48 protein-coding genes and 3 pseudogenes (1 of these 51 cut by a window edge) are annotated in these 57,671 nt (G+C 46.3%); 21 read left to right on the top strand and 30 right to left on the bottom strand.

The annotated features are described in order from the left end of the window. Positions 1-626: 626 nt before the first annotated feature. Positions 627-1,145: a GNAT family N-acetyltransferase gene (locus H3S83_RS09295; RefSeq protein WP_370541371.1), complete on the top strand. Its 519-nt coding sequence runs from the start codon at positions 627-629 to the stop codon at positions 1,143-1,145. A 743-nt stretch (positions 1,146-1,888) separates the two neighbouring features. Here the strand turns inward: H3S83_RS09295 and H3S83_RS09290 are convergent. Genes H3S83_RS09290 through H3S83_RS09275 form a run of 4 tightly spaced genes read right to left on the bottom strand, consistent with a single transcriptional unit; the run spans position 1,889 to position 8,867 of the window. After that, a complete protein-coding gene (locus H3S83_RS09290; RefSeq protein ID WP_198239499.1) occupies positions 1,889-4,015 on the bottom strand; it encodes a glutamine amidotransferase in 2,127 nt (708 codons plus the stop codon). Further along, positions 4,012-6,846 (bottom strand): DUF4159 domain-containing protein, encoded by a 2,835-nt coding sequence (locus tag H3S83_RS09285; protein ID WP_198239498.1) that lies wholly within the window; start codon positions 6,844-6,846, stop codon positions 4,012-4,014. The genes H3S83_RS09290 and H3S83_RS09285 overlap by 4 nt, the downstream gene beginning before the upstream one ends. Positions 6,847-6,849: 3 nt before the next feature. Further along, positions 6,850-7,755 carry a DUF58 domain-containing protein gene (locus H3S83_RS09280; protein WP_198239497.1) on the bottom strand — a complete coding sequence of 302 codons (906 nt, stop codon included), beginning with the start codon at positions 7,753-7,755 and terminating at the stop codon, positions 6,850-6,852. 29 nt (positions 7,756-7,784) lie between these two features. Continuing rightward, complete coding sequence (locus H3S83_RS09275) at positions 7,785-8,867, bottom strand: MoxR family ATPase (protein ID WP_198239496.1); 1,083 nt, start codon at positions 8,865-8,867, stop codon at positions 7,785-7,787. A 173-nt stretch (positions 8,868-9,040) separates the two neighbouring features. On the opposite strand from H3S83_RS09275, the gene H3S83_RS09270 reads away from it, so the two are divergent. Together H3S83_RS09270 and H3S83_RS09265 are read left to right on the top strand one after the other, a co-directional pair. After that, positions 9,041-9,676 (top strand): CoA pyrophosphatase, encoded by a 636-nt coding sequence (locus H3S83_RS09270; protein ID WP_198239495.1) that lies wholly within the window; start codon positions 9,041-9,043, stop codon positions 9,674-9,676. Next, entirely contained in the window at positions 9,673-10,926 is a 1,254-nt protein-coding gene (locus H3S83_RS09265; RefSeq protein ID WP_370541347.1) for a CCA tRNA nucleotidyltransferase, read from the top strand. The genes H3S83_RS09270 and H3S83_RS09265 overlap by 4 nt, the downstream gene beginning before the upstream one ends. A gap of 224 nt (positions 10,927-11,150) precedes the next feature. On the opposite strand, the gene hemF is transcribed toward H3S83_RS09265, so the two are convergent. Next, positions 11,151-12,065 (bottom strand): oxygen-dependent coproporphyrinogen oxidase, encoded by a 915-nt coding sequence (hemF, locus tag H3S83_RS09260; RefSeq protein WP_077973600.1) that lies wholly within the window; start codon positions 12,063-12,065, stop codon positions 11,151-11,153. Positions 12,066-12,158: 93 nt separating this feature from the next. Continuing rightward, complete coding sequence (locus tag H3S83_RS09255; RefSeq protein ID WP_198239705.1) at positions 12,159-12,629, bottom strand: tRNA (cytidine(34)-2'-O)-methyltransferase; 471 nt, start codon at positions 12,627-12,629, stop codon at positions 12,159-12,161. A gap of 628 nt (positions 12,630-13,257) precedes the next feature. Between H3S83_RS09255 and H3S83_RS09250 the strand changes: the two genes are divergently transcribed. The 6 genes from H3S83_RS09250 (at position 13,258) to H3S83_RS09225 (ending at position 20,050) form a co-directional block, all read left to right on the top strand. Continuing rightward, on the top strand, positions 13,258-15,096 hold the full coding sequence (locus H3S83_RS09250; protein ID WP_198239493.1) for an ABC transporter ATP-binding protein: 1,839 nt from the start codon (positions 13,258-13,260) through the stop codon (positions 15,094-15,096). Positions 15,097-15,701: 605 nt separating this feature from the next. Beyond that, on the top strand, positions 15,702-16,253 hold the full coding sequence (gene petA, locus H3S83_RS09245) for a ubiquinol-cytochrome c reductase iron-sulfur subunit (protein WP_198239492.1): 552 nt from the start codon (positions 15,702-15,704) through the stop codon (positions 16,251-16,253). 5 nt (positions 16,254-16,258) lie between these two features. Beyond that, the gene (locus H3S83_RS09240; RefSeq protein WP_198239704.1) at positions 16,259-17,533 is read left to right on the top strand and encodes a cytochrome bc complex cytochrome b subunit; all 1,275 of its coding nucleotides are present in this window, start codon (positions 16,259-16,261) and stop codon (positions 17,531-17,533) included. Continuing rightward, the gene (locus tag H3S83_RS09235) at positions 17,527-18,369 is read left to right on the top strand and encodes a cytochrome c1 (protein WP_198239491.1); all 843 of its coding nucleotides are present in this window, start codon (positions 17,527-17,529) and stop codon (positions 18,367-18,369) included. Before H3S83_RS09240 ends, H3S83_RS09235 begins: the two co-directional genes overlap by 7 nt. Before the next feature lie 6 nt (positions 18,370-18,375). After that, positions 18,376-18,924 (top strand): adenine phosphoribosyltransferase, encoded by a 549-nt coding sequence (locus tag H3S83_RS09230; protein ID WP_075868915.1) that lies wholly within the window; start codon positions 18,376-18,378, stop codon positions 18,922-18,924. Positions 18,925-19,609: 685 nt separating this feature from the next. Then, positions 19,610-20,050 (top strand): PRC-barrel domain-containing protein, encoded by a 441-nt coding sequence (locus H3S83_RS09225; protein WP_075868913.1) that lies wholly within the window; start codon positions 19,610-19,612, stop codon positions 20,048-20,050. A gap of 230 nt (positions 20,051-20,280) precedes the next feature. On the opposite strand, the gene ychF is transcribed toward H3S83_RS09225, so the two are convergent. After that, positions 20,281-21,384 carry a redox-regulated ATPase YchF gene (gene ychF / locus H3S83_RS09220; protein ID WP_198239490.1) on the bottom strand — a complete coding sequence of 368 codons (1,104 nt, stop codon included), beginning with the start codon at positions 21,382-21,384 and terminating at the stop codon, positions 20,281-20,283. A 219-nt stretch (positions 21,385-21,603) separates the two neighbouring features. On the opposite strand from ychF, the gene H3S83_RS09215 reads away from it, so the two are divergent. Continuing rightward, positions 21,604-22,272 carry a L,D-transpeptidase gene (locus H3S83_RS09215; protein ID WP_077972163.1) on the top strand — a complete coding sequence of 223 codons (669 nt, stop codon included), beginning with the start codon at positions 21,604-21,606 and terminating at the stop codon, positions 22,270-22,272. 860 nt (positions 22,273-23,132) lie between these two features. On the opposite strand, the gene pth is transcribed toward H3S83_RS09215, so the two are convergent. Continuing rightward, positions 23,133-23,846 carry an aminoacyl-tRNA hydrolase gene (pth, locus tag H3S83_RS09210; protein ID WP_198239489.1) on the bottom strand — a complete coding sequence of 238 codons (714 nt, stop codon included), beginning with the start codon at positions 23,844-23,846 and terminating at the stop codon, positions 23,133-23,135. Between the two features lie 59 nt (positions 23,847-23,905). Then, positions 23,906-24,565 carry a 50S ribosomal protein L25/general stress protein Ctc gene (locus H3S83_RS09205; RefSeq protein WP_077972154.1) on the bottom strand — a complete coding sequence of 220 codons (660 nt, stop codon included), beginning with the start codon at positions 24,563-24,565 and terminating at the stop codon, positions 23,906-23,908. 302 nt (positions 24,566-24,867) lie between these two features. Between H3S83_RS09205 and H3S83_RS09200 the strand changes: the two genes are divergently transcribed. Next, a complete protein-coding gene (locus H3S83_RS09200) occupies positions 24,868-26,397 on the top strand; it encodes an ATP-binding protein (RefSeq protein WP_077972153.1) in 1,530 nt (509 codons plus the stop codon). A gap of 188 nt (positions 26,398-26,585) precedes the next feature. Here H3S83_RS09200 and H3S83_RS09195 read toward each other — a convergent pair whose 3' ends face one another. The 4 genes from H3S83_RS09195 to lgt all read right to left on the bottom strand — a co-directional run bounded on the left by H3S83_RS09195 (position 26,586) and on the right by lgt (position 30,984). After that, a complete protein-coding gene (locus H3S83_RS09195) occupies positions 26,586-27,518 on the bottom strand; it encodes a ribose-phosphate pyrophosphokinase (RefSeq protein WP_077972152.1) in 933 nt (310 codons plus the stop codon). Between the two features lie 643 nt (positions 27,519-28,161). Further along, on the bottom strand, positions 28,162-29,001 hold the full coding sequence (pgeF, locus tag H3S83_RS09190; protein WP_370541346.1) for a peptidoglycan editing factor PgeF: 840 nt from the start codon (positions 28,999-29,001) through the stop codon (positions 28,162-28,164). Then, positions 28,998-30,101, bottom strand: coding sequence for a class I SAM-dependent methyltransferase (locus H3S83_RS09185; RefSeq protein WP_198239487.1), 1,104 nt, complete (start codon positions 30,099-30,101; stop codon positions 28,998-29,000). Before H3S83_RS09185 ends, pgeF begins: the two co-directional genes overlap by 4 nt. Further along, a complete protein-coding gene (lgt, locus tag H3S83_RS09180; protein WP_198239486.1) occupies positions 30,094-30,984 on the bottom strand; it encodes a prolipoprotein diacylglyceryl transferase in 891 nt (296 codons plus the stop codon). Before lgt ends, H3S83_RS09185 begins: the two co-directional genes overlap by 8 nt. A gap of 379 nt (positions 30,985-31,363) precedes the next feature. On the opposite strand from lgt, the gene H3S83_RS09175 reads away from it, so the two are divergent. The 4 genes from H3S83_RS09175 (at position 31,364) to H3S83_RS11590 (ending at position 33,363) form a co-directional block, all read left to right on the top strand. Further along, positions 31,364-31,663: an accessory factor UbiK family protein gene (locus tag H3S83_RS09175; RefSeq protein WP_198224173.1), complete on the top strand. Its 300-nt coding sequence runs from the start codon at positions 31,364-31,366 to the stop codon at positions 31,661-31,663. A 350-nt stretch (positions 31,664-32,013) separates the two neighbouring features. Continuing rightward, entirely contained in the window at positions 32,014-32,514 is a 501-nt protein-coding gene (locus tag H3S83_RS09170; RefSeq protein ID WP_198224175.1) for a YbjN domain-containing protein, read from the top strand. A 92-nt stretch (positions 32,515-32,606) separates the two neighbouring features. Then, positions 32,607-32,945 carry a tRNA-binding protein gene (locus H3S83_RS09165; protein WP_077972142.1) on the top strand — a complete coding sequence of 113 codons (339 nt, stop codon included), beginning with the start codon at positions 32,607-32,609 and terminating at the stop codon, positions 32,943-32,945. Between the two features lie 289 nt (positions 32,946-33,234). Continuing rightward, positions 33,235-33,363, top strand: coding sequence for a hypothetical protein (locus H3S83_RS11590; RefSeq protein WP_255520572.1), 129 nt, complete (start codon positions 33,235-33,237; stop codon positions 33,361-33,363). Between the two features lie 250 nt (positions 33,364-33,613). Here the strand turns inward: H3S83_RS11590 and H3S83_RS09160 are convergent, their stop codons facing one another. The 3 genes from H3S83_RS09160 to H3S83_RS09150 all read right to left on the bottom strand — a co-directional run bounded on the left by H3S83_RS09160 (position 33,614) and on the right by H3S83_RS09150 (position 35,985). Further along, positions 33,614-33,811 (bottom strand): DUF3008 family protein, encoded by a 198-nt coding sequence (locus H3S83_RS09160; RefSeq protein WP_077972141.1) that lies wholly within the window; start codon positions 33,809-33,811, stop codon positions 33,614-33,616. 119 nt (positions 33,812-33,930) lie between these two features. Then, entirely contained in the window at positions 33,931-35,271 is a 1,341-nt protein-coding gene (locus H3S83_RS09155) for an ATP-binding protein (RefSeq protein ID WP_198239485.1), read from the bottom strand. 9 nt (positions 35,272-35,280) lie between these two features. Next, positions 35,281-35,985 (bottom strand): response regulator, encoded by a 705-nt coding sequence (locus H3S83_RS09150; RefSeq protein ID WP_198237559.1) that lies wholly within the window; start codon positions 35,983-35,985, stop codon positions 35,281-35,283. A 488-nt stretch (positions 35,986-36,473) separates the two neighbouring features. Between H3S83_RS09150 and H3S83_RS09145 the strand changes: the two genes are divergently transcribed. Continuing rightward, complete coding sequence (locus H3S83_RS09145; RefSeq protein WP_198239484.1) at positions 36,474-37,118, top strand: MBL fold metallo-hydrolase; 645 nt, start codon at positions 36,474-36,476, stop codon at positions 37,116-37,118. A 953-nt stretch (positions 37,119-38,071) separates the two neighbouring features. On the opposite strand, the gene H3S83_RS09140 is transcribed toward H3S83_RS09145, so the two are convergent. From H3S83_RS09140 to H3S83_RS11585, 5 genes and pseudogenes are all read right to left on the bottom strand, one after another. Further along, positions 38,072-38,542, bottom strand: a complete 471-nt coding sequence (locus H3S83_RS09140; RefSeq protein ID WP_198224184.1) for a BA14K family protein — start codon at positions 38,540-38,542, stop codon at positions 38,072-38,074. Positions 38,543-38,774: 232 nt separating this feature from the next. Beyond that, positions 38,775-38,990 carry a cold-shock protein gene (locus H3S83_RS09135; protein WP_077972136.1) on the bottom strand — a complete coding sequence of 72 codons (216 nt, stop codon included), beginning with the start codon at positions 38,988-38,990 and terminating at the stop codon, positions 38,775-38,777. Between the two features lie 1,190 nt (positions 38,991-40,180). Next, a pseudogene (locus tag H3S83_RS11710) lies at positions 40,181-40,438 on the bottom strand (hypothetical protein); the annotation flags it as partial. Between the two features lie 45 nt (positions 40,439-40,483). Next, a pseudogene (uvrB, locus tag H3S83_RS09130) lies at positions 40,484-42,841 on the bottom strand (excinuclease ABC subunit UvrB); the annotation flags it as partial. Between the two features lie 772 nt (positions 42,842-43,613). Beyond that, positions 43,614-44,444: an SH3 domain-containing protein gene (locus tag H3S83_RS11585; protein ID WP_198239482.1), complete on the bottom strand. Its 831-nt coding sequence runs from the start codon at positions 44,442-44,444 to the stop codon at positions 43,614-43,616. 343 nt (positions 44,445-44,787) lie between these two features. Here H3S83_RS11585 and greA point away from each other — a divergent pair, with 343 nt between their 5' ends. Next, positions 44,788-45,261: a transcription elongation factor GreA gene (gene greA / locus H3S83_RS09120; protein ID WP_075868874.1), complete on the top strand. Its 474-nt coding sequence runs from the start codon at positions 44,788-44,790 to the stop codon at positions 45,259-45,261. After that, a complete protein-coding gene (locus tag H3S83_RS09115) occupies positions 45,261-46,325 on the top strand; it encodes a glycosyltransferase family 4 protein (protein ID WP_198239703.1) in 1,065 nt (354 codons plus the stop codon). Before greA ends, H3S83_RS09115 begins: the two co-directional genes overlap by 1 nt. 487 nt (positions 46,326-46,812) lie before the next feature. Here H3S83_RS09115 and H3S83_RS11705 read toward each other — a convergent pair whose 3' ends face one another. Together H3S83_RS11705 and H3S83_RS09105 are read right to left on the bottom strand one after the other, a co-directional pair. Next, positions 46,813-46,932 carry an SEL1-like repeat protein gene (locus H3S83_RS11705; RefSeq protein ID WP_198239481.1) on the bottom strand — a complete coding sequence of 40 codons (120 nt, stop codon included), beginning with the start codon at positions 46,930-46,932 and terminating at the stop codon, positions 46,813-46,815. 59 nt (positions 46,933-46,991) lie between these two features. Beyond that, a complete protein-coding gene (locus tag H3S83_RS09105; RefSeq protein WP_198239480.1) occupies positions 46,992-47,588 on the bottom strand; it encodes an RDD family protein in 597 nt (198 codons plus the stop codon). A gap of 280 nt (positions 47,589-47,868) precedes the next feature. Between H3S83_RS09105 and H3S83_RS09100 the strand changes: the two are divergent. Beyond that, a pseudogene (locus H3S83_RS09100) lies at positions 47,869-48,201 on the top strand (glycosyltransferase); the annotation flags it as partial. A 110-nt stretch (positions 48,202-48,311) separates the two neighbouring features. Here H3S83_RS09100 and H3S83_RS09095 read toward each other — a convergent pair. Both H3S83_RS09095 and H3S83_RS09090 read right to left on the bottom strand, forming a co-directional pair. Further along, positions 48,312-48,782, bottom strand: coding sequence for an Lrp/AsnC family transcriptional regulator (locus H3S83_RS09095; protein ID WP_077972104.1), 471 nt, complete (start codon positions 48,780-48,782; stop codon positions 48,312-48,314). 72 nt (positions 48,783-48,854) lie between these two features. Beyond that, a complete protein-coding gene (locus H3S83_RS09090) occupies positions 48,855-50,243 on the bottom strand; it encodes a TrkH family potassium uptake protein (RefSeq protein WP_198239478.1) in 1,389 nt (462 codons plus the stop codon). A 307-nt stretch (positions 50,244-50,550) separates the two neighbouring features. Here H3S83_RS09090 and trxB point away from each other — a divergent pair, with 307 nt between their 5' ends. Both trxB and H3S83_RS09080 read left to right on the top strand, forming a co-directional pair. Continuing rightward, positions 50,551-51,525 carry a thioredoxin-disulfide reductase gene (gene trxB, locus H3S83_RS09085; protein WP_198239477.1) on the top strand — a complete coding sequence of 325 codons (975 nt, stop codon included), beginning with the start codon at positions 50,551-50,553 and terminating at the stop codon, positions 51,523-51,525. Between the two features lie 100 nt (positions 51,526-51,625). After that, positions 51,626-52,531, top strand: a complete 906-nt coding sequence (locus tag H3S83_RS09080; RefSeq protein ID WP_198224198.1) for a LysR family transcriptional regulator — start codon at positions 51,626-51,628, stop codon at positions 52,529-52,531. A 1,303-nt stretch (positions 52,532-53,834) separates the two neighbouring features. Here H3S83_RS09080 and H3S83_RS09075 read toward each other — a convergent pair. From H3S83_RS09075 to H3S83_RS09055, 5 genes are all read right to left on the bottom strand, one after another. Beyond that, positions 53,835-55,037 (bottom strand): pyridoxal phosphate-dependent aminotransferase, encoded by a 1,203-nt coding sequence (locus H3S83_RS09075; protein WP_198224201.1) that lies wholly within the window; start codon positions 55,035-55,037, stop codon positions 53,835-53,837. A 203-nt stretch (positions 55,038-55,240) separates the two neighbouring features. After that, positions 55,241-55,678, bottom strand: coding sequence for a pseudoazurin (locus H3S83_RS09070; RefSeq protein ID WP_246741739.1), 438 nt, complete (start codon positions 55,676-55,678; stop codon positions 55,241-55,243). A gap of 21 nt (positions 55,679-55,699) precedes the next feature. Next, the gene (locus tag H3S83_RS09065) at positions 55,700-56,455 is read right to left on the bottom strand and encodes an ABC transporter ATP-binding protein (protein ID WP_198239476.1); all 756 of its coding nucleotides are present in this window, start codon (positions 56,453-56,455) and stop codon (positions 55,700-55,702) included. Position 56,456: 1 nt separating this feature from the next. After that, positions 56,457-57,473 (bottom strand): FecCD family ABC transporter permease, encoded by a 1,017-nt coding sequence (locus H3S83_RS09060; protein WP_370541345.1) that lies wholly within the window; start codon positions 57,471-57,473, stop codon positions 56,457-56,459. Positions 57,474-57,482: 9 nt separating this feature from the next. Beyond that, on the bottom strand, positions 57,483-57,671 hold the 3' portion of the coding sequence (locus H3S83_RS09055; RefSeq protein ID WP_198239475.1) for an ABC transporter substrate-binding protein. The gene runs 849 nt beyond the window's last position; 189 of the gene's 1,038 nt are visible here — the last part of the coding sequence; its start codon lies beyond the right edge, outside the window — the gene reads right to left on this strand; the stop codon is at positions 57,483-57,485.

Genomic DNA, 57,671 nt, shown 5'->3' with positions numbered 1-57,671 from the left:
GTATCTGTTCAAACCTATTTAAGCGGAAATATCCATTGATTTGAATCAAACAATCGCCTTTTTGCCGCTTTATCGCCTTGTTTGAAGGCCCACTGTATCATTATTGCAACAAAAATTCGGGGCTGTGGAAAAATATCAATGAATCCAACTGGAAATATTAACTCATCATTAACTAAGATCGAATCATTTCTAGACAATCTTGTTATTGTTACAATCGAATATCTCATGTAATTCCTGTTAAAATTGCCGGTTGGAATTTTCTATAAGCGACAAAACTGTCAATCCGAAATATAGATGCCTATAAATGAGATTGATTTCATGTTTTTTTCTCGCTAACTATTTCAATGTTGAAAAGGGATCGAAGATTGTTTCGAACTTTTTTGACAATGGCCAGAGGCTCGAAAGCTCGGGTCAAGAGAAGCGCCATTCACAGCCATTCATAAGAATGCCCATCGGAAAAGTAGACGAACATGTGTTATGCAAATCAACGACGATGAACTGCCGGAGTTTTGGTATTTTTAACCGTTGATTTTGTTTGTCTTATTTTTCTTTCGGGTCATCTCATGGAAAAAAATTCTGCTGCAAAAGAATTGTTGTCTCATTCTGACGACGCAAAAGCTCCTGAATTGTCGAAAAGCGATGTCACCATAATGGCAGAGACATCGGAACATGAAAAATTCATCGAAGAGTTGAACAGAGAGGCTTTTGGTCCCGCCCGTTTTACGCGTGCCGCTCATCTTATTCGCGAAAAAGGCGGCCACGACAAAAGTCTTTCTTTTGTTCTTTTATTGGATGGCAATCTTGTCGGTACAGTCCGCATGACGCCGATTGTCGTGGGCAATGCCAATGGCTATCTCCTCGGGCCGATTGTTATATCGCCCAAGACAAAAAGTCTTGGACTTGGAAGCTTGTTAATGCGGCACGCAATAGAGCAGGCAAAAGAAAAGCATGTTTCCTTTATTCTTCTTGTCGGAGATGAACCTTATTATCGCCGTTTCGGATTTTTTAAAGTAGCTTACGGGAAAATAATAATGCCTGCGCCGGTTAATCCGGAACGGCTCTTGGCATTGGAACTGTCCGAGGGAGCAATGGAGGAAGCAAAAGGTCTTGTTCTCAACAAAAATCAGGCAAAAAAGCAAGCTTGATTTAATATTTGAAAAATCGGGGTGGAATGGTTCGGCACCCCGTTGTTTTTCGCTTGATCCCCGACAGGCAATTAACCGATTGCATTCAGCTTACCTGAACAGTCATTTTTTATATGCTTGTGTCGTATTTTCATATGATTGAAGAGAGGCGGGCGACTTCCGGATTTTCAATCATTTTATATTGGACAGGCATTTTATATCGGACAAATTGTCATTGATTTCCGATAAATTATCATTGCCTATTCGATTGAATGAACCAATGCAGGTTTCGAAAAGTTTTTTGACAAATGCCTTTAACTTGCGGTTGTGAGAATTGCATCTCCCAGCATTTCTGTCGAGTTTTTGCCTCCGGCGCAGCAAAGCGTCTGAAACAAGCAAAGAAAAAATACAGTTTAAAAATTTCTTTTATACGGGGGCGAGTGCGCCATTAGGAGCTATCGGGACCTATTGTGGTCTATTGGCGAGGAACATTCTGGTCTCTCTGTTTTCCTGTTATAAGGCCGGACTTTTTCTTCGGAACACCTTTGCCGTGATTTTGCGGTTTTCAAATTTTATCGAGAAACTGCAATCGTTTTCACTTTACCGGATTGGGCAGAGTTACAGAAAATCGGTATCGTAAACAAATTGATCGAACAATCAGGCAATATTTATAAACAATACGATTGATATTTATCAATCAACAAGTAAGCGTCTGACGTGTAAAAACTTATCATAAGGCAAGTCACGGAAGGTCGTTTTTTAATTTAACGACCTTCTCTATACCAAAGGCTCGCGAGTAGAAAGAGTGAAACGACAAGTGCCAGAACACCATTGAAAAGAGGAAGGGCAAATGTGTTGACCAGTCTTGTTTCAGTAGCTTCGTTAAGGACAATGTGGTTCCGGTTTTTGACGCTATCACTGTTTTGCCCTTTTTGAACGTCGATCGAAGGTAGCCCGATTTTATCACCCTGCTTTTGATGCAAGCGGATAATTGCTCCGCCTGTTTTATTGGCAAGCGGGCGAAGTTTCTCATCCGTCGAAATCAATTCCGCATATTCGGGCGAATTGATGGGGCCGATATGTGTGAGAGCTTCCTTATCCCCGTTCGTTACTTTAAAAAGGCCGATTTCGTCGGTATCGAGACTCGCTTCAAAGACACCCGGTTCCTGTTTTTGCAAAGTGACATCGCTTGTTTTCCCTGACGGAAAATGAACAGTGGCAATGTCGGGTTGATCAGCCATGGTCTGGCGGCGAATGGTAAGACGATTACCTTCACCGGAGGCGGTCAATGCTTCTTCTTCAAGCTCCGGTTCTTTCATGAGCCAATGGGCCATGCGGCGATAGAGAGCCGCATAGGGGCCACCACCTTCAAAACCGCGCGCCCATAGCCAGCCTTCGTCAGAAAGCAACATACCAACGCGGCCTTTATCCATATGGGATAACAACATAAGTGGGCGGTTATCAGCGCCATTCATGACGACAGTGCTATTCGAGGTATCCTGAACAGCTATCTGACGGAGCCATTTTCCCCAATTTCCCGCTACCGTTTCCCGCTTTGTATTTTCTTCATCTTTTTCCGTCACATGGGTCAACCCACGGGTCACAGGGTGGCGCATTCCGGCTTTGGTAATTGACGGCGTGAAAGGTTTTTCAATGACCTCACCACTTGGCAAAGCCGGCAGAACACTTATAAGGGGTGTTTCAGCAAGTGTATTTTCACCAGCAAATTCAGGCCCCGTTGCCATCAATAATGCACCACCATTCTTCACATATTGCGCTACATAGTCGTAATAGATCAATGGCAATACATTATAGTGCTGATAGCGATCGAAAATGACGAGATCAAAGTCGTTAATCTTGTTGACGAAAAGATCGGTCGTCGGAAAGACAATCAGTGAAAGCTGGCTGAGCGGTGTATTGTCGGCTTTCTCGGGAGGGCGAAGAATTGTAAAGTGGACAAGGTCGATACCGGGATCGCTTTTCAAAAGGTCACGCCACGTCCGTTCCCCGTTGTGCGGTTCGCCTGATACGAGGAGAACGCGCAAATTTTCACGTATACCCTCGATAATGGTGACAGCAGTGTTATTGACAGCGGTCAACTCCCCATCAAGAGGAGAGGTTGTCACTTCGATAATGTTTTTACCCGCATGGGGAAGGGTGATTTCCGTTTCGATTTCCCGATTTGTCTCTTCGCTCTCATGATAGACAACATGACCGTTGACCTTGAGGTCAACAAGCGCTTTATCGGCAGAAGCGGGTACTTTGCCTTTGTCAGCTATTTCAAACCGTATTTTAAAAGGCTTGTTGGTAATTCCGAAACGTGGCGGATCAACAAATTTTATTTGACGGTCATATTCGTCCGGTTCACCGGTCAGCAATGTATTGACAGGTTTTTCTCCGGCTGTATTGGAAGAGGCCAGATCGACATCATGAACCTGACCGTCTGTCACCAGAATTGTGCCGGCATAACGGGCAGGCGGAACATCGGAAATGGCTTCATTCAAGGGTGTGAATAATTTTGTTTCGCTGCCATTATTCGAATTGGATACGGCTTTGGCATCAATGAAACGGGGTTCGAATTCGGGATGTTTGGAAAGCTCGGTTTTTAATGCGGCTATCGCATCCTGACTGTCTTTTGAACGGGTACCGAAATTCTGGCTCTGGCTTTTGTCTAAAACAATACCGACAATGCTTTTTAGCGGCTCTGTTTGTTCCTCGATCATAACAGGGTTGAGAAGGGCAAGTGACAGGGCTGCCAAAGCACAAGCCCGTAAAGCCGCACCTCTTTTACGCAGAATAAGTGCGGCAGCAACCAACAAAAATGCAAGGCCGATCAAAGTCAGGCTGATTGGCCAGGAAAGAAGAGGTTCGAATGCAAGAGACTGCTTCATCGTGATTTCTCCTGCCCCAAACGTTCAAGAAGTGCCGGTACGTGTACCTGATCGGCTTTGTAATTTCCGGTGAGAATATACATAACAATATTGAGACCACCACGAAAAGCCCAGACCCGTTGCATATCATCATCGGGAACAAGGGGATATTTCCATGAACCTTTGCCATCATGCGCCCATGCACCGGCAAAATCATTGGCGGTGATAAGAATAGAGCTTACACCATCGCCTGCATGGATCGGGCGCTTGTCATTGCCGCCCAGAGCCGATGATAAAATCCACAATGGCGAGCCCCTGTAACGGCCGGGAAAATCGGGCATAATGTAAAATGATCGTGCAATCACATGGTCAGGCGGCACCTCTTCGAGTGCAGGAATATTGAGGCCGGAGAGAATATCGCGCAAGCGCTGGTTATTGGCGGTGGTTTTACCATTCAAATCCATACCCGTTTCAATCTGGTCACGGGTGTCGAAAAGAACAGTCCCGCCTTCACTCATATAAGCGCTGATTTTGTCAATCGCGGCTTTGGAAGGCATCGGCGATTTTGCGTCGATCGGCCAATAGATCCAAGGATAAAAGGCGAGTTCGTCTTGCTCGAGATCAAGTCCCGCGACCGGACCGGGGTCGATTGTGGTGCGGGTCAGCAAAAATTGGCTCAAGGCTTCAAGCCCGTTTTTGCTCGTATCGTCAATATCATCAAGGCCGGTTATTACATAAGCCAAACGGGTTTTCCCTGCCGATTGCACCATTGCGGCGTCATTTGCGGAAAGTTTTTCGCCAAAAGCAGAGTTTGATGTGCCCATTTGCCCGAGAATGAAGGCACCGGTAAAACATAAGCCCAACATTAAAAATGAGGTTTTCCGGAAAAACCGCTTTTGACTGCTGAATAATCCGCCGGAATAAAGCGTGATAAATGTATCAAGTGCAAAAAGCATGATGGCAAATGCCAGAAAAAGCCCGCCCAGATGCTTTTCAACATCGCCCGAATAGTCCATGAGATGAACTTTACCGGAAAAAATTTCGCTATTTAAAGGTGCAAAACTGTCTTCTTTATCAAGGAGATTAACCGCATAAAGATTATTTTTCTGGCCATAAAATCCTGGTGGATGATTAAACGAAGGAAGAGCTTCGGTTTTTTCATTCAAGCTGAGTGGTGCAACTGTCGAAGGAGCAGGAACGAGAGAGCCATCACTATCGATAACCTGCCATGGTTCGCGAACAATATTTTCCTTGCCCTTGGAGAGGAATTGTACATTTTGTGCGAGCTCTCCTGTTTCAACCAGTTTTTGCATCATCTCGACAAAAAAACCTGAAAGCGGCAAGGTTGACCATGTCGGACCGGCCGAGGTGTGGATGAAGACCAACATGCCTTTACCACGTGCCCGCGCAGTAACAAGCGGTGTACCATCAGCAAGGCTTAACCATGTATGATCAAAAAGTTCGGGGCTCGGCTCGGCAAGAATTTGCCGTGAAACAGTGACATCTTCCGGATAGGCAAGATCGGAAAAAATGCCTGTTTTCGGTAAAGGCGCAAGTTTTTGCGGTGTTGCCCAAGACATGACGCCGCCTAATTGGCGTTCCCCGTGACGCAATTTAACCGGTAGAAGTATGTCTTCGTTATCGTTACTGGCAAGATTGGGGCCGGCAAAGCGGATAAGCGTACCACCCTGTTCGACAAAATGGTTGAGTTGTTGCTGTGAAACCTCGGGCATATTGACGACATCATCCAGAATGATCGTCGAAGGATGACCGAAGCTTATCAATGTTTCAATTGCCTGTTCGAATGACTGACCTTTTGTGGTTAAAACATCGGCCCGGCCATAAAGGGCCTTTTCAATATAATAGAAGGGGGAAAGCAGGGGTTCAGCCAATTCGCGCGCAGAAGGCGAAACCAACCCCACCCGATAAATATGATTTCTTGCGTCCGAAAGACATGTGGCTGCAACGTCATGCTGGCCGTTTACTTTGACAGCCGCAATATCATTCTTCATTTGAATGGGTAAATTGAAAGCCGATACGGTAGAGGTTTCCCCGTCTTCGAAACGTGTTTCGGTTTCGGCAATCATCCGTCCCTCACCATCATAGGCTCCCAGAGACAGAATTTTTTCACCGTCTCCTTTGGCACGGATAAGATCAACGGCAAGTGCACCATTATCGTTTTTGGTTGAAGTGATGCCAACAAGATCGGATATATCGCGATCATAAACCAGAATATCGCGATCGGCGAGGTTCATGAGCGGGCTGAAGGCTTCATCATCTTCGACCATTTGCAAGCCGTCGGACAGATAGACAATATCGGCTTTTTCGCCTTTCAGCGCAGCCGCCAGTTTATGAATGACAGAACGGCGATGCGTGGGCAAAGAAAGCGGGCGCATTGTATGAACGAGCTTTTCTGCCTCGTTACTGTTTAATGCACGGATGTCCTGATTGTCATTGTCGGCTGTTGCCGCAATATAGATTGTTTTCTTCGCCTTTTCTGCCTGATTGACGAGATCAAGCGCAATATCAATCCGCTTGTCCCAGTCATGAACCGAAGCCCAGCCATTATCAATGACAAGAGCAAGGGGAGCATTGCCTGACAACACGGTTGTGGCAGGGCGCCAAATCGGGTCAGCCAAAGCGAAAATGACCAGTGCGACCATAAGAAGGCGCAAAAGCAGCAACCACCATGGTGTCCGGTTCGGCGTTTCCTCATGATTGGCAATTTTCAACAAAAGCCGCAAAGGCGGGAAAATTTCACGTGTCGGAGCAGGTGGCGTGACATGCAAAAGCCACCAGATAGCCGGTAGCGCAATCAGAAAAAACAGGAGAAAAGGTGCAGCAAACCCCATAACTCATCCTCTCCTGTAGCCAGACGCCTGACCGACCATTGAGGCAAGTGCCAGTATAACTGTACTCATTTTCTTGTCTGTCGGCGCGATATGGTAGCTTGAACCGGAAATTTTGGCAAAATCCGTAAGGCTTTGGCGGCGTGCTTGATAAAGGCGCAGATAAGCATCGTGAAATGTTTCGGAGCGTCCGGCAAGATAATGTTGACGGGTTTCCGGATCAAAAAATTCCACCCGTCCATGATAGGGAAAACGTTCCTCTGCAGGGTCACAAATTTCAACAAAATGTTGAGTAACATTGGCGCTTGTCAGGGACGCAAATTTTTTGCGGATTTCTTCCGGATCATCAAGAAAATCACTCAATATAATCATATGGGAATGGTGATTTATATCCAGAAAATGACCATATTCATAAGGCTCTTTAAGAGCTCTAAAATTCAAAGCCATTTCTTCGGCGGCATTGCGTGAACTTGTTGGTGCCATAAGCCCCGGTACAGCAACACGCTCTCCCGAACGGGCAAACAAGTCACAAAGTGTGAGCGCCATGAGCATGGCATAGCTATCTTTGGCAATAGGGGAAAACCGCGATTGATAGTGCATGGATGCCGATTGGTCGGGGAGTATCCAGACAGTCTGGGCCGCAGCCCATTCACGATCACGAAGATAGATATGGTCATCGCGAGCAGAGCGGCGCCAATCAATACGCGAAACCGGCTCGCCTTCCACATAGGGACGGAATTGCCAGAAATTGTCGCCGGTTCCGCGTTTGCGACGGCCGTGAAAACCACTGACAAGTGTATTGGCAATATGCCGCGCTTCGACAAGAAGGTCAGGCAATTTGGCCGACTGGATGCGCGCTTTCGCCGCAAGGTCATTCGGTGTTTCTGCAACTATGTCACGAGCAATCGCCATTATCTGTTTTCGCCGTCTCTCTTTTCCGGTTAGTCAATCTTGTCGACAAGATGATTGATGACTTCAAAAATCGTAATCCCGTCTGCTCGGGCTGTGAAGTTTAATGCCATGCGGTGCTGTAAAACGGGAACTGCCAAAGCTTTGACATCATCAACCGAGGGTGCAAGCCGCCCCTGATAGAGAGCACGTGCTCTTGTACATAAGGAGAGCGCTTGCGAAGCACGCGGTCCCGGCCCCCAGGCAATATGTTTTTTGGCATGCTCGTTGTCGGCATCGGGACGGGCAGAGCGCACCAGTTTTAAAATGGCATCGACGACTTTTTCGGAAATCGGCATTTGGCGCACCATTTCCTGAATGGCCTTGAGTTTTTCCCCGTCGAGAACCGGTTTTATGGTTTCTTCCTTATTTCCTGTTGTCTCAATAATAATACGCCGTTCGGTGTCAACATCCGGATAATCGACATTGATTTGCATGAGAAAGCGGTCAAGCTGGGCCTCCGGAAGCGGGTATGTCCCTTCCTGTTCAAGCGGGTTTTGCGTTGCAAGCACATGAAAAGGACTCGGCAAATCATATTCTTCGCCGGCAACAGTGACATGGTATTCCTGCATCGCCTGCAAAAGTGCCGATTGGGTTCTGGGCGAGGCACGGTTGATTTCGTCAGCCATCAGAAGCTGGGTAAAAACCGGTCCTTTGATGTAGCGGAAAGCGCGCTTGCCGTTTTTGTCGGTATCCATAACTTCCGAACCGATAATATCGGACGGCATCAAATCGGGGGTGAACTGGATGCGTTTTTGGTTAAGCCCGAGAACTGTTCCCAATGTTTCGACAAGGCGGGTTTTGGCAAGTCCCGGAACGCCGACAAGCAGTGCATGTCCGCCGGATAGAATGGTGATAATGCTGTTTTCAACCACATTGCTTTGGCCAAAGACAACTTTGTCGATTGTCGTGCGCAAAGTGTCGAACGTTTTTTTGATTGTGTCAAAATCGGCAATAATTTCAGCGGGGTCATTTTTGGCTGCTTTTTCGGGAGCCGATTTACTGGGCGACTTGCGGGTGGATGCGCCGGTTGTTGTTTTTTTGGGCTCGGATGGTTTTTTAGAAGCGCTTCGCATGGCTTTTCCCCAGAACTTTTCTCTTGCATAACCGTTTGGAATTGACGGTGATAAAATTTGTCACCACCTTCATCTCTGAACAATGACTATTTCAAGGCTTGTAACAGAAAAATAACAGAAATGAAGCGTGTAAAGAGTTTCGAGCAACAATTTGCCAAAAAGGTTCTAAAAAATTGAATGCAACAAATGCCCCTTTACTTATCGACGATGTTATAAAGAAGTTTGGCGAGCCAATAAATTTTTCGAAAAATTGTCAGGATTCGCAAGGTTCTTCTTCGCCCCTTTTCAAATCAAGACAAAAAAAAGACCGTCCTTCATGGCAGCGCTCGGCAGTGCTTGTCGGAATTATTGAAGTGTCGGGGTTCCCCAATCTCGTTTTAACGAAGCGAACGGCAAAACTTCATAAACATTCCGGACAGATTGCTTTTCCGGGCGGAAAAAGGGAAACGCATGACAAAAGTGACGAGGAAACAGCAATTCGGGAAGCTTACGAGGAAATAGGACTGAAACCGGATGATTTCACCAAATTGGGAGAGCTGCAATTCCACTATACCGCGACAGGTTTCGAGATTCGACCGGTGGTCGGCCTTATTCATGAAGGCGTAGAATTTACCAAAAACGATAACGAGGTTGATGAAATATTTACCGTTCCGTTATCTTTTGTGCTCGACCCAAAAAATTATGTAATCATTTCAAAGCCGTTTGGCTCGGAAAAACTGAGCTTTTATGCAATTTCCTATAAGAATTATTATATATGGGGGGCAACGGCGGCTATGATTCGTTCGCTCGCAGAAAGGTTATCCCGGTGACTACGCTTAATATCGCTAAAAAAGCCTTGTGGCTTCACGATGAGGGGCTGCAACAACTTCTTCATTGTCTTTCGGAAAATGGCGAGGAAGCGCGTGTTGTGGGCGGTGCTGTGCGCAACCAGCTTTTAGGATATCCGGTGAACGATATTGATATTGCAACAACCTGTTTGCCGGACGAAATCATCAAACGGACAAGCGAAAAAGGCTTCAAAGCGGTGCCAACCGGCTATGAACACGGCACAATCACGGTGGTGGTCAAGGGCCACTCCTATGAGGTGACGGCCCTTCGAGCCGATATCGAACCGGACGGTCGTCGCGCAAAAGTGGTCTTCGGTCGCGATTGGAAAACCGATGCTCAAAGGCGCGATTTCACAATCAATGCCATTTATGCTGATGCCGAGGGAAAAATTTATGATGATGTCAACGGCCTTGACGACATCGAAACCGAGACATTGCGTTTTATCGGTACAGCCGAGGAGCGTATTCGCGAGGATTACTTGCGCATTTTAAGATTTTTTCGTCTTTATGCGTGGGTTGGCAAAGGGCGTCCGGATGCGGAGGCTCTCAAAGCCTGTGTTCGCCTTAAAGACGGACTTTTGCAATTATCGGCCGAACGGATATGGTCGGAAGTTAAAAAAATGCTTTCCGCTCCCGACCCGACGCGGGCGCTTTTGTGGATGCGGCAAGCCGGAATTTTAGGAATTATCCTGCCGGAAACTGAAAAATGGGGGATTGATGCATTCCGTCCGCTTGTTGAAACCGAACATGTTTTGAGGCTTCCGGCCGACCCGTTATTGCGGCTTTTTTCCATTGTTCCGCGTGATGAAGTGCGGTTGAAAAAAATGGCCGAGCGCTTGCGCTTTTCCAAGTTGGAAAAAACGCGGTTGATGGATTTCGCCCGTATGTTCCCGATCAGATATGATTGTTCCGATATCGAAATCAAAAAGCTTGTCTACCATCACGGCAAACAGGCCATTCTCGACGAATTGACATTGGCACTTTCGAAAGCACGGGCCCATGCTTTAAGCAATGACAATGCGCTTGTTGAAGCAAGCCATTATACACGGCTCAGAAAATTGGCCGAGCTTTATGAGGTTCCGGTTTTTCCCTTGACCGGAAAGGATCTTTTTCCACTCGGCATTACCGAGGGGCCGGCAGTCGGTCACAAACTTAAAGCATTGGAAAAACTCTGGGTAGAAAGCGGCTTTTTATTGGACCGGAATGCGCTCCTTGATATGGCAATGGCGTAACCGGCTATTGCGCCCTTGCCACCTGCTTGCTTTCATGCGTAACAGATGACAAGCCGTTTCAAGCTTGTCATTTTCTTAAAACCTTGGCGCCATTCCGGTTTTTATCTTTTAAAACTGTAAAAGCTGTTTTCAGGGCTTTCGCCAAATTAAATGGCTAAAGCCATTTAGTGTTTTTATTTAATTAAATGGCTAAAGCCATTTAGTGTTTTTGTTTGGTTAAATGGCTAAAGCCATTTAACGGTCGGCGGAAGAGAAGAGAGAATACTGTTGATATTTCCGCCGGTTTTGAGTCCGAAAATAGTGCCTCTGTCGTAAATAAGGTTGAATTCAACATAGCGGCCACGCTGGACAAGCTGGGCATTTCTTTGTTTTTCTGTCCATGGCTTATTGAAGTTTTCACGCACAATCGAAGGGTAAACAATGTCGAAAGCGCGGCCAACATCCTGCGTAAAGCTGAAATCGGCTTCCCAACCGCCAGCTTCCTTGCTGCTATGGAGCCAGTCGTAAAATATGCCGCCTACGCCACGCGGTTCTTTGCGGTGTTTCAAATAAAAATAGTCGTCGCACCATCTCTTGAATTTCGGATAATCGGCAACAGTCGGGTGGCGTTCGCAGACATATTGGAACGCCTTATGAAAAGTTTGAGTATCAACATCCGACTGGGTGCGCCGCTCGGCAAGCATCGGTGTCAAATCCGCACCGCCGCCAAACCATTGGCGGGTTGTAACGATCATACGGGTGTTGAAATGGACGGTCGGCACATGCGGGCTTTGCGGATGCACAATAAGCGAAATGCCACTTGCCCAGAAGCGCGGATCATCTTCTGCTCCGGGAATTTCTCGTCTGAATTCCGGTGAAAATTCACCATAAATAGTCGATGTCTGGACAGCCGCTTTTTCAAAAACGCGTCCCTTCATGACCGACATAACACCGCCGCCATTCATGCCGCCGGGTTTTTCCCACGGGGTTCTGACAAATGAACCGGCAGAAAAATTGGAAAATTGCCCTGTCAGTTCCCGTTCCAGTTTTTCAAGTGAATTACAAATTCTATCGCGTAATGATTGGAACCACTCTTCAGCCCGCTTTTTCTTGTCTTCGAGATCGGAAGGCATGTCATCGGGAATGTCTCTATTCGTCATAATCCGTCTTAAATCTGTCAAATCGTTTAGAATAACTCTAGAAAAGAGATAAGGGTTGAAAACAGCTTTGTCCACTCATTATTAGTTAGCCAACTAATTGAATGAGGTCTGTTTGTTGATCTGGCGTAGCGCTTCGCTGACGCCGATGGCGACACTGACCGCAAGGTTGAGAGAACGCGCAATTTTGACCATGGGGATGGTCACTTCAGCGTCGACAGCTTGATGGACATAATCGGGAGCACCTGCTGATTCCCGCCCGAACAAAAGCACATCATTGTCTTCAAAAGAAAAGCCGGTATAGGGCGCATCTGTTTTGGTGGTAAACAGGATAAGACGGCGGTTTTCAGCCTTCTGTTCGGCCAGAAAATGTTGCCAATCAATGTGCCGCTTCAATGTTGCAATTTCGAGATAATCCATGCCCGCGCGTTTCAAATGGCGGTCGGAAAGGTCAAAACCTGCCGGTTCGATAATGTCGACAGGCACACCGAAACAGGCGCCCAAACGCAAAATCGTACCGGTATTTCCGGCAATATCAGGCTGAAAAAGTGCAATACGAACTGTCATGCGTGTTGAATAGGCTTTTGACCCCGCCATTGTAAAGAGGAGGGAAAGCAAGGAAACACATGAAATTCACAATTCTTGGCAAACGTGTTTTTCTCTTCCGGAATGTACTTTTTTGGCAAACATGCTTTTCTGTTCGAATTTTCTGGTCAAATTTTCTGTTCAGGCTACCGAAACACGTAAAGTCTGCCACCGGCTTTTTTGATTTGCCTGTCTTTATAAAGTCCGTCTTTATCAACGTTTTATTTTTCCCTTGATTCATTGTCACAATCTTCATTTGCAATAATGAAAGCCCTGTTTGTTGCGGGAAACGTCTTGTAAGCGGGCATTTTTGACTTATCTTCAAGGAGGCGCAAAAACCGTTTTATTGTCGTCATCAAACCCGCTTGCGGAATTTTCCTGTCAATAAAACTCGGGAGAAGTCGGGAGCAAAAAAGTTTCCCGCTTTGAAAAATCCGCCGGTTTGTGACAAAAAGACGTATAACACTTGAAGCCATGAAACACTTCGCCAATCGGGTCGTTCCAAGGGGCCGGATCGTTCCACAGGTTGTGTGTTCAGGTTTTGTGTTCGGGCAGGGGTCGAACACCATTTTGAGACAGCTAAAATAAAGCAGAAACAAGGAGCTCGACCATGTTTGGATGGTTTGAACGAAGACTGAACGCTTTTCCCGAAAAAGAGCTGAAACGCCCACCGCAAAATCTGTTGGGTTTCTGCCTTTATTATACGGAAGGCGTTTGGCCGTGGTTGATCTTCATGGCAATTTTTACCGCTCTGATTGCGGTGACAGAAGTTTCGCTTTTCGGGTTTCTGGGTAGTATTGTCGACTGGCTCAATGCCAATTCGCGCGCAACATTTTTTGAAACGCAGGGCGTAAAACTTGCACTCATCGGTGTGCTGGTCGTTCTCATCCTGCCATTTTTTGTCACTATGCACAGTATGGTGATGCATCAGACATTGCTTGGCAATTATCCGATGCGGATACGCTGGCTTGTGCATCGTTATCTCCTTGGCCAATCCATGAGCTTTTTCCAGAACGAATTTTCCGGTCGCATATCGGCAAAGGTCATGCAAACAGCTTTGTCTGTGCGCGAAACGGTGATGAAGCTTTTTGATGTTTTAAATTATGTGATTGTCTATTTCCTTGGCACACTGGTGATTGCCGCCTCATCCGACTGGCGGTTGATGGTACCGTTTCTCTTGTGGATTATCAGCTATATCGGGTTACTCAAATATTTTATCCCGAAATTGCGCGATGCTTCCGAAGCGCAAGCCGATGCGCGTTCTCTCATGACAGGGCGGGTTGTTGATTCTTATACCAATATTGCAACCGTCAAACTGTTTTCCCATCATGCAAGGGAGGAAAGCTTCGCACGTGAAGGGTTCGAGCATTTTCAGGGCACGGTTTACAAACAGATGCGGCTCATCTCGAAATTTTCGATCAGCGTTTATGTGTCGAACTGTATTTTATTGTTTGTTGTGGGCGCGCTCGGCATCTGGCTATGGCAAAGGGATGCCATCCTTGTCGGCGCTGTTGCGGTCAGCATCGGCCTTGTCTTGCGGCTTAATGGCATGGCGCAATGGATTATGTGGGAAATGGCCGCACTTTTTGAAAATATCGGCATTGTCGAAGATGGAATGCATTCCATTGCACAGGACAGAATCGTCGAAGACAAGAAAGATGCCAAAAAACTTGTCGTCAAAAAAGGCGACATCCGGTTTCAAAATGTCGGCTTCCACTATGGCAAGGGCAAGGGAATCTTGAAAGATTTCAACCTTCATATCGAGCCGGGGCAAAAGGTCGGCGTCGTCGGGCGCTCTGGCGCCGGTAAATCGACACTTGTCAATCTTCTCTTGCGTTTTCACGATGTCGAAGAGGGCGCTATCCTGATTGACGGGCAAAATATCGCCGATGTCACACAGGAAAGCTTGCGCGCGGCAATCGGCGTGGTGACACAGGATACTTCGCTGTTACACCGTTCGCTTAAAGACAACATTCTCTATGGCCGCCCTGATGCCAGCAATCGTGAATTGCTTGAAGCGGTGCGGGATGCCGAAGCTGCCGATTTTATCGACAGTCTGCGCGACCAGAATGGCAAGACAGGATATGATGCCTTTGTCGGCGAACGGGGCGCGCGCCTTTCCGGTGGCCAGCGCCAGCGCATCGCCATTTCGCGGGTCATGCTCAAAGATGCGCCGATCCTTATTCTCGATGAGGCAACCTCGGCACTCGATTCGGAAGTTGAAGCTGCTATTCAGGAAAATCTCGCCCGCCTGATGGAAGGAAAAACTGTTCTTGCTATTGCCCACCGCTTGTCGACAATTGCGGAGATGGATCGCCTCATCGTTATGGATAAGGGAAAAATTGTCGAAGATGGCACGCATGAAGAATTGCTTTTGAAAAACGGTATCTATGCCCATTTGTGGAACCGGCAGGTTGGCGGCCATCTCGATCTTGATGAAGAGGCTTGAAAAATGAGATCGGCTTTTTCAAAAAGGCTTAAATCACGCTGAAATTAGCCATCCGCAATAAACCTAGCTTTTCGTTGCGGGTGGCAAGAGAGCAGATCTCGCTTTTTGCTTACGGTTTTGTCAATGAAGTTTTGTCAAAACGCATTTAAAATTTACGCTTCTTATGTCGTTTTTTATATGGTATTTTCGGTTGAGCTTATCCGCATGGGCTTTTTGGGGGGAAGCTTACTCCACCTTAAAAAAACCCGCTCTAACAAAACCTTTTCATTGCCGGAAATAGTGAAGAGAGCTGCAAAAGCAATGAAAAACAAGAAAGCCGAAACATGCTGCTTGTTTTTAATGCGTGCTCCATATTTTTAAAAACCCATATTTTTAAAAACTTGTCACTGTTTTTATGGGTGACAAACAACAAGCTGCCGTTATTTGAAACAAATGAAGAAAAGTTCCTCATAATCGTGCAGCAATTGGCCGTGAAAGTTGCAAAAACAGTCTCGTTCCGGTTATCATCATTTTTAAAGCGTGGACAAATTGGTGCTGTGTGTTAAACAACATACGTTTGACCAACAGGCACCAACCTTTTTCCGACAGGTTAAAAACCTTTTACAATGAGCAGCGAAAAGACACGACGCGATTTTCTTTTTCTTGCAACCGGCGTTGCCGGTGCGCTCGGCGTCGGTTCGGTAGCCTGGCCTTTTATCGACCAATTGCGGCCTGATCAAAAGGTTCTGGCAAGTGCCACAATCGAGGTTGATATTTCCGGCATTGAAGAGGGAATGTCGGTTACGGTCAAATGGCGCGGGCAGCCGGTGGTCATTCGCCACCGTACCGAAAAAGAAATTGCCGATGCCCGAAATGTCGACTTGGAAAAGCTCAAGGATAAGGATGCGGCAAATCCCAATCTTGAAGGACACCAACCCGCCACCGATCTTGCCCGCTCGGCCGGTGAGGGGCGCGAACAATGGCTTGTTCTCATCAATATCTGCACACATCTTGGTTGTGTGCCGCTCGGGCAATCGGGTGCTTTTGGCGGCTGGTTCTGTCCCTGTCATGGCTCGGTTTATGACACAGCCGGAAGGGTGCGTTCCGGCCCTGCCAATCGCAATCTTGAAATACCGCCTTACCGTTTTTTGTCTGACAGCCTGTTGCAGATCGGATAGATATGATGACCAAACCTTCATCCTATAATCCGAAATATGCTCTGACACGCTGGCTTGACGCAAGGCTACCGATTTTGCGTTTTCTCTATAATCTTGGTGTATCGTTTCCGGTACCGAGAAATCTCAATTATTTCTATACCTTCGGCGGCATCCTCACGCTGATGCTGGTATCGCAGATTTTGACCGGCATTGTCATGTCGATGCATTATATACCCGATGTGACATTGGCTTTCGATGCGCGCGAACGGTTTATGCGCGACGGCCAGTTCGGTTGGCTCTTCGAACCATGGCATGCTGTCGGCTCGTCATTTTTTTTCATTGCAGCCTATATCCATCTTGCCCGTGGTCTTTATTATGGTTCACACAAGCGACCGCGCGAACTCATCTGGATAATCGGTGTGCTGATCTATCTGGTGATGATGGCAACCGCATTTCTGGGCTATACACTCGTCTGGGGCATGATGTCGACATCGGCAGCTTCGGTCATTTCCGGCCTTTTCAAGGCTATTCCGGTTATCGGCCCATGGCTTCACGAAACATTATTGGGCGGTTTCAATGTCGGCCAGCCGACACTCAACCGCTTTTATTCTCTGCATTATCTTTTTCCTTTCATTCTGGTTTTCCTTGTAGGTCTGCATATCTGGGCTGTCCACCATGTCGGACAGAACAACCCGACAGGTGTGGAAGTGCAGTCTCCGTCGGAAACGGTACCTTTTACACCCTATGCGACGATCAAAGATATTTTTGCAATCAGCGTGTTTCTGATTTTCTTTGCGTGGTTTTTGTTCTTTATGCCCGATTATATGGGACACCCCGATAATTATATCGCCGGTGACACCATGACCACCTCACCGCATATTGTGCCGGAATGGTATTTTCTGCCCTTTTATGCGATGCTGCGCGCAATTACATTCGATTTCGGGCCGATCAGCTCGACATTCGGCGGTGTGCTAGTATTGATGGCGGCGGTGTTGATCTGGTTATTCGTGCCATGGCTTGACCGCTCGAAAGTGCGTTCTGCGCGCTATCGTCCCGCTTTCAAACTGTTTTATTGGCTCTTCATTGTCGATGTGGTGGCGCTTGGTACCTTGGGGGCAGCACCCATTACAGAAAGTAGCGTATTCTGGTCGCAAATTGCCACACTTTATTATTTTGTATTTTTCCTTGTCATCATGCCGTTCTTGCCGAAGTTTGAAAAAACTTTGCCTGTTCCTTCTTCCATTAGCGAAGATCTCGCAAAAAAAGAAGCAAAGGCCAAAGGGGGGTGGCGGCTATGGTAAGAATACTCACTCTCCTTTGGCTTGGTGTTTTAGCCGTTGTCCTTGTGCCTCTTGCTGTTTTTGCTGAAGAGGGTGGAGAGGCGCATTACCCGTTGAAGCTTCCCGAAAAACAGAGCTGGAGCTTTTCCGGCCCCTTTGGCACTTACGATCTTCAGCAATTGCAGCGCGGCCTCAAGGTTTATAAAGAGATTTGCTCGACCTGCCATTCCTTGAAATATGTTTCTTTTCGCGATCTCAAGGCACTTGGCTATAGTGACGAACAAATAAAAGCTTTTGCCAAAACCTATGACATTCAGGACGGGCCGAACAGTGAAGGGGAAATGTTTGTTCGAAAAGGTTTGCCGACCGATTATTTTCCTTCACCATTTCCAAATGTCGAGGCGGCAAAATTTGCCAATAATGGTGCCAATCCGGGCGACCTTTCGCTCATGGCCAAAGCCCGTGCAGTGTCTTCGCCGTTTCCGGCCCTCATTGCCGATATTCTTACCAACTATAACGAAGCAGGACCTGATTATATCACGGCACTTCTCACCGGTTATAGCGACCCGCCGGAGGGAGCAGAAGTTGCGGAAAATAATTGGTATAACCCTTATTTCAATTCGGGAAATGCGCTTGCCATGCCGCCCCCTTTAAGTGATGGCATGGTGGCGTATAATGATGGTACAGAAGAAACAACTGAAAATTACGCCCGTGACGTATCGGCCTTTTTGATGTGGACTGCCGATCCGCATATGGAAACACGCAAGAAGACCGGTTTTCGTGTCATCTTGTTCTTGATAGTTTTTGCCGGCCTGACCTATGCCGTGAAAAGACGCATATGGAATGAATTGGATTGAAAATTGATGACAAATGAAACTCTTGAAGAAACACTGAAAAAAGCGATCCGCACGATCTCGGACTATCCGAAACCGGGGGTGAAATTCCGCGATATTACAACGTTGATGGGCAATGCCGGTGCTTTCCGGCGCACCATTGACGCGCTGGTTTACCCCTATATAGGACTTAAAGTCGATAAAATTGCCGGTGTGGAAGCCCGCGGTTTCATTCTGGGCGGGGCTGTTGCCCACCAGCTTTCGGCAGGCTTCGTGCCCATCAGGAAAAAAGGCAAATTACCTTATGATACGGTGCGCATTGCCTATAGCCTTGAATATGGCATTGATGAAATGGAAATGCACCGCGATGCGGTGAAACCGGGTGAACGCGTGGTTCTGGTGGATGATCTTATCGCCACCGGCGGAACAGCCATTGCCGCAGCCGAGCTGTTGCACCAGATTGATGCGGAAATCGTTGCTGCCTGTTTTGTCATCAATCTGCCCGACCATGGTGGCGCCGACAAGCTTCGCCAATTGGGGGTTGATGTCCATACACTCGTTTCTTATGAAGGCGATTGAAGCTTGAAGCCTTGAATAGGTGGTTCTCTTTTAAAATGTAGCAGCGCGTTTAAAAGTAACCAAAGATGTTTTCAACGAAAGCTGTTTTTCGTTTCAATCTTTTCAGGCAAATTGTTGTTGATAGAGCAGGCGTTTTTTAAAACGCCTGATTGGTTTTGATTTTCTTTCTTCCCAACCGGTTTTGAATTTCTATTCGTGGGTGGCTAACGGCCGGTCACCAACAGAACAATCAAATCCAATAGAGCAATCAAATAATGCCGGTTTTTCATTCCCTCCGCACATTCAATATGTTTTTGGCTTCGCTTTGAAGCTTTTTTGTAATGTTTACCGGTGGGATTTAAAAAAATCAAACGGTGAGAGAACCGGACGTTTCAAGCCGGACGGTCTTAAAAAGAGATAACGTTCAAAACAGAAAACGTTTGCGGAGCTTGTTTTTTTAAAACACAAATTATCCAAAGATACGGATTATCCAAAGATACGGAAAAATAAATCAAGAAAAAGACTAAAACTTAATTTGAGTAGAACATTATTATAAATCCATAAAATATACTTGAAGATACAATGAAATACTCATTAAAAGAATTATTATAATGAAAAATAAATCGAAAAATTAAATAAAAATTGGAACCATTCGAATTTTTATACGTTTTGCCTAAGTAATTAACATTATTATGAGGCGTATTAAATGAAAAGACTGGCACTTATCACTGTTTTGGCAGCAACACTCGCTGGAACTGCATTTGCACAATCTCCAAAAATTACAATCGAAGCACCAAAAGAACCGGCTTCGGAAGTCAAGCTGCCGAATGGTGATGTCGTTGTTCGTTATGTCACACCGACCGAAACAGATTTTATTGCTTCGAGCTTGATTGATACAAAAGTATTGAACAAGCAGGATCAGGCAATCGGCCAGATCAAGGACATTATCATTCGCCAGAATAATGTAGCGGGCATTGTTGTGGGCGTCGGCGGTTTTCTTGGTGTTGGCGAGCGTTATGTGGTTGTTGACCCGACAAGCATTTACATGCGCCACGAGAACGGAGCATGGAAGGTTGTCGTGAACGTTACCAAAGAGAGCCTGATGGCTGCTCCTGAATTCAAATATGAAGAGCATAAGAAGCTCTGATTACAAATAACAGTTCGATAGGCGAGAACGCTATCTTCATCGAAAGGTTATTTTTCTATCGAAAGCCTATGGTTTTCTATAGAATCTATTTGAAAAAAGCCGTCCGGAATTTTTCCGGACGGCTTTTATATTATCAGTTTTCGAGATCCTCCCGAAAATATTAAAACCGGTTTGTTTATCAAAAAACGGCCGGAAAATGAGCAAAACCGGTGCGATAGGTTGTAAGGAGATCAGGAATTATGCTTGAAAAGCATGACATCGCCATCTTCAACAACATAATCCTTGCCTTCGTCGCGCGCTTTGCCCGCTTCTTTTGCCGCAACTTCACCACCAAGATCGACATAATCCTGATAGGCAATTGTTTGGGCACGGATAAAACCGCGTTCAAAATCGGAATGGATAACGCCTGCCGCCTGCGGGGCTTTGGTACCGCGCTTGATGGTCCAGGCGCGCGTTTCTTTCGGGCCGCAGGTAAAATAGGTAATGAGGTCAAGCAGGTGATAGCCCGCGCGAATCAAACGGTCGAGCCCCGGCTCATGAAGCCCGAGCTCCTCAAGATATTCTTTGGCTTCCGCTTCCGGCAATTGCGCAACTTCCGCCTCGATTTCGGCTGAAATAATAACGCTTTCGGCACCTTGTTCAGCAGCCATTTTTTCGACTGCTTTTGAAAAATCATTGCCGGTTGCCGCATCGCTTTCGGCAACATTGCAAACGTAAAGCACAGGCTTCGAGGTCAACAAATTAAAGGAATCGAGAATTTGCCGATCATCGGCGGAAATATCTTTGATGAGGAGGCGTACCGGCTTGCCATTTTGTAAAAGCTTCAAAGCTTCTTCCATCATGGGAAGAACAGTCAAAGCTTCCTTGTCTTTGCCGGTTGCGCGTTTTCTCATTTGCACAATGCGCCGCTCGAGACTTTCAAGATCGGACAGCATCAATTCTGTTTCAACAGTCGCAGCGTCTGACACCGGATCAATCCGGCCTTCGACATGGGTGATATCGTCATCAATAAAACAACGCAGCACATGGACAATGGCATCGACTTCGCGAATATTGGCCAAAAACTGGTTTCCCAATCCTTCGCCTTTCGAAGCACCACGAACAAGACCGGCAATATCGACAAAGCTGATGCGTGTGGGGATGATTTCTTTCGAACCGGCAATGGCAGCAAGCTTTTTTAACCGCGGATCAGGGACAGCAACTTCACCGGTATTCGGTTCGATTGTACAAAACGGATAATTGGCAGCCTGAGCCGCCGCAGTTTTTGTCAAAGCGTTAAAGAGTGTGGATTTGCCCACATTGGGTAATCCGACAATACCACATTTAAAACCCATGGAAATTCTCTCAATCCTAATCCGGTAAGCTTGTCAATATGACTGGTTCTATAGCACGTTTTTTAACAGAAACCAGTTAAAGAGCCAATTTTGATGCGAAAAAGATACAGTTGTTCCGATTTTTATCTTCATTCTCGTTTTTGCCAAAAACTTGCCTATTTTAACGATTGGCTAAGCTTTCAGTGTTAGCAACAATCCGATATTTTGTATGGAGTTATCATGAGGCACCTGTCTCGGCGTACATTCATCATTGCCGCACCTTTGGCGCTCGCCGCCTGCGTAAGCAATCAACCACAAGTAGAACAGTCATGGCCGGTTCCGGCCGATATCAAAGCGCTTTATGGTCCGGTGATGAACGAACCTTATCCGCTTCCGGCTGTCGATATGAGCAAGATCAACCCGAAATACTGGCGTCAGGAAGTGGCGTTCAACGGTCCTTATCACCCCGGTACTCTGGTTGTCGACACGCAAGCACGTTTTCTCTATCTCGTTCAGGAAAACGGTCGCGCGCTACGCTACGGCGTTGGCGTCGGCAAAGCCGGTCTGGCGCTTGAAGGGGAAGCTATCGTACAATATAAACGCATGTGGCCGATATGGCATCCGACACAGGATATGATGGAGCGCGAACCCGACCGTTACGGACATCTGGGTGATGGTATGCCGGCAGGACCGGATAATCCGCTGGGTGCACGCGCACTTTACCTTTTCAAGGATGGGCGAGACACATTGTTCCGGATTCATGGCTCCCATGAAGAATGGTCAATCGGTAAGGCGGTGTCGAGCGGGTGCATACGCTTGCTCAATCAGGATATCATCGACCTTTACGGCCGTGTTCCCGAAGGAACCCATGTTATCGTTCTACAACACAACGAGCAGGGGCTTTCCTGATCATCTCAAACAAAAGATAACCCGTCGGCTGATATAAAAGTTTTTCTTGTCTGAAACGGGTTTGATTTTGATAATCAAAACTGTCGTCGCTATCCCGTTGCGGCTTTATTAAGCTCGTTCACGATAGCTCCTAAACGCCGATAGGGCGCGGTTTCAGATAGGCCAAGAGTTTGAAAAGCAATGCTTCGGGGTTTTTCTGATAATAGCTGGAACGCGTTATTTGCCAGAAAGCCCGCATTTTAAAATTGGGGTATAGCGATTTATCAGAGTCGTTAAGTCATATCACTTTCGCCTCTTATCGACTTGGTTACAGGCGTTTTGCGGTGATATTGTGAAGGCACTGTTCAAAAATTTGTTTTTTGCGGCTTATTATTTTTGTAACCTATTATTTTCTGCGAATTAAACAAAAGGGATTGTCTATTGCCTTGGTTAGCTCGCTTTTTGCCTCTTTTCTTAAAAATGGCAGAAAAAGTAAATTCCAGCGGGCTTTCATGTCCAATTTCCGGCTTCTGTCATGTCAAAGCGTTAGTCGGTGATTGATGAATCATCGTGACTGCCAACATAACTCGCCGTATCAAAATAGAAATTGGAACGGGTAAAGCCCCGACAAGTCAAGGCCCGACAATTTAAGGATTTTGAAAGTCAAAAACCTGGCGCAATACATTATTCTATTTTCCGCCAAGTTAAGAAAAATTCCATTGTCAGCGTTGGTAGGTGAAGATTACCGTGAGGCCGGATATAATCTTTTCGTGTTTGCGGGCTATCCGCTTCGACCGTGTCACGGGGCTTAGTTTTTGGATAAAGCCAAGCCGCACGATTTTATCGCAGCGATTCCCTTTATAAAAAGCAAAGCGGGTTTTTTACTCGTTATTTTTGAAAAGCTTTTTCAACATGTCGGCCATCGGTCCGGTGGCTGGAAGTTCTTTTGCTTGGGCGGGGCGAGCCTGTCTGATGTGGCTTTGCTTTTTGGGCTTGTCGCCACCGGTTTTATGGTCGCTTTCGGTCTCTTTCTCATGTGCCAGTGAAATCCGGTTCATGAACAGGCTGTCTTTACCATTAATAAGCAAGCCGAGATTGTCGGCCAATAATTGAAGAAGAGGATCAAGCCATTCATGATCGGCTTTGGAAAAATTGCCGAGCACATGGTTTGTTACTTGTTCCTTTGATGGGGGATGGCCGATGCCGATACGGATGCGGCGATAATTGTTTCCACAATGGGCGTCAATGGATTTGATGCCGTTATGGCCGCCGCTCGAGCCGCCGGTTTTGACCCGCAATTTTCCGGGGACAAGATCAAGCTCGTCATGAATGACAATGATGTTTTCCGGTTGCAGCTTGTAAAAGCGCATCGCTTCGCCAACAGCCTGACCGGAAAGATTCATATAGGTTTGAGGTTTAAGAAGAAGGACTTTTTCACCTTCTATCGTTCCGCTGGAAATAAGTGCGTTAAACTTTTTATTCCACGATGAGAACTTGTATTTGCGATTGATCTCATCAACCGCCATGAAACCGATATTGTGGCGGTTATCCTGATATTCGAAACCGGGATTGCCGAGACCGGCAATGAGCAACATGGATAAACCTCACTTGGAAAGAAAAGGCGGAAAAATTTTTCCCGCCTTTTTTAAAAAAATTATTCAGCTTTTTCTTCAGTTGTCTCAGCAGGTGTTTCCTCTGTTGCTGCTGTGGCTTCATCAGTTGCCGGTGTTTCATCTTCAACAGGCAATGCAACAGGAGCTGCAATGGTTGCAATGGTGAAATCGCGGTCCTTGATGAGCGGCGTAACGCCTTCCGGCAATTTGATGTCGGAAATGTGGACGGAATCACCAACTTCCAAACCGGTAAGGTCAACCTTGATAGCTTCCGGAATATGGTGAGCCGGAACAGCAAGTTCGACTTCGTGGCGAACAATGTTCAAAACGCCGCCGGTCTTGATACCAGGAGCTTCTTCTTCATTGAGGAAGTGGACAGGAACATTGACGTGAACAACCGATTTTTCTGTAACACGCAAGAAATCGACATGCATCGGGAAGTCACGTACCGGATCAAGCTGGTAATCGGTTGGCAAAACTTCAATCTTCTCGTTGCCGACTTCAATCGAGGCAATAGTTGTGAAGAATGCACCACCGTGAATCTTGTAAAAAATGTCCTTATAGGGAAGGGCAATGGAAAGTGCAGGCTTTTTATCGCCGTAAATAACTGCTGGAACAAGACCGTTGCGGCGAAGGTGACGAGAGGACCCCTTACCAACCCGTTCGCGTGCTTCGGCCTTGAGTGTATAAACTTTGCTCATGGCTTAAGTCCTTTTCAAAAATTGGAGATCCATGCGGGGAATGTTCAACAGCTCCGGACATGAATATGGAATAAGGGCAAAGACTGTCCCCGTTCCATTCCACGCTGCCTCCAAGGGTGTCGACGTGGATTGGGATGCTATAATGGAAAGATTGCGAGCTTGCAAGAGTTGTGGGAAAAAATGACGTTTTTTTCACCTTTTGACAAGGAAATGCTAAAAGGAATCATGGAAAAAGAATCAACCATATTTTTATTTTACTATTCTCGGAGCCTTTTCACGGTTCGGCAATTGATGGCTTGGCAATGACTGTCGACATCAATCTTGGAACTATTTTTGAACGTGGTGCCTTGACCGGCTCGAAAGTGGCGAGCCTTGATCTTGAAGAATTATTGGCAACGCGTTTGCTGGTGCAAGGCAATTCCGGTTCGGGAAAATCGCATTTGTTGCGCAGGCTGCTTGAACAAAGCGCCCATTGGGTGCAGCAATGTGTGATTGATCCGGAAGGGGATTTTGTTACGCTTGCCGACAAATTCGGCCATGTGGTTGTCGAAGCACAACGCACCGAAGTCGAATTGACACGTATTGCCGCGCGTGTGCGCCAGCATCGTGTTTCTGCTATTTTGAACCTTGAAGGGCTTGATACCGAACAACAAATGCGTGCCGCAGCCGCCTTTCTGGGCGGTCTTTTTGATGCCGAGCGCGATTATTGGTATCCGCTTCTGGTGGTGGTGGACGAAGCACAATTATTTGCTCCCGCTGCCGCAGGCGATGTTTCCGACGAAGCGCGCAAGCTTTCGCTTGGAGCCATGACCAATCTCATGTGTCGTGGTAGAAAACGTGGACTTGCCGGTGTGATTGCCACCCAGCGTCTTGCGAAACTTGCAAAAAATGTTGCCGCCGAAGCTTCGAACTTCTTAATGGGGCGCACATTTCTTGATATTGATATGGCGCGTGCTGCCGATCTTTTAGGCATGGAGCGCCGTCAGGCGGAAATGTTCCGCGATCTTGAACGCGGGCATTTTGTAGCGCTCGGTCCGGCTTTGTCGCGCCGCCCGCTTCATGTGGTCATTGGCCCCGTGGAAACAGCTGCCCGTTCGACAAGCCCCAAACTTCTTCCTTTGCCAGAAGCGCCAGTCGATGCGGAAGACCTGATCTTCACACCATCGCCTGAAGAAATGATTATGCCGATAAGGCGCGCCGCACCTCCGCCACCGCCCAAACCGACCAATGAAATATTGGAAGAGCTGGTGCGCCAGAAGCAGGAAGAACCACAAGAAGCTCAAAGCCTCTTTCCTGAAATTGACGAACAGGAACGCGAAGCCGAACTTGATGCGGTATTACGCGAAATTGTTGATGATAAAGATGCTTCTTTCCGTTCGGTTGCAGTGCTTTATCAGGATTTTCTGGTGCGCTGCCGCATTCACCGTGTTCCGGGAGAACCGCTTGATCTTGCCCAGTTCAGGCGCAAACTTGCACTAGCACAAGCCGCTATTGACGAGGAAACAGCTTCAAGCGAAACGTGGCAAAAAGCTTTAGCGCTTTCCGAAACTTTGACCGATGATATTCAAGGTGTGTTTTTGAATGTCGCCGAAGCTGCCGTGAGTGGCAAACCATGCCCTTCCGATGCAACGCTTGCCCGCCTTTATGGTACGCATTCTATGAGTCGCGCACGTCACCTTCTAACCTATTTTGAAGAACGCGGGCTTCTGGTGGTAAGAACCGATTTCGGCGGCAAACGCATTGCCGCTTTTCCCGATCTCGGCCTCGAGACATTGCCGGGCGACCCCGATGCACCGGACGATTTTCAGAACAAAAGGGATGCAGCCGAATAAAAGCGCATTTGCCCAAAAAGTGACGAAAGATCTACGTTCACATGGAAAGATCGAGTTTCATAAAAAACTTATGACCGACAAAACATCCGGTTCAGCAGCAGCTCCGGTTCGATAAAAGCTTCGATTACATAATAAAAGACCGCAGAAACAAAATCTCTGCGGCCTTCTTTCGCTAACAAATGAAACTTTTAATCAAACAGGCTTGAAACCGATTGTTCGGCTGCTGTGCGCGAAATAGCCTCGCCGATAAGGTCGGAAATAGGCAAAACGCGAATATTGGGAGCCTGTTCAACAGCCGGTGTCGGCATGATGGAATTGGTGATAACAAGCTCTTTCAGCTTGGAACCGGCGATGCGGGCAATAGCGCCGCCTGAAAGAACACCGTGGGTAATATAGGCGGTTACACTCTTCGCACCTTTTTTCAAAAGGGCTTCGGCAGCGTTGCAAAGTGTGCCACCGGAATCGACAATGTCATCAAGCAAAAGACAATCTTTTCCCGAAACATCGCCAATCACATTCATAACTTCCGATTCACCAGGGCGCTCGCGGCGTTTGTCGACGATGGCTAGCAGGCAATCAAGGCGTTTTGCAAGTGAGCGGGCGCGAACAACACCGCCGACATCCGGTGAAACCACCATGACATTTTTGAGCGAATAGTTGTTTTTGACATCGCGTGCAATGACCGGAACCGCATAAAGATTATCGGTCGGAATATCGAAAAAGCCTTGAATTTGGCCTGCATGAAGATCAAGCGTCAAAACGCGGTTTGCGCCGGCTTCAGTCAATAGATTGGCAACAAGTTTGGCTGAAATCGGTGTTCTGGGGCCGGGTTTGCGGTCTTGTCTTGCATAACCGAAATAAGGAATAACAGCAGTAATGCGGCGTGCAGAAGCGCGACGAACCGCATCAATCATAATGAGCAGTTCCATTAAATGGTCATTGGCCGGATAGGATGTCGACTGGATAAGGAAAACATCCTCACCGCGAACATTTTCATGGAGTTCAACAAAAATTTCCTGATCGGCAAAGCGTCTTACCGTTGCTTTACCCATAGGAATGTTGAGATATTTGGTTACGTCTTCGGCAAGGCGTGGGTTGGAATTGCCGCAGAAAAGTTTCATGGCTTGGTCCCTGGCTCTAAAGAAAACAGACTTTCTGGGAGCGGTTTTAACTTTTTGTTATCAGATTGCAAGAGTTCATATTGTCACTCGGTCCATTTTTATTTGAATGTTTTGTTTTTGCACCGGTAAAAAAATAATATTTCGAAAAAAAGCGGAGTTTCAGTGCATAACTGTCAGATTATTGACCAACTGCAAATTCCGCAGGTTTTGCTTCATCCTTTCAAACCGGCTTTTTTTATGCGCCATGTTTTAATGAGCGCTTTTTTAATGCACTGTGTGTTAATACACTCCATGGCGTTTGCTTGATTAAAAAGTGTGTTTCTCTTTGCAAAAAACACAAGACTTTACGAAAACCGGTACCGGTTTTTCTTCACTCAATGTGATTCCCGCTTGTTTGTGGTTTTATCGCGGGCGCAGTTTGTCTTTCTTATCAGGTTCAAAAATGAAACTCCGCTTCAAGGTTTAATGTGAAAGGGAACTTTCCTTATCATTTCGCCATCAAGCTTGTTCACGGATTGGTCACAAGCCGGTTTCAACATTCTTATGAAATTGAAACGGGCAAAGACAACATTAAAGAAACAGCATGAAACAAAGCCAAATCAGTTGGCACTCACAAAAATCCTTGTCAGAACATCGAACATATTCACGAAATGGTAATAACAGAAATCTGCCGTCCATAATCGGGTTCGTTCAAATGTGTCTTGCGACGATAGGAAAAAAAACGTTTTTCATCAGCATAGGTACAAAGCTTCAGGCAATCGCCATGGACACCGGCCTCATCAAGGCGGGCTAACACAAAATCCCAAAGGTTGAAGAAGAAATGTTCGAAGCGTTCTGACGGAACAAAGAAATTTTTAAATGAGGCACGACTATTGACGAAAGTTTCGTAAAATTCTTTGCCAACCTCGTAATGTTCGGGGCCAATTGACGGTCCCAATGTTGCAACAATATCTGCCCGTTTTGCGCCCAGTGTTTCCATCGCTGCAACAGTATTTTCGACAACACCTGCCAAAGCACCTCTCCAACCGGCGTGTGCAGCACCAATGACGTGGGCTTTCGGGTCGGCAAAAAGAACAGGTCCGCAATCGGCTGTCAAAATCCCCAAAGCGAGTCCCTTTTTATTAGTGACCAAGGCATCGGCATGTGGTCGTTCACCTTTAATCGGCTCGTTGATGATCAATGCATGGGGAGAGTGGATCTGATAAAGATTAATCAGGTTTTCCGGTTTTATCCCCATATAGGCAGCAACAATTTCACGATTTTTTTCGACATTTTCTTTGTCGTCATTGGAGCCGCGACCAAGGTTCAAGCTTTCGTAAATCCCGTGGGACACGCCACCCTGACGGGTAAAAAAAGCATGGTTTATGCCTGCTTTTTCTAAAACTTTAAGGGAAGGTGAAAAAACCGGCGATGGCAATTGTGACATGTGAATGACCGTTATATCTGGTTGTCTTATCGTGGCGTTTTCAAAACCGCTTGTCAATTATGGGATATATTGCCGGCAGTAAACAACCGGTGAAGGCCGGTTTTTTTGTCACTCAGACAAAGCACTTTAAAAAGCGTTCCCATTTCGTTTGGTGCGGCCAATCTTTCCACTACCGAGCGTATTTTTTCCTGAACAGCGGGACTTTTGTTTGCGCCCAATTGACCGGCTCGTTCAATGAGCCCCATGCCGGTTAGAAAGGCGCCTTGTGTTATGACACCCGATGAAATCCCTTGGCGTTCGGCAATAACCTCAAGTGAAGAAAAATCGACGTGGCTTGTCAGATCATCTTTTCCGGGATTTGCAAAAATATTGCTGAATGCGTGACGGGAAATTGCCTGCAATGTATCACCATAGGGAAGACCGGTGCTGCCGTAATCGATAAAAAGTGCAGAGCCGTGATAGCGGGAGAGATGTTTTAAAACCTGTTCCACAAATTGCAGTCTTGCGGGTGAAAGCTCCAGAACCGAGCCTTCGGGCAAATCCTGATATTTCTTCGGCAAGCCTGTTTGATCAAGCACATTGTTGCCGACAGCAAATCCGAGCTGATCATTGTCATCTGTCGCAATAAGTCGTTCATGCCATTGACCGTCAATTTTGATGAACTGGTCAATCGGCAAAGCATCAAGAAATTCGTTTGCAACGAGAATGAGCGGGGCGCAGGCGAGTTTATTGAAATTCTTGAGCCAATGGATGTTGTCACCATAAGCAGAAAGAGCCTGTTTTTGTTGTTGAATAAGCTTGTCCGATGTTTCGACCATCAAAACATTTGCAGCTTCAAAACATTCGACCGAGAGCTTTTTGATTGTGCGTAACAAATCCTGCATCAATGTGCCGCGTCCCGGCCCCAACTCACAAAGGCTGAAAGAAGAGGGTTTATTCAACGTGTTGAAAGTTTCAATCACCCAGATGCCGATAAGCTCGCCAAACATCTGGCTTATTTCCGGTGCGGTGATGAAATCACCTTCTTTACCGAAGGGGGAAGCGTTTTTGTAATAGCCGTTTTGTTCGTCTCCCAAGGCCAATGTCATGAAGGTGCTCACCCGCATGGGTCCCTGAAGCGCGATCAATTCGCAAATTTTTGTCTTAAGATCATCCATCGTTTTTTATCGAATGAAGTCCGGTTTTGTTTTCCGGAGAGTGTTTGAAAGCCCGCCAAATAGCGTAAAGGCCGAAGAGCACCATGGGAAGCGACAGGGCCATACCATAGGTGAAACCGGTACCGGAAAAAATATTACTGAACCATTCAGGATCTTCACCGGGGACACGGAATATTTCCGAAATCATGCGGGCAATGCCATAACCGAAAATGAAGGTGCCTGAAACAATTCCGGGTTTCCGCAAGGCTTTGAATGCAAAAACCAGAATGGCAAGCACGATGAACAATATGAGGCCTTCCATTAGCGCTTCGTAAAGCTGGCTCGGGTGGCGGGGAAGATAATCGGGATCGCGCGGAAAACAGACTGCCCATTGAACACTTGTCACATTGCCCCATAATTCCTGATTGATAAAATTACAAATGCGCACCACACCGAGACCAACAGGCACGCCGGCAGCAATGGTGTCAAACATGGTCCAGATACCGATCTTGTGTTTTAGGGCAAACCAGATCATCGCAATAATGGTTCCGATAAGCCCGCCATGAAAGGCCATGCCACCGTCCCAGACGGCGATGATTTCGGCCGGATGGCTGAAATAATAGTGCGGGTCCCAAAATAAAACTTGCCCGAGACGCCCGCCGACAACAACACCGATCGCTGCCCAAACCACGAAATCACCCAATAATTGCGGGGTCATCGGAGGAGTGTCGTTATACCAGAGTGATTTTTTCCGGAGAAGAAATCCACCATACCACCAGGCGAACAAAATTCCGATGACATAGCCAAGCCCGTACCAATGCAGTGCAACCGGTCCGATTTGAACAATGATCGGGTTCAAAAAATCGGGAAAGGCAATGGCAGGGCAAGGGGGAAGATCATTCATGGCAAACTACTATATCCTGAAATTTTAGAAGGGAAGATGACCGAGGAACCTGTTCCGGTCAAGTCTCAATTCCGATTATGAAAGTGTATCAGCTTTGCTGAAAATTTTAAACTATCGGACTTTTTCGGCGCTTGGCGGCTCCTTCGAGCGCGGGAAGCTGTTTTATCGGGAAGGCTGTTTTACGTTGCGTTCGGCTAGCAAAATAAGAAGCGGATAGAGAGCTTCGACATTGTAAAAAGAGCTTTTTCTACGTGTATTTTTTATCTTGATGGTGGGGCAGGAGAAAACGGCTATCCTCATTTTAAAAAAATGTTCTATATGTTAGCTTGAGTTAGATTTCTAATGGGCTTCGAAACAGTTTTAAAAAAGGATAGGCTAAATGAGTAATGGACCCAATCGCGTTCTTGATGATCTTGCAAAAATGATGACCGATGCAGCCGGTGCTGCACAAGGTGTACGCAAGGAAGCCGAAACAGCTTTTCGTGCCCAGTTGGAACGTGTCCTTAATAAATTCGATTTTGTTCATCGTGACGAGTTCGAGGTTGTCAAAGAAATGGCAGCCAAAGCACGTCAAGAAGTCGAAGAATTGAAAAAGCGTCTTGATAACGAAGAAAATAAGACCGCTTCGAAGGCAAAAACAGCTTCGTCTTCACCGAAAGAGAGCGAAAAGAAAAAATAATCCCCAGTTTTTCTTGGCTGTGAATAAGTCAGAAAAATGCTTAATCCAGAGTCTCTTAGGACAGGTCGGAACTTTATTCCCGACCTGTTTTTTTATTCTTGAACAGCTTTTTGAATCAGGGGGACTAGCACTCTCAATTTAGATCAATACACTGAAAACAAAAGATGATTCGCGAACAGATCGAAATCGGGGGTTATGATTAGTTCGCGATTTATGTACGCAAATGGGTCAGTGTTTTATGCGTTTGTAGGATTTAAAGGATCGTGCGGGCAACTGGAACACAGTGGTAACACTGTGATGGCGGCTTTTGCTGTTTTTTATGCGAAAACGCATTGGAATTGAGGAATGAAATGAGGCTTGCCGTAGGCAACTTGGAACGTGATCTTCATCCTGTTGATTTGGTTGAACAGGTGGCCAATGGACATGATTGGTCGTTCGAGAGAACAGCCGAGGATGAAATTACAATCAGTGTCGAAGGACATTGGACAAATTATCATATTGCTTTTTCGTGGATAGAAAATCAGGAAGCACTGCATCTTGCATGTGCATTCGATATTGCCGTGTCAAAACAAAGACAGAAAGAACTGCGCAAATTGGTTCTGGCAATCAATGAAAAATTGCTCATGGGGCATTTCGATTTCTGGGAAGATTCTTCGTCGGTCATTTTCCGGCAGGCATTGTTGCTTTCGGGTGGCTTGCATCCGTCGAACGCACAAGTGGAAAACCTGCTTGTCAATGCTCTTGATGTTTGTGAAACGCATTATAGCGCTTTCCAGATGGTGGCGTGGTCTTCGCTTTCGGCAGAAAATGCACTACAATTTGCTTTATTCGAAACAAAGGGAAATGCCTGATCGGATAGGTTTTTTGACTGTTGGTCAAAAAGTGCCAGCGATAAAAAAGACCGGCGATAAAAAGGGGCCGACAATAAAAAGGGGTATTTGCGGTGGCAGAAATTAATTTTGATGATTTTTTAAAAGTCGATATCCGTGTCGGTAAAATTATCGAGGCAAAAGCTTTCCCTGAAGCGCGCAAACCCGCCTATAAGCTCAAAATCGATTTTGGCAAAGAGATCGGTGTCAAACTTTCATCAGCCCAGATAACCGTGCATTATAAACTCGATGAGCTCGTCGGCCGCGAAGTTCTATGTGTTGTCAATTTTCCACCGCGCCAGATCGGCCCGTTCATGTCGGAAGTTCTTACGCTTGGTCTGCCGGATGAAAACGGTGATGTCGTGCTTCTTGAGCCGTCAAAAGAAGTTCCTGTCGGCGGTCGTATATTCTAAAGAATATCGAAGCTCCGGCTGTCGCGGGAGAAATGACTGAACTTTGACGACGGTATTGCTCGACTGGCTGCGAAAAGATGAAATCGACAGTACGCTTGTTCGGGTAAGGCGAATGAGCCCCGCTTTTTTAATGATTTTCATCGGATAATGAATGGCAATATGGCTCAAAACCATTCACTGTATGTTACCCAAAAAGGCCAGTCGGTACTTGATTTAAAAAACCGGTCGCTCGATCTTTTCTTTGTCAACGCCGGAAAAATGATGGCTTTCGCAATCGGGAATAACCGTTATGCGTAAGGAAAGGCGGCTTTTGTTTTCCCCAAAAAATGTTGTTCCTCTGGAAACACTGACAAACGGTGTCGCAAACCGCTTTTTGCAACGCGCCGATAAGGGATTCGTTATCGGCACGTCATTCTGAATGATAGGGGGAGGCGACTCGTTTGACCGCAAATGATAATAAATAAGCCTGCGGAAAAACGTAGACTTGCAAGACCGGCAAGAAAAGCAAGAGCAACGGATTATTCCCGATGCTCCGATCACAACCGGTCATAAGCCATACTATTACCAAGCAATATGATGATAACAGTGCAAACAGCCTTTTTGAGACGCTTAAGATGAAAACAAGGCTGGTCACCCATATCGAGGGCGCGACCGCGAAATAGCGTTTTTTATTTTTTTGATTTTTTGCCGATATTGTCGGGTAAATCCTTGCGCTTGGTTGAGGCAAAATCCTCAAGTTGTTCTTCTGTCATGGATTGTTCCATTTTTTTGGAAGCGCCTTGTAGCGAGCTTACCGGTCTTTTACCGCGTTTGGCTGCAAGGGCTGCTCCGGCTGCTTCCTGCTGGACTTTGGAACGAGCTGGCATGATGATTTCCTTTCTGAAAAGAACGGCATAAGGAAAGAACAAATCCCTGACAGTCCCGTGCTTTGGCGGTTCTCGGGAATATGGTCAAAACAAATGCCTATTCCTTTTCATATCGGGCGCTAGAGTGGAATTTCAACAATGACGCGCAAGCCACCTGTCGGGCTATCATCAAGCACAATATTGCCGCCATGGCTGCGGGCAATATCCTGAGCGATCGAAAGGCCAAGGCCGGTGCCGCTCGCATCCTGATTGCGCGCCTCGTCAAGCCGGAAGAAAGGTTTGAACACTTCCTCGCGCATATTGGCGGGGATACCCGGCCCATCATCGTCAATAATGATGACAAGGTCATTGTCGTCATGAACAATGGCGACATCGACATTTTTGGCATAACGGAAGCTGTTTGAAACCAGATTGCTGACAAGCCTTGAAAAGGCTTTCGGTTTCAATTGTACGAGAGGAGACCCCTCTATGTGATAAACAAAACCGCGCTCGCGTAATGCCGCATCCTTTTGAAGGGTCTTCATCAATTCGCTCAAATCGAGCTCGCCGACATTTTCGGTTCCCTCGCCACGGGCAAAGGCAAGATAGCCTTCCAGCATATTCTGCATGTCGGCAATATCCTGTTCGAGAGGTGCGGTATCGAAACTTCCTTTTGCCAAAGCCAATTGTAATTTGAAGCGGGTCAGAATTGTGCGCAAATCATGGCTTACGCCTGAAAGCATCATGGTGCGCTGTTCGATCTGCCGTTCGATTCTTTTGCGCATTCGCAAAAATGCAGTTCCGGCACGGCGCACTTCTTCGGCACCTCTCGGCTCGAAGCCTTCCGGCAAAGGCAGACCGCGCCCGAAACTGTCGGCCGCTGCGGCGAGCTGCTGGATCGGTTTGATCTGGTTTCTCAAAAAGAAAATGGCAATGATCAGCAAAACAAGTGCCGTGCCAATCATCCAGCTTAGAAAAATACCTGTATTGGACGCATAAGCTTGCGAGCGCATGGCAAAGACACGCAAGACATGGTTATCAAGCCGGATGCGGATTTCGACAAGATCTGAATCGCCGACCGTATCAATCCAGAACGGACGGTTGATCTGGCGGGTAATTTCTTCACTCAGGAAATAATCAAGAATGGCAAAGAAAGGCTTTGGTCCCGGAGGAGGTAAAGGGTCCGGTGGAAGAATGGAAATATTGAGCCCCATACGCTGCTGGGCAATACGCGTAATATTGTTGTAATTATCATCTTGCGGATAGGTTTCGATAATGTCGATAATGGCCGAAATATCACGAACAACTGCGGTTGACAGACGCTCTGTCACCATTTGCCAATGGCGTTCCATAAACACATAGGCAATAACCGATTGTAACAGAACCATCGGGGCAATGATGATAATGAGCGAGCGCGCATAGAGGCGCTTTGGCATTTTCTTTGCCAGCCAACGGCCAAAACTGTTGATAGGCCCGGCCATCCGATTATCCTATTCGATTGAAAGCTTGTAGCCGATGCCACGGACTGTCTGCAAATAAACCGGATTGGCCGGATCATTTTCGATCTTCCGGCGTAACCGGTTGATCTGGACATCAATTGTGCGTTCACCAACTTCGCCTTCACCAGTTGCAAGTTTATGGCGGGGAATGGTTGTGCCTGCATGTTCGGCAAAGATAACCATTATATCCTGTTCGCGATCTGTGAGCTTGATGACTTCACCGGATTTTTTCAGCTCTTTCTTGGCAATCGAAAATGTATAGGGGCCAAAGACCAGTTGTTCGATCTTCGGCTGACCATTGGCACTGCCACGGCGCAAAATAGCGTTGACCCGCAATAAAAGCTCGCGTGGATCAAATGGTTTGGGCAGATAATCGTCGGCTCCCGCTTCAAGCCCGTCAATGCGGCTATCGGTTTCTGACAAGGCTGTCAGCATCAATATCGGAACCGTTTTTGTTTCGCGCAGCGAACGTGTGAGCGAAATGCCGTTTTCGCCCGGCATCATAACGTCGACAATCAAGAGATCAAAATCAAGCCCGGCCAATTTGCGGCGTGCTTCATCGGCACTGGCGGCGACAGACACACGGAAGCCGTTCTGGACAAGATATTGTGACAAAAGACTGCGTATGCGCGTGTCATCGTCTATAACAAGTAGATGGGGAGCATCATCAGATAATTTTGTATTCTGTTCTGTCATTTTCTCATGTCCGGATTGAAGCAAGTTTATCGGAAGAATCCACCTCTGTCGAGAGAACCGGTTTCTTGTTGCGCCTCATTTTAGGCAATACCATGACAAGCTTGCCAATCTTACCGGATAATATTTGAAAAATAATCGTTGGCAGTGAAACGGTTTACCCATTTTTTATAACGATATTTCAGTAATATTTTCAGAAAAAACGGATATTTCGTAAAGATCACCGATGTTCTTTAAAAAAACGTCTCATTATTTTTAAAAGTCTCAATTATAAAATAATCAATAAAAAAGGTTATTTATTTAAAAAATAGATCAAATAAGCGGTTGTTTTCAGCATGAACGCGAAACAAGAATAGACTTTAATAAAATTTGAAGCCGCAAGCCTTTGTGAAACCGAGATGTTTTGCTTATTGATTTGGCTCTCTTGATATTGATAAATCGAAAGTCGATATATTCTCCAAAATTTTTTAACAAAAAGCGAAGGAAAACCAATGGGAAACTTGAAAGCAACAATCATACCGGTAACGGTTTTCCAGCAAAATTGCACACTTCTTTATGATGATGAAACCAAAGAAGGCGTGCTTGTCGATCCGGGCGGTGATTGGCCGCTTGTCGCCGAAGCGATCAAAAAGACCGGCGTGAAAGTTGGCGCGATCTGGATCACCCATGGCCATGTTGATCATGCGGGTGGAGCAATGGAAGCAAAGGAAAATTTGAATGTTCCTATCATCGGCTCCAATATTGCCGATAAACCGCTTATGGAAAATCTGGTTGAAAAAGCCCGTTCTTACCGGATGACAGGCATTCGAAATTGCACTCCCGACCATTGGCTTGAAGAAGGCGAAATTCTCGATTGTGGCGGCCATAAATTCGAAGTCTTTCACACGCCCGGTCATGCACCCGGTCACGTTATCTATTTCAATGCGGAAGTAAAATTGGCGCTTGTTGGCGATGTGCTTTTCCACAATTCGATCGGAAGGACAGATTTTCCTTTCTGTTCATATCCGGATCTTATCCGTTCGCTAAAAGAAAAGGTTTTGCCATTGGGCGTTGACGTAACTTTCATCAGCGGCCACGGCGATATGAGCACAATCGGAGAAGAAAAGCGCCATAATCCGTTTTTGCAAGATATTTGAGCGAGAAAAAGTGAGAAGGGTGGCGGTGGTGACCAAAAGTCTTGAAACAGCTTCTGCCGATCAGTGCTTTTGCCCTTTTAAGTCTATGTGCATGAAAGACTATCGCGCCACATCAAATCGGTAACAGGCAAATTCGAAAGCCTCAGTTCTATTCCTCTTAAGAAGCAGAGGAAACCGGTTCATTGATAATCCGGATTGGCAAAAGAAACAGTTTTGTCGGTACCAATAAAAGGTTGGTCAATTTGGTAGACCAAATGGCCTTTCCTTTTCCACGTCCAATTGACGATAATTTCTTTTGACATATTTTCGATCGCAGCTTTCACCGGCCAAAGCTTGCTATCTTGCTTAATGGTTCTTTGGGAATACCAATATTGTTAATCCTTAGAGTTTCAAGACCGAGAGTGTTTCCGGATTTTTAAAATCGTCAAAATAAACTGTCCAACACCGGATATAATTTAAATGACGAATGCCTTCAAATCGGTTGACATTGCAAAAACGCTTGAAGCCATAACGCGCACCCTCGTGCGCGCGCACCCCGTGAGTTACGGTCATGCGGATTGAATAAGCGGAATTTCGAGGCTGAGTAACGACGACAACCGGCAGTTCACGGCTGATAGACCGGCTTATAGGCAGCCCATGCCGACCGACAATGAAGAGGAGCGGGCGGATAGTAAAGACGAGCTGGCGAATAAAAGCTTGAGGCCAGCCGGATAATGGGCCGGCAGTGGGAAGACTGAGGGAAGCGGATAATTTTCTATGTAGATCATCTTCTGCGCTTTAAATGATATAACCCCAGAAACGAGTGCTGTGTCTCGATCAATTGCTTTTTTCTATGTGCGAAGAGAAGTCAATGTACGAAGAGAAGCAAGGTAACGCTTTTTTTAAGCTATATCGGTTTTAAAAAAATACCCGACACACGGCCGGGTATTTTTCAAATGATGAATGCCTTCAAATCAGTTGGCATTGCAAAAATGGTTGAGGCCATCAATGCCACGATAGGTACCGGTACGCGGATTGAATGACCGGTATTTCGAGGCACAATAACTACGCCAACCGGGAGTCCATGGCTGATAGACCGGCTTATAGGCAGTCGGTGCCGGCGGATAGTAAGGACGAGCTGGCTGATAATATCTCGGAGCAGCCGGATAATAGGCCGGTGGCGGCGGAGCCTGATAAATGACCTGAGGCTGTGAGGGTTGTGACAAGGCGCTGCCAATTAGCGCACCGGCTGCAAGGCCGACGACACCGGCAGCGACAGCATCTCCATGGCCGTGATGATGATGGTGATGATCCCAATAACGCGGGCCATCCCAATATCCCGGACCATGCCAATAATGATCGTGAGCCGATGCACCGGCAAGCGGGGCCACAACCATCACTGCCGAAACGGCAGAAAGCATTGCCAATTTTGCAAAATTCTTCATGGTTGAACTCCTTTGAATTCGTTTCATGAAAACAATTCTATCGCTGATTTTCTGAACACAGCCTGAACGAAGCTTATGACTTTGTTATGGTAAATAAAATATTCATTCTTTTTTTCCATCACAATTTATATTTTTTTGTTACAAGTCATGAGCAAAAAAAACCGGGTTATAAAACCCGGCTTCAAAAAACCAACCGGCTTAAATCCGGCTGATAAAACTTGGCCAATAAAACTTAGCCGATGATTGTGATATTCACGGCCTTAGGGCCCTTGCCACGACGGTCAGGTTCGGTATCAAAAGATACTTTCTGAGCATCGGTAAGCCCTGTCAGGCCTGAAGCCTGAACAGCAGAGATGTGCACAAAAATGTCTGCGCCACCATCATCCGGCTTGATAAAACCGAAACCTTTGTCGTTGTTAAAAAACTTTACTTCCCCGGTCTGTGCCATAGAATGTTTCCTCATTCAGTTACCTGTAACAACAGGTTTCATAATAAACACCGCTCCACGCACCATGCGCAAACGGCACCATGCAGGCAGTTCTTGAAGTCTGGAAAGCACTCTATTTACCGGTTACAACACAGCATCAGCCAATAAATTCCATTTTTCAATGGCTCACGGCACCGGTTAAAACCGGATGTCGCATTGTTACCAGCCCAAAACTTATAGCGGTCTTGGCACGCCTGTTAATAGTCTTCCAATGTTCGTAAAATGCCCGAACCTATATAGATTGGATTAAATTCTTGAATTTTGCAAGTGTTTTTATAAATTTATTCTTTTAAATGTTGAAAATTGAAAGTGTAACTGTTGTATAAACCGATTGAAAGTTTTTTGTGGAACATGTTCAATAACATGGCCGACAAGAGCAGAATCCTGCCACGGAATAACCTTTTTACGCCCTCTTTTTCTTGAGGGAGCGCCGGAAAATTGCTGTTTTTTGAAGTTATAAAGGGTTGTTATTTTTTATGAAAAAAAATGTCATATCGTATTTTTTGGGTCAGACAAAAATTGCTTTAACGGGAGGCCTTGATCAATATAGGTACGACGATGGCATTTTATATAGAGAAGAAAAACACAACAAAAACAATGATATATAAAAAGATTATGCGCTTTCCGGTCTTCGGGGACAATTTTTTTTGAATATCATCTTGTCGGAATAAGTATTCGTCTTGAATTTTTTAAAAAGGACTTTTTTATTCCAAAAAACCTCTCTTTCTTTCTATAAAACACGTTTTATCGGTTTGTTTTGAATTTTGTTATGAAAATAGCTCGCTATTCATTTTATCCGGCGCGGCCCGTATCGCAATAAAGTGAACTGCATCGCAATAATGCAGGCCACATCGGAAGGTTGAGGAAGCATTTGAATGATGGGGCTAGATTGCAATAATGCCGATTGGCAGCCGAATAAATATTGCTAAAAATGTGGGAGAATCTCCCCCTGCGGCAGCGGGACCGATAAAATCGCATGTGGTTGAGATAGCATCCCCGTTTCATAGCAAATTGAAACGGGGGAACGGACTTCGCAAGATGGCACTCTCACAGCGTATCACATGATGCACTTATGCCACCGTATCATATGATGTCTTTATCACATATTGCCCGTATTGCATGAAGCCCCGATCACATGCTGTAGATATGCTTTAACGACCGGGTCTTCCGGTTTTTCCGGGACGGCGGCGTTTGCGTGCGACTTCTACAGGGTCTTCAAAAGACCCCAGTCCGATACGCTCGCGTTTGATCGGCTTTACACTTTCGCCCAATGGTACTTCAGTGCGTTTCACCGTCATTTCATCAAGTGTATTTTTTCTGAATTTTCCGCTTTTCGGGTTCGTTTGGAGAATGCCTACGTCCATATTCGGTCCCATATGGTCAAGGTCGGGTTTGGCAAAGAGCCCCTTTTGGCTGGCTTTGTTGCGTGCCAGTTCGCCACTTTCAATGGTCTTTTCGACATTGCGTGTGAGTGGGTCATCGGAAATGGCAAGCTCTGTCTGCTGCAAGCGCTTGATCTCGTCGCGCAATTTTGCCGCTTCCTCGAAATCGAGATCGGCGGCCGCGTCGCGCATCAATTTTTCCAGATGTTCGATATGGGCAGCAAGGTTGTTACCAACCATATTGCCAGCCTCGGCAAATTCGGAAATATCGGCACGAACATGGTCGCGCTCGTAAACCGAGTCGAGAATATCGGCGATATTCTTCTTCACACTTGATGGCGTAATGTGATGCTCGATATTATAAGCCTGCTGTTTCTCGCGGCGGCGTTCGGTTTCAGCCAATGCTCTTTCCATTGAGCCGGTTTTATTATCGGCATAAAGGATAACACGACCATCGACATTTCTTGCAGCACGACCGATTGTCTGGATAAGCGACGTTTCCGAACGCAAAAATCCTTCCTTGTCGGCGTCAAGAATGGCAACAAATCCGCATTCGGGAATATCAAGCCCTTCGCGCAGAAGGTTGATGCCCACAAGCACATCGAATGCGCCCAAGCGCAAATCGCGGATAATCTCGATTCTTTCCAATGTATCAATGTCGGAATGCATATAACGAACACGGATACCCTGTTCATGGAGATATTCGGTCAAATCTTCGGCCATACGTTTGGTGAGAACTGTCACGAGACTGCGATAGCCTTGTTCGGTGGTTTTGCGGATTTCACCAAGCACATCGTCAACCTGATTGCGGGCAGGGCGCACTTCAACCGGCGGGTCTATCAAGCCTGTCGGGCGAATGACCTGTTCTGCAAAAACACCGCCGGCCTGTTCCATTTCCCAAGCTCCCGGCGTTGCCGATACCGCAATGGTTTGCGGGCGCATGGCGTCCCATTCCTCGAATCGCAAAGGACGGTTATCCATGCAGGAAGGAAGCCTGAAACCATATTCTGCCAATGTTGCTTTACGACGGAAGTCGCCACGATACATACCGCCGATTTGCGGAATGGTGACATGGCTTTCATCGGTAAAGATAATGGCATTATCAGGAATATATTCAAACATGGTCGGCGGCGGTTCACCCGGTTGGCGACCTGTGAGATAACGCGAATAATTTTCAATGCCGGCACAGCTTCCGGTTGCTTCCAACATTTCAAGATCGAATGTGGTGCGCTGCTCCAGTCTTTGGGCTTCAAGAAGCCGTCCGGCCTTGTTCAATTCCGCCAAACGGTCACGAAGCTCTACTTTTATGGATTTGATCGCCTGATTAAGTGTTGGGCGCGGCGTAACATAGTGTGAATTGGCGTAAATTTTAACCGATTTCAGATCACCGGTTTTTTGCCCCGTCAGGGGATCGAATTCGGTAATTGCGTCAATCTCGTCACCGAACAGGGAAATCCTCCATGCACGATCTTCAAGGTGGGCAGGGAATATTTCGATTGTGTCGCCTCTTACGCGAAACGAGCCGCGCACGAAATTGATGTCCTGCCGGCGATATTGTTGTGCAACAAGATCGGCAAGAAGCTGGCGCTGGTCGAGATGGTCGCCTACCTGCATCTGGAATGTCATTGCCGTATAGGTTTCGACCGAACCGATACCGTAAATGCAGGAAACAGAAGCGACGATAATAACATCATCCCGTTCAAGAACTGCACGGGTTGCAGCATGGCGCATCCGGTCGATCTGTTCATTGATCGACGATTCTTTTTCTATATAGGTGTCGGAGCGCGGCACATAGGCTTCCGGCTGATAATAATCATAATAGGAAACGAAATATTCGACCGCATTATGCGGAAAGAAATTCTTGAACTCGCCATAAAGCTGTGCCGCCAAAGTTTTGTTCGGTGCAAGAATAAGGGCAGGGCGTTGTGTTTCCTCGATGACTTTCGCCATTGTATAAGTTTTACCCGAGCCGGTCACGCCGAGGAGAACCTGTGTGCGGTCGCCATTTTTGATACCTTCCACAAGGTCTTTGATTGCAGTCGGTTGGTCACCGGAGGGAAGAAATGGCGTTTCCATTTTGAACGGAATTCCGCCTTCCGACTTTTCCGGACGGACAGGACGATGTGGTGTCCACAATTTGCCATTTTTAAACAGCGGATTGCCCGAAGAAATGAGCTTGGATAATGCCTCTACGGTCGCAGTTGCGCCACCGGTGGAAATTTTTGACGCGTCTTCAAGCCCGACATCAAGTCCCGCCACAGGATTAAGACCGGCCGCAGCACGCTGTTTGGCTGTTGCCTTGCCGCCAATGGATGTGCCGCGCGCTGTCCGCGCTCCCTTTGTCGAGGCTTTTTTGACTTTTACCGGTTTTTTGACAGGCTTTACGGCTGATTTTTCAATATCTGCAGCCCAATCGGCAATCGACCCGGCTTCGGCAGATTTGCCGGTTGTTTGCCGAGTTTTTCTGGCCGGTTTTTTTACTTCCTTGGACTGTTGATTTTTGGCTGATGACGTCATGATAAGTCAATATGGTAATTCAACAAAAAAATGAAAGAGATGAGGCGAAGTTTGTTGGCAGTTTATACACTATCGTTTGTTGTCAATTTGTACAATATTATCGTCTTTAGTCGGGATTAACGTTTTTGGTCGGGCTTTTGTCATGTCCGATGCGCGAGAGCTGCCAGATTATTGCCTGAAAATGATCTTGGAAATTGCTTTTCAAGAATTTTTGACAGGAGTTCACTTTTGTCCGGAACTGAACTATGGCTCGGACAAGGTGTATGACTATCCAATAATTAGACAAAAGTAATCATCACCGATATTCATAAACCCTATTCATAAAGGCAAGAATTTCCCGCCGGATTAAAGCGTTAAAACTGACGGAATGCTATGCAAATGCCACTGATCAGACATGAAAGCCGATATGTCAGTTATGATAAAAATTTTTGAGCTCAGTTCATAGAATGATGTTCCGGTTCAAACGGGATTGTACATTTGGTTTTCTTTCAAACTTCTTTTTCATGCGCTGATTGAGATTTAAAAAATTGTCGGTGCGAAGAGTGAAAAGCGGGCAGTCCCGAACGCAAAAAAATGCGGCCGATATTTCTGAAAATAGCGGAAACTATTGTTAAAACATATAAAAACCGGCCGCGTATCGGTTACGCGACCGGAAGGATATTTCTTGGAAAACACGCTCGCGCGGTCACTTATCCGGACCGGTATAAGGAGGCGGCAGTCCGCCACCCGCATGAGACGGAGGTTCAGCCGGTCTTTCAGGCGCAGGAGGAGGTGACGGAGGAGCGCTTGGCTCCGGTCTATATGGTGGTGGCAGTCCCTCATTACCATGAGATGGTCGTTCGGCCGGTCTTTCATGAGAAGGGGGCGTGTCCGGTCCCGGCCTATATGGGGGCGGCAATCCCTCACTGGCATGTGACGGTGGAGTGTCCGGTCCCGGTCTATATGGCGGAGGCAATCCCTCACTGGCATGTGACGGTGGCCTATCCGGTCTTCCATGGGAAGGTGGAGGATAGCCGGGTCCCGGCCTCAATGGCGGCGGCAGCCCCGGTCTTCCATGCGGAGGAGGCGGTGGGGGATAACCCGGGCCCGGCCTGAATGGCGGCGGCGGAGGTGGCCGATGGCCATTATGCCAATGACGACGACGATGATAACGACGATAATACCAGTCATCATCATAATAATAACCGTCACCGATAATCACATTATATGTCGGAGAAGAATATGACGGATAAGAAGGGCGATTATAGCTGTCATAAACAGATCTACCATCGCGAAAAGCAAGATAGGTAGCCGAAGCCCAACCGATACGAGGGCCATAATTGATTTGGCACCAATTGCCGGAACACCCTCGCACACCGACTATCGAACCGGAGGGAATAGTGCCGCGAATGGCAAAGGCTACGCTCGGACCATCTCTGAAATTTAATGGAGCAGTTACCAGAGCGTCCAATGCCAATGCTGACTGTGTCGTCAATAAAAATGTACCAAACAGCAAGGAACCGAGTGTTTTCTTCATTTTGCCCTCAAGTTTAGGGGGAATATTTGTCTTGGAGTTATCTTCACCGACTATTGATTGACAAATTAAGCTAAATTGCAGCAGAGCGGAAGTGTTACAAATTAATTCACAATCAAGTTTTGTTAAGAAAATTATATTTCCGATACTTTCGTTACCTATTTTTAATTTGGGTAGGAAAAGCAAATTTTTACAGGTGGCAGCAAAACAAATTTTTGGATGAAAAATCTTTTTCCTATGCTATATAATAGAAAGCTAAAAGTTTAGAGACGGGTTCCGGGAGGAGTTCCGGAGGCCGTTTCTTTTTGTTTTCGACGCAAAAACGCGGGAAGGAAAGGATACGATTATGGAAAAATATCCGATGACGACCGGAAGCTATGAAAAATTGAAAAAAGAGCTTCACTGGCGTCAACACGAAGAACGCCCCCGTATCATTGAAGCAATCGCCGAAGCGAGGGGTCATGGCGATCTTTCGGAAAACGCCGAATATCATGCTGCGAAAGAAGCCCAAAGTCATAATGAAGGTCGTATTGCCGAACTTGAAGACTATGTTACCTGTGCCGAAGTGATCGACGTTTCCAAACTCACCGGAGACAAAGTCAAATTCGGTGCTACCGTCAAGTTGATTGACGAAGACACCGAAGAGGAAAAAACCTATCAGATTGTCGGTGAACAGGAAGCCGAAGTAAAATTGGGCAAAATCTCTATATCTTCGCCGATTGCCCGTGCTTTGATCGGCAAGGAAAAGGGCGACTCTATCGAAGTGAATGCGCCGGGCGGTTCGCGCTCTTACGAGATTTTATCCATCGAGTTTATCTGATCGGTTGTTCTATGCGTGTGTCGATTGATGAAACGGACGTTATTGCGCCCAATTTCAAAAAACGTTTGTCGGGTGTGACATCGACAATTGTGCAACTCATTCCGTTGCAACGTAAAAAAGGCATACGCATATCCACCATCGGACCGGGATTACCGGATAATTTGCCCTCGCTCGGCTATCCAAGCTTGTTGAAACTCTGGAAACGGCCAGAGGGCAAACCGTTTCGTATCTGGCATGCGCGGCGCAATGTCGAAATGGTGGCGGGTATTCTTCTGCGTGACCTCTTGCGCATGAAGTTGAAGCTTATTTTTACGTCTGCTGCCCAACGCCATCATAAGCCTTTTACCAATTGGCTTATCAGAAGAATGGACAGGGTTATTGCAACAAGTGCCCGTTCCGGCTCGTTTCTTGAAGTGCCCTATCGGGTTATTATGCATGGCATAGATCTTGACCGTTTTACCCCGCCTGCAACATTTGAAGATACATTCCAATCGACAAAACTTCCCGGCAAATATGCGGTCGGTTGTTTCGGGCGGGTTCGCCACCAGAAGGGAACCGATCTTTTTGTCGATGCGATGATTGAATTATTGCCCCATTATCCTGACTGGACAGCCATTATTACCGGCCGCACCACTGCCGAACACAAAGATTTTGAAAAAGAGCTGGAACGTAAAATTGCCGCTGCCGGTCTTCAAAAGCGCATTCTTATACTGGGTGAGGTTGATGATATACGCGTCTGGTATCGTCGCGTAACGCTTTACGTTGCACCATCGAGAAACGAAGGTTTCGGGCTGACACCGCTTGAAGCTATGGCTTCCAAAACCGCTGTTGTGGCAAGTGATGCGGGTGCTTACAAGGAACTTGTCACAGAAGGCACAGGAACAGTCGTTCCGGCTGGCGATGGCAGAGCATTGACAGAAGCGATAAAGCCTTATCTTGCAAACCCTGAGAAGACCATTGCCATGGGCGAAAAAGCCTTGGAGCATGTGCAAAAAGACTTTCCTCTCGATAAAGAAGCAAGCTCGATAGACGAAGTTTATCAGGAACTTTTCACAAAAAAATAGTGCAATAGTTCTCTAGTTCGCGCGGACTATGGCGATTTTCCTATGCTGTAGAACGGCAGGAAACTTTATTCCATGAGTTTTGGGATACCCGAAAGAACAGTTAAGTGAAATAGCCTGATCAGATTGTTTGTCACCGCAATTCACTTATAAAATTTTAAGATTGAAGCCAGCAAATCCGATTGCCAGACGGAAACGGTTTTTAATTGAAAGATATGACATCTTAAAAGCAAACAGATCAGGCGCAATGACCACGTCATTCCTGTTGAAGAGTATCGGTACAGTAAACGCACCACGTTTGACGCGTTAGATTGATAAATATTCGGTATTTGATGAATATATAACGGGTACACGGATGATCGTATATGTTCCGATATTTTTCAGCATAAACCTGAAAACGATTGATTGTTTAAAGGGTGAAAAAGTTAAAGCTTCAATGCAACATTTGCGAATAGGAAAAATCAGTCGTTTGATAATGTTATAAAGTTTATCAATATGCCTGTTTGAGGAAATTTTTAGCATCAATATGACCTTGCTGGGCAGCAAGATCGAAAAGTTTTATGGCTTCGTTTTTATTTTGTGGAATCTCAAAACCCTCATAATATAACAATCCTAGATAGCATTAAGCCGAAGCGTTTGCTTGAAAAACGAAATGCATTTATTCGTTTTTTAATTATAAGTGGCTAATATAAATAGTATAAATAACCAACTTAGAACTAAAAAATCTAATATCGCTAATACGACAGTATTAAAAATTGGAGTTGGTTTTTGAATAAATTTATTCAATATATCGCTTTCTGTAGAAGAATTCAGTTTTGATTTGGAATCATAACTTGCACGCCCTTTTTTGAATACAATATTGTATTGTATAAAGAATGTAATAAGAGATAAAATTGGGATACCTAATCCAAATCCAGAGAACATTTGTCGCAATGTCCTGATTGAATATTGAGCTAATGTTAATTTATTTCCGGTATCAGCATTTACAATTTTTAATCCTACAATCGATTTTCCGATATTGTTTCCAAATAGAGAATAAATACAACAATCAATAATAAAAACAAATAAATAAAATATAACTATAAAACAAGTAATAAAAAATCCCATCGCAAAAGGTAAATTATGAGGAAGAAATTGTAAAAAAACAGTTATATCTATGGTATGAAAAATTATATTCAAAACAACCATAAAAAATATAATTATGTATAATAATGCATCAAAAATTCTTGCAAAAAAACGCGGCCATAGATAATTTTTTTGATCCATAATAATTTCACTTATATCAAATAAACCAGAAAATTCGACATTTTAGGGGCTGCAACTATTTCCAGACTTATATTGATAAAAAAATATAATTTACGATGGATCAGCAGACAATTTAAATCCATCGAAAGTCACAACTTTATGGTGTTAAGTAAAAAGAATTTATCAACTCTTCATTTAATAGTTTGATTGACGAGGAGGCACACAAGTAAACTTTTGAAAAACGCGTAAAACACATTCAAATGGAAGACCTTAAGAGCAATCGAACTAGGAGAATTTGGAACGCGTCTCGCTCCGGCGCGTAACGCTTTACGTTGCCCCATCGAGAAACGAAGGTTTCGGGCTTACACCGCTTGACGCTCAGGCTTCCAAAACCGCTGTTGTGGCAAGTGATGCAGGTGCTTACAAGGAGCTTGTCACAGAAGGCGCGGGAACAGTGGTACCCGCTGGTGACGGCAAAGCTTTGACAGAAGCGATAAAGCCTTATCTGGAAGCCCCTGAAAAGACCATTGCTATGGGCGAAAAAGCCTTGGAGCATGTGCAAAAAGACTTTCCTCTCGATAAAGAAGCAAGCTCGATAGACGAAGTTTATCATGAACTTTTCGCCGCAAAATAGAACGACATTTCTTTGGTTGCGCTGAGTTTCACGGGGTAATCTTCTGAAGAATAGCATCAAGCGCTTCATAAAAAGGAAAGTGAAGTTTTCAGCGTTCCAATTGGTGTTTTTTAGAGAATGAGAGGTGGTTCGTCTTTGATGACGCGAATGGTGAGAGCAGTGCGCACCGACCCGACATTGGAGGCGGCGGTCAGTTGTTCAATGACAAAAGTCTGGAAGCTTTTGAGATCGGGTGCCACACAGTGAAGCAGAAAGTCGGATTCTCCTGACACCATCCAAGCTTTTCTGACAAGCGGCCATTGATAGACCATGGCTGCAAACCCGCGTAAATCCGCATCGGACTGGCGGTGCAAACCGACAAAGCAGAAGGCTACGAGATCTTGCCCGATCATGGCACCATTCAGTATAGCCTGATAGCCTTTGATAATGCCATCCTGCTCAAGGCGTCTCACGCGACGCAGACATGGCGGTGCAGAAATACCAACTTTCGAAGCAAGTTCGACATTTGTCATGCGTCCATTGCTTTGGAGTTCTTTCAGTATTTTCCAATCGATTGAATCAAGATCGGCTTTAATCTGCATTGGGCTTTACTTCACTATTGTTGGATTGAGTGATTGTCTATCACCGGTTAGGAAAAACGTCACGCGATAAAATCATTTTCTCCAGAATGCTGGCGTAAATAGAATAATAACGGTAACAATTTCCAGCCGTCCTGCAAACATAAGAGCGCTCAAAATCCACAATGCGGCATCTCCGACTGTGGAAAAATTGCCATCCGGCCCAATTCGGTCGCCAAAACCGGGTCCGACATTGGAAAGAGCCGTTAATGCGCCGGTAAAAGCAGAAACAAAATCAAGGCCGGTGAAGGAAAGCAACATTGCGCCAATCACAAGCGAGGTCATGTAAAGACTCAAAAAAAGCAACACAGTCTGGGCAAGGTCACCGGAAATATCGGTTCCGCCATAGCGCACTTTGACGACTGTGTTCGGGGATAGAAGCCGCGTCAGGGCTACCCGCGTGAAGCGCCAGAGGATAATAAGCCGGTTGATCTTTATGCCACCGGAAGTCGATCCGGCACAACCGCCTATGAAAGAGGCGATGAAAAATAATCCAAGCGCGAAAGGCCCCCATAGCAAATAGTCTTCTGCAGCATAGCCGGTTGTTGTTATGACAGATACAAAATGGAAAATCGCGTCAAGAAATGCATGATGGAACGTAAATCCGAAATGGAAGCGCAGCCATATGGCAAGTGCAAAACTTGCAACGAGAACGATGGCCAGAAAAACAATCACTTGCGGGTCGGCCAAGCGCCTTGAACGTTCCGGCAGAACAAGTTTGACATAAAGAATAAAGGGGAGCGAGGCGAGCAACATGAAAATTGTTGCAATGACCAGCACCGAAGGTGTCTTTGAAAAATAGCCGAGCGAGGCATCATGGGTTGAAAAACCGGCCGTTGCAATTGTCGTCATGGCATGATTGACGGCATCAAACATTGTCATGCCAACGGCAAAATAGGACAACATGCATAAAAGTGTGAGCCCCAGATAGGCGATGATAATGCCATTGGCAATCTGGTTCACACGCGGCAGAACTTTTTCTGCGCGATCTGACGATTCCATATTGAAAAGTTGGATGCCGCCCACTCTGAGCGAGGGCAAAAGCAATAATGCCAAGGCGATAAACCCGATGCCGCCAATCCAGCATAAAAGCGATCGCCATAAAAGAATGCCGCGCGGTAGCCGGTCGAGACCGGTCAGAACTGTGGCGCCGGTTGTGGTAATGCCGGAAACACCTTCAAAAATGGCGGCTGCGAGTGACAAAGGCAGGCGTGAAAAATAAAGCGGCATGGCACCGAGCAGGCAGCCGGTGACCCATAGGCAGACAGTCAATAGAAATCCGAGTCGGGCAGAAAAGCGACAATTCGCGCCATTGGTTGCAAGCAGTATCAGAGTGGCAAAAGCAATCGTTGTCGCAGCCGAGCGAATAAAAACAACCCAGTCGCCATTTCCTGCCCGCAAATCTGCAAGGGCAGGAAGCAACATGGTTATTCCCATTATGAGGGAAAAACGCGCGCAGACATTGCTGACAAATCGAAAAATGGTAAACCTCGGGATTGAAAAGAAACTTAAATACGCGTGTTAGGCAATCAATTGCTATTTTATATAAACTTTCCACCAACTGACAATCGCTAAGTTTCACAAAATGTCATGGGTTGTGATTTAATCGGTCAATCTTTTCGACTGTCTTGCAAAAGCCGAGTTTAAACCATAAATCAATGACTAAGAACAACCCTCGGAGAAACGCTTGCTCTTGGCTTTTTCCTAAATCGATTTATGAAAGTGGAGTTTTATGTCAGCGCGCCATATTCCTGTTTTAATCATCGGTTCAGGCCCTGCCGGCTATACAGCCGCGATCTATGCAGCGCGGGCCATGTTGAAGCCTGTGATTGTTACCGGACTACAACAGGGCGGCCAATTGACCATTACCGACGAGGTTGAAAACTATCCCGGTTTTGTCGATCCGATTGGCGGGCCCGAACTCGTCCAAAAAATGGCCGATCAAGCGGTGAAAATGGGAACCGAGCTCGTTTATGACATCATCACCAAGGCAGATCTGTCAAAACGGCCTTTCACGCTTCATGGTGATTCAGGCACTGTCTATACCTGTGATGCGCTGATCATTGCGACCGGTGCGCAAGCCCGTTGGTTGGGGCTTGAGAGCGAAAAAACCTTTATGGGCGGTGGTGTTTCGGCCTGTGCGACATGCGATGGTTTCTTCTATCGCGGTAAAGATGTTGTTGTGGTTGGTGGCGGCAACACAGCCGTTGAAGAAGCGCTATATCTCGCAAATCTCGCCAAAACTGTAACTGTTGTGCACAGGCGGGATTTTTTCCGTGCCGAAAAAATTATGCAGGAGCGTTTATTGAAACGTGATAATGTACGTGTGATCTGGAATCATGTGGTCGATGAAATTGTCGGTAATCCGCCAAAACCGCCCATGGGCGCAACGGTGACCGGTGTGCGTCTTAAAGACACTTTGACGGGAAAATTGAGCGAAGTCGAAGCGCAGGGCGTCTTCATTGCTATTGGTCATGCGCCGGCTGTCGAGTTGTTTGAAGGGCAATTGCGCCAGAAACCGGGTGGCTATTTATGGACAGCGCCGGATTCTACAGCAACCGATGTCGAAGGGGTTTTTGCAGCAGGTGACGTAGCCGACGATACGTTCCGTCAGGCGGTGACAGCCGCCGGGCGTGGCTCGATGGCAGCTATTGAAGTTGAACGTTTTCTGGATAGTCAGGCTGATTCAAAGGCTGTTGAAAAGTAGATTTTATCCGGTGCTTTTTAGATAAAAATTGCGCCGGAAATTAAGAATGGGTACCGTTTTTGAAGCAGGAAGCGGTTTTTAACATTTAAGGAGAAAACGAGTGGCTGCGCCGTTGGATTGGGACAAATTGAGAATTTTCCACGCCGCCGCTGAAGCCGGCTCGTTTACGCATGCCGCGCAGACGTTACACATGTCGCAATCGGCAATTTCACGTCAGGTTTCGGCTCTTGAACAGGATGTCGGTGTACCACTTTTCCAACGCCATGCACGCGGACTTATCATGACCGAGCAGGGCGAAATTCTTTATCGCACGGCTCATGATGTATTGATGAAACTCGAAAATGTCCGCTCCAAATTGAGTGAGAGCCGTGAAAAACCGACCGGTCATTTGTGTGTTACAACGACCTTCGGTCTTGGCTCCGGTTGGCTTGTGCAGCGGATACCGGAATTTGTGAACCTTTATCCTGATATTCAAATCCAGCTTCTCCTTGATGACGAAGAACTCGATTTGACAATGCGCCATGCCGATTGTGCTTTGCGTTTGCGTCAGCCCCAGCAGCCCGACCTCATCCAGCGGCGGCTCTTTACCGTGCATATGCATGTTTATGCTTCGGCCAATTATCTTGCCAATCATGGTAAGCCGACCCAGTTGGAAGAACTCGATAATCATCGCATTATTTCATTCGGTGAATCGGCACCGAGCTATCTTGCCGGCTTGAACTGGCTCGAAAGTGCCGGACGTAATGACGGGTCGCAACGCATTCCCTCTTTACAAATCAACAATGTGATTTCCATCAAAAACGCAACTATAAAAAATCTTGGCATCGCGGTTTTGCCCGATTACATCATCGCCCCCAATGACGGGCTGATCAAGCTCTTCCCCGATCTCACGGAAATTCCTTCTTTCGATACCTTTTTCTGTTATCCGGAGGCATTGAAAAACTCCGCCAAGCTTCATGCCTTTCGCGATTATATTTTCGCCAAAAGCCGCAATTGGTCATTTTGACCGGATAAGAAGAATGACGGTCTTTTTGAAAAATTCCTGATTGTTAGGACCGATAATTCTCAAAGTCATATTTTTTACCGGATAAACGACATATTTTAGGTTAGGCCTTGTGTAAGCCCCAGTTTTTCGCCGGTGAGACAGATCTTCAAGAGCTTTTGCCTGTAGCTTTGGATTGATCGAGATCGACATTCAATAAGTTTGCCTGATTGCAGGCTTGCTTTATATAAAGGTTAATCGTTGTTTTTTGATGGATAGGCATGATTGCCGGTCATATTGCCAGTTCATTGGGCACATTATGACAATGCCTATAAATTACGCGGAAAAGGAACATTGCCGGAAAATGTTGGAATTATGATTTGGATTTCACTATAACATCATGTTTTTTAATAAAAAATGTGTTTATGTGCAGAAATGAAGCAGTTTTTTTACATGAGCTATGCACTGAGTGCATAGCTGGCGTGCTTAATATCTGGTTGTTGATTGCCTAAAAAAAGAGCATATTGCACACATCTCAAGAACACGTCTCCTCCCATTGCGTTTCTTGAGTGTTCCCCTCTGGAGGTTTTGTCAGATTGACTTTAGTCTCTGAAACCTTCAAAACTTTGGCCGGACATTTGTCCGGCTTTTTTTTTGCTTTTTCCGGCTTATTCCTTTGACAGGTCCCAATCGGTTTTTTGGGATTTCCGATGAGCGATAATGGGAGCGAACATTTCTAGTCAAAGTTTCAAAGCAAAAACTTGTTACGCGAATGTCCTTCACCTGCGGGAAACAAAAAGCGGAAAGCTTTGTTGCTTCGGATTATTCTTGAATAGGTGCCGGTTCAATCAGGCAAAGCAGCATTGGTGTTTTCCGTCATAAGAATGAAAGCGGCATTGATGTTTTCGTGAAAGCCATATGAGAGGGGTATGCCCATTTTTATGCCCCAATAGTGTTGACGAAACTTTTGCGGCTTTTCATTCCCGTTAAAAAGCGGAAAGACGCACTACCGACTTCGTCGAAGAGACGGCACATTAAAGAGCAATGCTAACGAAAACAGAAGTTCGCGCATTTAGTCTGCTTGTTTTGAGCCGGTGGCAGAGATCAACACGCCCTTCGGGAAGGGGCATTGTGTCGAGATAATCCGACAGCGTGTTATGTGAGGATAGTATTTTCACGATCTTATTTGTCTATTCCGTCTTGTTCCCGATCTTTAATGTTTGAACCGGCGAAGTTTTTTGGCTTTTTCGGAAAAACCTGTCATTGAATTTGAAAAAAAACCGCCCTCAAAAAAGGCGGTTTTTGAATGGTTTAGTGACGGAACCTATTAGCGCAGGCTTGCACAGAAACGCTGAATGCGCCGGCAAGCTTCTTCCAGAAGTTTTTCTGAAGTTGCATAGGAAATACGGAAAGCCGGTCCGAGACCGAAAGCGGCTCCGTGAACAACTGCTACAGCTTCTGTTTCAAGAAGAGCCGTGACAAAATCTTCATCAGTTTTGATGACTTTGCCTTCCGGTGTTTTCTTGCCAATCAGTTTTGCGCAGGAAGGATAAACATAGAATGCGCCTTCCGGTGTCGGGCATTCAAGGCCGTTTGCCTGATTGAGCATGGAAACAACGAGATCGCGTCTTGCCTGAAAGATTGCTTTGTTTTTTGCAATAAAATCTTGCGGTCCGTTCAAAGCTTCAACCGCAGCCCATTGCGAAATCGAACTTGTGCCGGATGTCTGCTGGCTCTGGATGGTTTCCATCGCCTTGATAAGCTCGACCTGACCTGCTGCATAGCCGATACGCCAACCGGTCATTGCATAGGCTTTTGAAACACCGTTTACCGTCAATGTGCGCTCGTAAAGCTTTGGCTCGACGGCTGCCGGCGTAGCGAATTTGAAATTGTTGTAAGTGAGGTGCTCGTACATATCATCGCTCATGACATGGACGTGCGGATATTTCAAAAGAACATCGGTCAGTTTTTTCAACTCGTCATGTGTATAGGCAGCACCTGACGGATTGCACGGAGAATTGAAAACAAACCATTTTGTTTTGTCGGTAATGGCTGCTTCGAGATCTTCCGGCTGAAGCTTGTAATTGAATTCTTTTTTGGCATCGACAAAAACCGGTGTGCCATTATTGACGGCGACCATTTCCGGATAGCTTACCCAATAGGGGGCAGGGATAATTACCTCGTCGCCCTTGTTCAGTGTTGCCATGAAAGCATTGAAAAGAACCTGTTTGCCACCTGTGCCGACAATAATCTGCTGCGGCTTGTAATCAAGATTGTTTTCGCGTTTGAGTTTTTTGGCAATGGCTTGGCGAAGCTCCGGTATACCGGCAACAGGAGTATATTTTGTTTTGCCCTGACGGATTGCCTCGATAGCAGCATTTTTAATGTTATCGGGTGTATCAAAATCGGGTTCTCCCGCACCGAGTGAAATTACATCACGACCGGTGGCCTTGAGGTCACGGGCTTTTTGTGCAACCGCAATCGTTGCAGAGGGCTTGATACGGGATAGCGTATCGCCAATGAATGCCATTCTATTATCTCCTCAGATTGAATAAGCAATGCACTGATTCTTGCCTTGAAGTGCAATAAATCAGTATAATAAATTTATGTCCCAAGCGCTTTAAAAGTGCAAGAATTGTCTTCATCAATTTATTGTAGCGGCTTTAAAGGGAATAGTGCAACACATAGTATTGTTACCAGTGATTATTGTTCCCCGTGCGCCCCGCTACCCCGCTATTCCCCTTTATCGACGCGGGAAAAAATGTCATCAAAACGTTTTTTGGCAATGCCCGGCTGCTTATGGTCGCGATAGGATTGCGGCAATGCCTGATCGTCACCCACTTTAATGAGCATAATCATTCCCATGGCATAATGGGGAATACATTTAATGCCATAAAAGCCGGGCTTATCGAAAGTCACTTGCAGTTCTTCGTCGATCTTGCCTTTGAAAGGTGTTGCCCCTTCCGGTATCATATCATCAATCGTTGCAGCATTATGACTTTTTTGGGTGGCAATAAATTTTACGGAATCACCCGGTTTGAGTTTAAGGTAATCCGGCTCGAAAACCATGGCGCCACTTGCTCCCCGATTGAGCATTTTCACCTCATAGGTTTCGGCATTGGCAGTCGAGATGAAGGCGAGCAGTGCAACAAAGGCAAACAGTTTTTTCATTTTTCATCCTTTCAAGGAAAATTAAAGCAGGTAGCGTATATGGGGCCTACCGTTTTCAAGCATTTCTATTTCAGCATTGGCGTGGAAATTGGTCAATATTGTTTCCTTCGTCAAAACCTCTTCCGGCTTTCCCGAATTTATCAATCGCCCGTGTTGAAGCAAAGCAATACGGTCGCAAAACATGGCGGCATGATTGAGGTCGTGAAGGGCAATCAGCACAGAAAGGCCGAGTTTCCGGATGAGGGAAAGGATTTCCAGTTGGCAACCGATATCAAGATGATTTGTCGGCTCGTCAAGAATGAGAATACGCGGTTTTTGTGCCAATGCGCGCGCGATATGGATGCGCTGTTTTTCGCCGCCTGAAAGGCTGTTCAGAAGGCGCTTTTCAAAGCCTTTCATATTGACTTTCAAAAGAGCATCCTGCAACGCATCTTCATCTTCCGGAAGCCATGGTGAAAGTAGGCGTTTGTGTGGTGTGCGGCCGATTTCTATGGCATGGCGCACGTCGATGCGTTCATGCGGTTCGGCGTGCTGTTCGACAAAGGCAATTGTTTTGGCAAGTTTTTGTCTTTTCCAGTTGGAAAAAGCAATGTCATCAAGGCTTACCTCGCCTTCTGTTGGCCGAACAAGGCCCGCAAAAACCGATAGAAGCGAACTTTTGCCTGCGCCATTCGGGCCGATAATGCCTAAAATTTCCTGATCTTTCAATGTGAGCGTTACATCATCAAGAATGGTGTGACGGTCGATTTCAAGTGATATGTGTTCTCCGACAAGCATATCAATTTCCTTTCTGCCGCAAAAGCAACAGGGCAAAAAGCGGTGCGCCGATCAATGCGGTGACAATACCGACAGGAAAAGCAAGACCGGGCACGATAATGCGCGAAATAACATCGGCGGCAATCATAAAAAGCGCACCGATAAAAGCCGAAGCCGGTATCAGCAACCGGTGGCGCACACCGACAATAAGACGGGCAGCGTGCGGCACCACGAGCCCCACAAAGCTGATTGTACCCATAATCGAAACCATAACGGCCGTCACCAGAGCCACGACAGTAATGAGCAGCATGCTTACATAATGGACAGAAATACCGAGCGATTTTGCAGCACGCGAGCCGAAAACAAAGGCATCAAGAATACGGCAAAAGGCAAAAAAGATTAAAAATGCGCCAAGTGTCAAAGGAAAAGCGAGCGCTGCGTCATTCCACCTTGCACCGGAAAGATTGCCGATCATCCAGGCAAAAATATTCGAGCGTCCTTCAAGGGGTGTAAAGATCATCAATATGAGCGCCGTCAAAGCATTGAACAGCATGGCGCTCGCAATACCGGCGAGAATAATGGCGGTTGCATTGCGGCCGGAATGATAGGCGAGGAACACAACAAAGAAAAACGATAACAGACCGCCGATCAATGCTCCGGTTGAAAGTGACAGAATACTCAAATTCATGCCGAAAGCGGTAACCAGTGCCGCACCTGTTCCCGCCCCCGAAGAAATGCCGAGAAGATAGGGTTCGGCAAGGGGATTTCGTAACAAGGCCTGTAAAATAACCCCGCACATGGCAAGACCGGCACCGCAACAGGCGCCCACGACCGCGCGCGGCAGACGCCACAGCCAGATCACCCGACTGTGGAATATATCCACCTCGTAACCGCTATCAAACAGATGATTGGCAATGGTTTTCAAAAAAGTTGAAAACGGAATGGCAATCTCGCCAATTGCTGCACCTGTCACAATTGCGCATAGCAATATGAAGATGCAGAAAAGCCAGATGATAATCGTGCGGGGCAAATGTGTCACTCTTTTGCGTCACTCTTTTAGAAGACCAAGTTCGACAATGGCATTTGCCAGTTTTTCAATACCGTCAATGGTGCGCATGGTTGTATTCATGGATTGCACGTCCATATTGACAAGGCGATTATTTTCGACAGCCGGTAGCAGTTTTGTAACGGGGTCTTTCTTCAAAAAATCGCGTTTCACGACAACATCATCGGCAGG

The sequence above is a fragment of the Bartonella sp. W8122 genome, assembly GCF_016102485.1.
Classification (GTDB): domain Bacteria; phylum Pseudomonadota; class Alphaproteobacteria; order Rhizobiales; family Rhizobiaceae; genus Bartonella; species Bartonella apihabitans.
This window is presented reverse-complemented; position numbering and strand designations above follow the sequence as displayed.

What these genes read in the sequence shown, in the direction of transcription:
- H3S83_RS09290 (WP_198239499.1), bottom strand. Translation starts at nt 4,015, where the DNA reads ATGAAGCAGTCTCTTGCATTCGAACCTCTTCTTTCCTGGCCAATCAGC.
- H3S83_RS09285 (WP_198239498.1), bottom strand. Translation starts at nt 6,846, where the DNA reads ATGGGGTTTGCTGCACCTTTTCTCCTGTTTTTTCTGATTGCGCTACCG.
- H3S83_RS09280 (WP_198239497.1), bottom strand. Translation starts at nt 7,755, where the DNA reads ATGGCGATTGCTCGTGACATAGTTGCAGAAACACCGAATGACCTTGCG.
- H3S83_RS09275 (WP_198239496.1), bottom strand. Translation starts at nt 8,867, where the DNA reads ATGCGAAGCGCTTCTAAAAAACCATCCGAGCCCAAAAAAACAACAACC.
- hemF (WP_077973600.1), bottom strand. Translation starts at nt 12,065, where the DNA reads ATGACGAATAGAGACATTCCCGATGACATGCCTTCCGATCTCGAAGAC.
- H3S83_RS09255 (WP_198239705.1), bottom strand. Translation starts at nt 12,629, where the DNA reads ATGACAGTTCGTATTGCACTTTTTCAGCCTGATATTGCCGGAAATACC.
- H3S83_RS09250 (WP_198239493.1), top strand. Translation starts at nt 13,258, where the DNA reads ATGTTTGGATGGTTTGAACGAAGACTGAACGCTTTTCCCGAAAAAGAG.
- petA (WP_198239492.1), top strand. Translation starts at nt 15,702, where the DNA reads ATGAGCAGCGAAAAGACACGACGCGATTTTCTTTTTCTTGCAACCGGC.
- H3S83_RS09240 (WP_198239704.1), top strand. Translation starts at nt 16,259, where the DNA reads ATGACCAAACCTTCATCCTATAATCCGAAATATGCTCTGACACGCTGG.
- H3S83_RS09235 (WP_198239491.1), top strand. Translation starts at nt 17,527, where the DNA reads ATGGTAAGAATACTCACTCTCCTTTGGCTTGGTGTTTTAGCCGTTGTC.
- H3S83_RS09230 (WP_075868915.1), top strand. Translation starts at nt 18,376, where the DNA reads ATGACAAATGAAACTCTTGAAGAAACACTGAAAAAAGCGATCCGCACG.
- H3S83_RS09225 (WP_075868913.1), top strand. Translation starts at nt 19,610, where the DNA reads ATGAAAAGACTGGCACTTATCACTGTTTTGGCAGCAACACTCGCTGGA.
- ychF (WP_198239490.1), bottom strand. Translation starts at nt 21,384, where the DNA reads ATGGGTTTTAAATGTGGTATTGTCGGATTACCCAATGTGGGCAAATCC.
- H3S83_RS09215 (WP_077972163.1), top strand. Translation starts at nt 21,604, where the DNA reads ATGAGGCACCTGTCTCGGCGTACATTCATCATTGCCGCACCTTTGGCG.
- pth (WP_198239489.1), bottom strand. Translation starts at nt 23,846, where the DNA reads ATGTTGCTCATTGCCGGTCTCGGCAATCCCGGTTTCGAATATCAGGAT.
- H3S83_RS09205 (WP_077972154.1), bottom strand. Translation starts at nt 24,565, where the DNA reads ATGAGCAAAGTTTATACACTCAAGGCCGAAGCACGCGAACGGGTTGGT.
- H3S83_RS09200 (WP_077972153.1), top strand. Translation starts at nt 24,868, where the DNA reads ATGACTGTCGACATCAATCTTGGAACTATTTTTGAACGTGGTGCCTTG.
- H3S83_RS09195 (WP_077972152.1), bottom strand. Translation starts at nt 27,518, where the DNA reads ATGAAACTTTTCTGCGGCAATTCCAACCCACGCCTTGCCGAAGACGTA.
- H3S83_RS09185 (WP_198239487.1), bottom strand. Translation starts at nt 30,101, where the DNA reads ATGGATGATCTTAAGACAAAAATTTGCGAATTGATCGCGCTTCAGGGA.
- lgt (WP_198239486.1), bottom strand. Translation starts at nt 30,984, where the DNA reads ATGAATGATCTTCCCCCTTGCCCTGCCATTGCCTTTCCCGATTTTTTG.
- H3S83_RS09175 (WP_198224173.1), top strand. Translation starts at nt 31,364, where the DNA reads ATGAGTAATGGACCCAATCGCGTTCTTGATGATCTTGCAAAAATGATG.
- H3S83_RS09170 (WP_198224175.1), top strand. Translation starts at nt 32,014, where the DNA reads ATGAGGCTTGCCGTAGGCAACTTGGAACGTGATCTTCATCCTGTTGAT.
- H3S83_RS11590 (WP_255520572.1), top strand. Translation starts at nt 33,235, where the DNA reads ATGCGTAAGGAAAGGCGGCTTTTGTTTTCCCCAAAAAATGTTGTTCCT.
- H3S83_RS09160 (WP_077972141.1), bottom strand. Translation starts at nt 33,811, where the DNA reads ATGCCAGCTCGTTCCAAAGTCCAGCAGGAAGCAGCCGGAGCAGCCCTT.
- H3S83_RS09155 (WP_198239485.1), bottom strand. Translation starts at nt 35,271, where the DNA reads ATGGCCGGGCCTATCAACAGTTTTGGCCGTTGGCTGGCAAAGAAAATG.
- H3S83_RS09150 (WP_198237559.1), bottom strand. Translation starts at nt 35,985, where the DNA reads ATGACAGAACAGAATACAAAATTATCTGATGATGCTCCCCATCTACTT.
- H3S83_RS09145 (WP_198239484.1), top strand. Translation starts at nt 36,474, where the DNA reads ATGGGAAACTTGAAAGCAACAATCATACCGGTAACGGTTTTCCAGCAA.
- H3S83_RS09140 (WP_198224184.1), bottom strand. Translation starts at nt 38,542, where the DNA reads ATGAAGAATTTTGCAAAATTGGCAATGCTTTCTGCCGTTTCGGCAGTG.
- H3S83_RS09135 (WP_077972136.1), bottom strand. Translation starts at nt 38,990, where the DNA reads ATGGCACAGACCGGGGAAGTAAAGTTTTTTAACAACGACAAAGGTTTC.
- H3S83_RS11585 (WP_198239482.1), bottom strand. Translation starts at nt 44,444, where the DNA reads ATGAAGAAAACACTCGGTTCCTTGCTGTTTGGTACATTTTTATTGACG.
- greA (WP_075868874.1), top strand. Translation starts at nt 44,788, where the DNA reads ATGGAAAAATATCCGATGACGACCGGAAGCTATGAAAAATTGAAAAAA.
- H3S83_RS09105 (WP_198239480.1), bottom strand. Translation starts at nt 47,588, where the DNA reads ATGGATCAAAAAAATTATCTATGGCCGCGTTTTTTTGCAAGAATTTTT.
- H3S83_RS09095 (WP_077972104.1), bottom strand. Translation starts at nt 48,782, where the DNA reads ATGCAGATTAAAGCCGATCTTGATTCAATCGATTGGAAAATACTGAAA.
- H3S83_RS09090 (WP_198239478.1), bottom strand. Translation starts at nt 50,243, where the DNA reads ATGTTGCTTCCTGCCCTTGCAGATTTGCGGGCAGGAAATGGCGACTGG.
- trxB (WP_198239477.1), top strand. Translation starts at nt 50,551, where the DNA reads ATGTCAGCGCGCCATATTCCTGTTTTAATCATCGGTTCAGGCCCTGCC.
- H3S83_RS09075 (WP_198224201.1), bottom strand. Translation starts at nt 55,037, where the DNA reads ATGGCATTCATTGGCGATACGCTATCCCGTATCAAGCCCTCTGCAACG.
- H3S83_RS09070 (WP_246741739.1), bottom strand. Translation starts at nt 55,678, where the DNA reads ATGAAAAAACTGTTTGCCTTTGTTGCACTGCTCGCCTTCATCTCGACT.
- H3S83_RS09065 (WP_198239476.1), bottom strand. Translation starts at nt 56,455, where the DNA reads ATGCTTGTCGGAGAACACATATCACTTGAAATCGACCGTCACACCATT.